Consider the following 55,254-nt stretch of genomic DNA (forward strand, 5'->3'; position numbering starts at 1 on the left):
GGGCCTGGACGAGGTCGACGCGAACCAGGTCGGTCCGGCCCTGCATCGCTTCAAGGGCCACCGGATGGCCAAGGCGGCACTGGAAACCGCCGTGCTGGACGCCGAACTGCGGGCCCGCGGCGTTTCCCTCGCTCGCCACCTCGGCGCCACCAAGACCCGCGTCCCCTCCGGGGTCTCGGTCGGCATCATGGACTCCATCCCGGAACTCCTGGACGCGGTCGAGGGCTATCTCGCCGAGGGCTACCTGCGGATCAAGCTCAAGATCGAACCCGGCTGGGATGTCGCCCCGGTGGCCGCGGTGCGCGAACGCTTCGGTGACGAGCTGCTGCTCCAGGTGGACGCCAACACCGCCTACACCCTCGCCGACGCCCGCCATCTGTCCACATTGGACAACTTCGGCCTGCTGCTGATCGAACAGCCCCTTGGCGAGGAGGATCTGCGCCAGCACGCCCAACTCGCCACCCGGCTGCGCACCCCGATCTGCCTGGACGAGTCCATCACCTCCGCCCAGGCCGCCGCGGACGCCATCACCCTCGGCGCCTGCTCCGTGATCAACATCAAACCCGGCCGGGTCGGCGGCTACCTGGAATCCCGGCGCATCCACGACCTGTGCCAGGCACACGGGGTGGCGGCCTGGTGCGGCGGCATGCTGGAGACCGGCATCGGCCGCGCCGCCAACGTGGCCTTCGCCGCGCTGCCCGGCTGCACGCTGCCCGGGGACACCTCGGCCTCGCACCGCTACTACCGCACCGACCTCACCGAGCCGTTCGACCTGGTCGATGGCCATCTGGCGGTGCCGACCGAACCGGGCATCGGCCTCACCCCGCTGGCAGGCCCCCTGGCCGAGTTCACCACCGAGACCACCTGGATCAAGAACCCCTGAGCGGTCAGGGCGCGACGGTCACCTCGACCGTGCCCGCGTCCGGCTCCTGGAAACGCAGCAACGCCTCGCCCTCCTCGACCAGGTCGTCCAGCACCGGGCGGGGCAGCGGCAGGAACGGCCGCAGGGTCAGGATCGCCTTGTCCTTCTTGCGGACGGTCTCCCACACCCCACGCACATAGCCGTCCACCAGGAAGGTGGCCCGCACCCGGAGGTTCTTCGTCACCACCTCGCCCCGGTGGTTGTCGGCGAGCACCCGGGTGCGGTCGCTGTGCGCCAGCACCAGGTTGTCGAACTCGGGCAGGTAGCGCACCGGCGCGGGCACGTCCTCCTCCGGGCGCGGGGCCTCGGGCAGGTCGAACAGCTCACGCCCGGACTCGTCCTGGAAGACCTCCAGCTTGTGCCGCAGTCGCTCCATGATCTGCTTGCCCTCGCCCAGCCCGGACCAGGTCTGGAAGTCCTGCGCGGAAGCCGGGCCGAACGCGCCCAGGTACCGCAGCGCGAGCTGATCGGTCGCGTCCACAGTGGACAGTGGTTCGGGCAGCCATTCGTCGGCCAGGGTGAAGGCGGCCACGGTCGGGAAGGACCAGCGGTCCTGGGTCGGCCGCATCACCAGCGGCAGCTGGGTGCGCACCGCGTAGCCCAGCGCCCGGTCATTCACCGCAGGGAACGCCTCCTGCAGCAGCGGGCGCAGCTCGGTGAAGGTGCGCGGCGCGGTGGCCAGGATCGCCCGCGCGGTGGGCAGCAACCGGTCCAGGTCCAGGCCGTTGGCCCGGGAACCCAGCACCCGCAGCGAGGCGGTCAGCATCGGCTGCAGGGTGTGCCGGAACCGGAGGAAGTCGGCCGCGCTCATCAGGTGCAGGGTGCCGCGCAGCAGCGTGGCCCGGACGATCGTGCGCTCATGCAAGGCGGTGTGCAGGTCCGGTTTGGCAAAACCGGCGATGCGCGTCCACAGCGCCACGAACGGCGGTCTGGCCTCCTGAGCCTGGATCCCGCACAGTCGCTCGATGAGATCGACCGCGGAGACCTGGTCCCTGCTCAGGAGGTGCTGACGCGCGAGCGTCGCCCGGTTGAGCCGGCCACGGGTCACGATGTCCATACCGGCCAGCTCATCACGTTCCCGGCTGGCATCGGGGACAAACCGGGCAAGAACCCGAGGATGTTACCCGTTTGATGAGTAGTCCGCTGGCCCGTCCGGTCGTCGGTTGTCCACTCGGGCAACGCTCATGCCCGGCTCATTCCGGCCACGGCGAGGCGAGCACGCCCTCGGTGAAGTCGATCCGGACGAAGGTGGGATCGAAGCGGGCCTCCACGTCGGCCTTGATATTGCCGAAGGTGGTGGCCTGCCGGTGCGCCAGTCCACGGTGGAACGCTTCCAGAATACGGCGTTTGAAGTCCGGTCGCGGATGCTCGGCCACCACCGCCGCCCGATCGGCATTGGTCATCTCGTCGAAGGCCAGGCCCATCACGTCGACCTCCACCCCCGCGAGCACCAGCGCGATCTCCGGGGCCAGGTGGTGCGGGATCTCCGGGGTGGTGTGCAGCGCGATCGCGGTCCACACCATGGTCACCGCCTGCTCGGGCAGGCCGTGGCGGCGCAGGAACTCGGCCGCGTCGTCCGCGCCGTCGATCTCGAACCGCTGCGTCGACCGCGCGTGCCGGGGGGTGAGGCCGAGGTCGTGGAACATCGCGCCCACGTAGAGCAGTTCCGGGTCCACGGTCAGGCCGCGATGCCGCCCGCGCAGCGCGCCGAAGTAGTAGACCCGGCGGGAGTGGTGGTAGAGCAGCTCGTCGGTGAGGTCGCGGACGAGTTCGGTGGCCTCGGTGGCCAGCGCGCTGTCCGGGACGGTGACCTCGTGCAGGGTGGCGGGCACGGTGTTCTCCGTTGTGCTGGAAGGAATCCGACCACTTCAGGCTGTCATTCGGACGGGTGCGGTGGGATAGGCGATCTGGACGCGAACCCCTCGGATCCGGACATACTGTGGGCGTGCCAGCCCCGCCCCGCACCGTGCTCGTCGTGCTCTACGACGGCGTCCGCCTGCTCGATGTCACCGGCCCCCTGGAAGTGTTCGCGGTGGCCAACGAACACGGCGCGAACTACCGGCTGCTGCTGGCCTCGCCCGGCGGCGCGGACATCCGGGCCAACACCGCCTCCCGGCTCGGCGCCGACCTGGACCTGGCCGCCGCCGACGCGCACGGCGCCACCCTGCTGGTGCCGGGCGGCCCGGACTGGGCGCGCACCATCAGCGACGAGGACTTCCTCGGGCACATCCGGCGCCTCTCCGCCCAGGCCGAGCGCACCGCCTCGGTCTGCGGCGGCGCGTTCGTGCTGGCCGCGGCCGGACTCCTGGACGGCAGGCGGGTCACCACGCACTGGGACCTCGCCGACGCGCTGTCCCGGCGCTTCCCGGCCGTGGCGGTCGACGCGGACGCGATCTTCGTCCGGGACGGGCCGGTGATCACCTCGGCCGGGGTCACCTCCGGCATCGATCTGGCGCTGTCCCTGGTCGAGGAGGACCTCGGCGTGGACACCGCGCGCCAGGTGGCCAAGTACCTGGTGGTGTTCCTGCAACGGCCGGGCGGGCAATCCCAGTTCAGCGCGCGCGAACGAGCCGGCCGCCCGCGCACCGAGGGCCTGCGGCGGCTGCTGGACACCGTGGTCGCCGATCCGGCAGGCGAGCATTCCCTGGCCGGGCTGGCCGCCAGGGCGGGGATGAGCGGACGGCACCTCACCCGGCTTTTCCGGGAGGAACTGGACACCACCCCGGCGCACTACGTGGAGCGGGTGCGGGTCGAGGCGGCCCGGCACCACCTGGAGAACACCGCGGACCACCTGGACCTGGTCGCGCGACGGGCCGGGTTCGGTTCGGCGGAGACGTTGCGGCGGGCCTTCCACCGGGAGACCGGCGTGACCCCGGGCAGCTACCGGGCCCGGTTCCGGCGACACTAGTCGAGCAGGCTCGCGGCCACGGTCGCGCCCAGTTCCCAGCAGGACTCCAGATCGTCCTTGCCCGGCTGACCCAGCACGGTCACCGGTGGGAACGCCTTACGCCACTTCAGGCCGGTCGCGATGGACTCCACCGCGCGCACCGCGCCCTCCACACCTTCATTGCCATGCACATAAAGGCCATAAGGCCGGCCGATGGTCGCCGAGAGGCAGGGGTAGTAGACGGTGTCGAGGAAATGCTTGAGCGCGCCGCTCATGTAACCGATGTTCGCCGGCGTGCCCAGCAGGTAGCCGTCCGCGGTCAGCACGTCCACCGGCGAGGCGGTCAAAGCCGGGCGGACCTGCACGTCGATGCCTTCCAGGTCCTCGGTGGACGCGCCGGAGACCACCGCCTCCAGCATCGCCTGGGTGGCCGGGGAGGGGGTGTGGTGGACGATCAGCAGGGTCGGCATCGTCCACTCACCCTGTCAGGTGGCGAGGGCGGTCGCCAGCCAAGGTCAACCAGGGGCGCCGTGGGTCAGATTGCGCAACGCCAGCGGGCGGGCTAGGGCCTGCGCGGTCCGGTTCAGGAACAGGGAGTCGAACGGGCTGGGGGCGGCCAGCGGGCCGCCGAACTGGCGGAAATAGTGCAGGTCAGTGTCATTGTCCGGCTGATACAGGGGGAGCTGCCTGGCCACGTGCCGGTAGTCCTCGATCTGCCGTTTGAGGTCCCAGTAGCGAGGTGACATAACAGTACAGTGCGCCAAATCACAACTGTTGGGTAATGTCAGCAGGCCATAGCTTCCGCGTATGCCCCCTCGCCACCTGTCCTTAACCTTCAGGACAGCGAGCCGTGCCGGTCCAGCCAGTAGGCGTAGACGGGGTGGTACTCGACCTGCTCGGCGTAGTCCTCGGCCAGGAAGCGCTGCAGTTTGTCGGACTGGCGGGCGATCGCGCCCTCGCGGTGGTGCACCAGCAGCCGGGTGGTGCGCAGCGGGGTGTCCCGCAACGGCCGGTTCACCGTGCCGCCGGGCGGATCCGACAGCGGCGGGCACAACAGCACCGCCTGCTGGCTGCGGACCAGCTCATCGGCCTGCGGCAGGTCCACCCGGTGCCGGATGCGCGGCACGAAACCGGCCCGGCCGCAGGCGGCGTAGATGGACTCGTCGTCGTTGTTGCCGCACGGCGAGGGCGTGGCCCAGTCCTCACCGGCCAGATCGCCCAGGCTGACCTCGCACTGGGCGGCCAGGGGGTGGCCGGAGGCGAGCCGGACGAACACCGGTTCGACCACCACCACGTGGTAGACCAGACCGGGCCGTCGGCGCAGTTCGTATCCGTCGCACTCGTTGAGCAGCGCGACATCGAGGCGTCCGCTGTCCAGGACCTCGGCGACCGCGTGCGAGGACGGGCCTTCCTCGGTGCGCAGTTCGGCTGCGGGGTGCAGTGTGGACAGACCGCGCACCAGGCTCGGCAGCAGTGGTCCCGGGCGCACGCCGATGCGGATCTCGCGCAGTTCCTCGTCCTCGGCCTGGGTCCGGGCGGGGCCGAGGCCGTCCAGCACCGGCAGCACGGAGTTGGCGCGGACCAGGATGAACTCGCCCAGCGCGGTCGGTCGCACGCCATCGCGTTCGCGGACGAACAGCGGTCCGCCCATGAAGCGTTCCAGGCGTTGCACCTGGCGGGTCAACGTGGGTTGGGACAGCCCGAGCACCGCGGCCGCCTTGGTCATGCTGCCGGCCTCGGCGATCGCGCACAGCATCCGCAGGTGACGGACCTCCAGGTCCATGCCGCCATCGTATGGACCCGAACGGCCCGGTGGAAAGGCGCAAACGACTGAGGGCCGTGATTGGCCAATACTGTTTTGTTCAGTTGTCGAGACAGCGCCAGTTCTGTTTCGTGGCAACGGTTTGCATGAATCACTCTTCCTGGTCGTCGAGTTCGGCGATGAGCCGTCCCAAGGCAGGCAAGGAGTCCTGGAGGGTGTCCAGTTCGGCTGCGGACATCCGGGACATCGCCGCGGCCACCACCCGGCGGCGGTGCCCGTCGAACTCGGCCAGTCGCCCCAGGGCCAGTTCGGTCGGGTGCAACCGGGCGCTGCGCCGGTCCTTCGGACAGGTCCGCCGTTCCAGGAGGTCCTCGGCGCCGAGCGCGGCCACCAGGGTGCTCACCGTGTTCGCGGCCAGTTGCAGGGTCCGCGCGGCCTCGCGCACGGTCAGGCCGGGGCTGGCCGCGACCGTGCGCAGCAGGTTGGCCTGGGCCTCGGGCAGCGGCGGGTGCGGGAAGTGCCGCCGGGTGTTGCGCAGCACGGCCATCCGCAGTCGCGGCAGCACGGCGAAGAGGTCGTCGGCCAGTTGTGTGCGGCTGTCGGTGGAGCGGGCGGAATCACGTTTCCCCGGCGCGGGCATTCCCGTATCTTAACCGGGATAGATCCTTCGCAGAGGTAACGAACTGGGGAGAGTTCCGTGCTTGACGCGCACACCGCCGCACCGCCGTCGACAGCCGGGTCCAGGGCCGCCACCGCCTTCCTGGCGGTGTTACTCGGGGGCTGTACCGCCTTCGGCCCGCTCACCATTGACATGTACCTGCCCGCGTTCCCGCGGATCGCCGCCGACCTGGGCGGCACCGCCAGCCAGGTCCAGCTCACCCTGACCGCCTGCCTGATCGGCCTGGCGCTGGGGCAGCTGGTGATCGGCCCGCTCAGCGACATCCTTGGCCGTCGCAGGCCGCTGCTCGGCGGGCTCGCGGTGTACGCGCTGACCTCGGTGGCCTGCGTGTTCGCCGACCACATCGGCCTGTTCGTGGGCCTGCGCTTCCTGCAGGGCGTGGCGGGCGCGGCCGGGATCGTGATCGCCCGCGCGATCGTCCGGGACCTCTACTCCGGGGCCGCCGCGGCCAGGTTCTACTCCAACCTGATGCTGATCTCCGGCCTGGCCCCGATCCTGGCCCCGATCCTCGGCGGCCAGCTGCTCAGGATCGCCGACTGGCACGGCGTCTTCGTGGTGCTGGCCGCCTTCTCGGTGGTGCTGTTCCTGGCCGGACTGCTCGGCCTGCGGGAAACCCTGCCCGTCGAACGGCGGCAGGGCGGCGGACTGACCCAGACCTTCCGCTCGATCGGCACCCTGCTGCGGGACCGGGCCTTCGTCGGCTACGTGCTCACCTCCGGGCTGAGCATGGCCGCGATGTTCGCCTACATCTCCGGCTCGCCGTTCGTCATCCAGGAGCTGTACGGGGCGTCCCCGCAGATCTACAGCCTCATCTTCGGCGTCAACGCGATCGGCGTCGTGGCGGTGGCCCAGGTCAACGGCAGGCTGGCGCACCGGGTGCACTCGCGCACCCTGCTCGGCATCGGCGTCCAGGCGGTCTCGCTGGCCGGGCTGGCGTTGCTGGCGGTGGCGCTACTCGGTGGCGTCGAACTCGGCCTGATCGGCTTCCTCATCCCGCTGTTCCTGATGATCGCCAGCATCGGCCTGATCCTGCCGACCACCGCCACCCTGGCCATGGCCGACCACCCCGAGGCGGCAGGCGCGGCCTCGGCGTTGCTGGGTTCGGTGCAGTTCGTCATCGGCGGACTCACCGCGCCGCTGGTGGGTCTGGCGGGACAGGGCAGCGCGGTGCCGATGGCCGCCGCGATGGCGCTGATGGGTGTCGCCGCGTTCGCGATGTACTTCTTCGTGGCGCGTCCCGCCGCCAAGAAGGCCCTCGCCGCCTAGCATCCGATTCGTGCAGTGGAACCACAACCTGGCTCTCGCGCTGCTCGGCCGGGACTGGCTCGGCGGCGAACGTCTCAAGGCACTGGCCTGCGCCGAAGCCCTGCCCGCCGGCAGATTCCACGTCAAAGGCCTGGACCCGCACGGCATCCCGGCCGCCCGCTCCACCGGCGCGGCCACCTGGTCCGATGACGACATCGCGGCCGGTCGCGGCGCGGCGGTGCACGCCAGGCAGCCGGACAGCCTTGGCGTGCGGTTGTACCGGGCGGTGCAGGCGCCGGAGGCGTGCTGGCTGGCGCTGGGCGTGGCGCGGATCGCGGTGATCCGGATCAGGGACACCGCCATCCGGGCTGAACCGATCGTGAGCCCGACCGCGCAACGCCTGGTGCGGCAGCGTTCGGTGGGCAAGGTGCTGCGCGGGGTGGGCCGGTTGATGCGCGATGTGGCCAGCGGGTTGCAGGAGGACATCGGCCGCCCGCCGTTGCACGAACGCCCGGAGGACGCGGTGCTGGAGTTCGAGTTCGAGGCGCCGCGGACCGAACTGCTGCGGGTGGAACGCTGTCGTCAGCTCGCGGTCGGCCCGGCCACCCGCCAGGTGCGGCTGCATTTCACCGACGATTCCTGGGCCCGCATCCGCACGGATGTGGACGGCGCGGAAGCCCTGACCCTGCCGTACTAGCGGCGTTACCGCGCCGCCCGCGCCGCGGTGGCCGCACCCGCCACCGGCACCAGGTTCCTGGCCGGATCCGCCACACAGGCCGCGGCCCGGTCGGTGGTGGCCAGGAAGGCGCTCAGGCAGCGGGCGAACTGCTCGTGCCCGGCCGCGTTGGGATGGAAGGATTCCTGGATGGCGTGCGCGGACCGCTGTTCGTCGCCGAGGTCCTTCCAGCGCACGGTCAACCGGGTGAACCACTCCCCGGCGCCATTCCCACTCGTCGAACAGGCCTCCCGGCCCGCGCCGGCCCGGGACAGGTCCAGGAACCGCGCGTCCACGGTGGCCGCCGCCGCCCGCAACCCGGCGGCCAGTTCGCCAACGGCCTTGTCCTGCACCCATTCCAGGTCCCCGCTCTGGAACGGGCAGCCGCCCAGGTTGCGCAGGCTGTGCACCACGGCCCGCCCCACCGGAGCCGCGTAGGACTGCACCACCAGTTGGTAACTCGCGTCCGGATACCCGTTCTCCCGCATGCCATCGCGGATCATCCGCAACGCCGCGGCCACCTTGGGCACCATCTTGTCCACCCGCTCGCCCCAGCTCGTGGTCAGCGGTCCGGAACAGCCCTTGGCGCTGGATTTGAACCAGGCCTCCGCGCATTCCTTGACCACCGAGCTGAACCCGGGCTCGTCGTTCGCGCCGATCTGCACCACGATCGCGGCGATCCGGAACTGCCGGGCGATCTCCAGCAGCTTGGGCACCTGCGGGCCCTCGTCGTGCTGCGGCTTGTCCACCAGGTTCGCCGCCCGCGCCCCGGAACAGGCCAGGTTGAAGGTCCTGGCGATATCCGGCACCGACAGTTTGTTGATCATCGCCTTGGTGGACCGGTGACACCAGTTGCCCGCGCCGGTGTCGCCGTCGGTGCCCGGCTCGTAGTCGCCTGCGCCTTCCCCGGACAGCGTGCTGTCGCCCAGGGCCACGATGGCCTTGGGCGCGTCCTCCGGTGGCGCAGGCAGCCGGGGGGCGGGGCCGTCACTGATCAGCAACAGCAGCCCTACCAGGGGGATCACCAGCACGAGGACGAGGAGTGGGGAACGCAAACGACGCATCAGGACCAGTCTAAGGATTCCGGCGTCCCGGCGGTCGGGAACCGTCAACCGAATCTTCCGGTCCGTCGCTACGAGCCGGACTGGCCTGCCGGTTCACCGAATGTCACGAATACGTCCATTTGTGTGGCATCGGTGAACGGCCCCGGCCCGGGATTCGTAGACACCGGCGACGGCACAAGGGGATTCAATGGATTTCACCGTTGGACGCAGCGCTGGGTTTCGACGGGGCAGGACCGCCGCCGCGGGCGGGCTCGCCACCGACCTCAGCGCCGATGCCGGGCTGCGGGCGGCCTACGCCGCGCACGGCCCCGAGTTGTACCGCTTCGCCTTGCGTCAGCTCCGGGACGAGGGGACGGCGCAGGAGGCGGTGCAGGAGGTGTTCCTGCGGGCCTGGCGGTCCGCGGACCGGTTCGATCCGGAGGTGGCCGGCCTGCGGGTGTGGCTGTTCGCCATCGCCCGCACGGTGGTCATGGACCAGACCCGACGGCTGGCGGGCCGGCGGGTGGGTCAGCCCACCGGACCCGGCCTGCCCACGCTGCTCGCCGAGCCGGGCCTGGCCGAGTCGATGCTGGACCGCTGGCTGGTCGAGGAGGCGCTGCGCCGCCTGTCCGCCCCGCATCGCGCGGTGCTGATCGAGGCCTACCTGCGCGGACGGCCCTGCCACGAGCTGGCGGCCGAGGTCGGCGTGCCCGCCGGCGTGCTGCGCAGCCGGATCTTCTACGCCCTGAAGGCACTGCACCTGGCCATGGAGGAGATGGGCGTGGAACCGTGAACGGTGAGTCGCACCAGGTGCTGCGCGCGCAGCTCGGCGCCTACGTCCTAGGTAGACTGGACGAACCCGAATGCGTTGCCCTGCAAGCACATCTGGACTTCTGCGCGGACTGCCGCGCCGAGGTGGCCGAACTGATCCCGGTGGCCGAGGCACTGGCCGAGGTCGACCCGGACCGGGTCACCGACGAACCCGCGGTCCCGCCGGGCCTCGGCGAGGCGGTGCTGGGCCGCATCCGCGCCGAACGCCGCACGGTCAAACGCCGCTCGGCCCGCCTCGGCATCGGCGTCACCCTGGCCGTGCTGGCCGGCACCGCCATCGGCTACGGCGCCGCCGACCTGCTCCGCGCCACCCGGGCCCCGATCCCGCTGGAATCGGTGGCGGTGCGACAACTCGCCACCCGGGTCGCGGCCAGCGCGAACCTGGTGCCGCACACCTGGGGCACCGAGATCAAGCTGACCGCCCGCGGATTCGAGCAGGGTGCGGGCTACCGGGTGGTGGTGACCGACCGGCGCGGCGCCGACCACGCGGCCGGGGAGTTCGTCGGCAACGGCCCCGGCGAGATCCGCTGCAACCTCAACAGCGCCGTGCTGCGCACCGAGGCCACCGGTTTCCGGGTGCTGGACGCGACCGGCGCCACCGTGCTGGCGGCCGATTTCTAGGCGGGCCCGGATTTCTGGCCGGGCCCGGATTTCTGGTCAGACTCGGATTTCTGGTCGGACTCGGAGGTCCGGGCGGGCTCAGGTGGCGTCGGCGACCCGCGGCGGCAGTCCGGCCGCGGTGTAGATCGCGTCGATCACGGCCATGGTGGCCACCGAGTCGGCTGGCGGGGTCAGCACCGGGCCGCCGTCGCGCACGGCCGTGGTGAACGCCTCCAGCTGGTAGGAGTAGCTGCCGCGCTTGTCGAAGCGCTCCACCCGGCGGTGGCCGCCGGCGCGCACGGTCAGCCGGTGCACCGCCTGCGGCAGGATCGGGTTGAGGATGCGCAGCTCACCGCGGTCGCCGCGGACCGAGGCCGAGATCCGCAACAACGACCTCGACCACAGCGAGCAGTGCACCCGCCCGGTGTGCCCGGCCGGGAACCGCAGGTCGGCCCGCATGGCCCGGTCCACGTCCTCGCCCCGCATCCTGGGCTGGGCCGCGACCACCTCGGGTTCGCCCTCGGCCGCGGCCAGGCCCAGGGTGCGGGCCATGTGCACGGCGTAGCAGCCCGCGTCCATCAGCGCGCCGCCCGCCAGGTCGAAGCGGTAGCGGATGTCGGAGAACCTGGGCAGCGGGAAACACAACGCGGTCTCGATGTGGCTGACCACGCCCAGCTCACCACTGGCGACGATCTCCACCGCCCGCCGGAACAGCGGGTGGTAGCGGTAGTGGAAGGCCTCCATGACCACCAGCCCACTGCCGAGCGCGGCCCCGGCGACCAGGCGCGCCTCGGCCGCGTTGGCCGTGAACGGCTTCTCGCACAACACGTGCTTGCCCGCCGTGAGCGCGGCCATGGTCCACCGCCCGTGCAAGCTGTTGGGCAGCGGGATGTACACCGCGTCCAACCCCGGATCCTCGATGAGGTCCTGGTAACCGGTGTGCACCCGCTCGATCCCGTGCCTGCGCGCGAACTTCCGCGCCCGCTGCTCATCCCGCGCCGCGACGGCGACCACCTCCGCCGCCGGCAGGTCACGGGCGGGCGTGATCAGGGCGGACGGGGCGATGCGGGCCGCGCCGAGCACGCCGAACCGCAGTGGTGGTTTCTCGGGCACGCCCCACTTGTACCCCAGTCGGGGGAGTCTGTGAACGCGCCCGGCCCACCCGGACAACACCGAGCGCGACATCGTGACCGAGAGCAGGCACCCACGCCCCCACGACCACGCACCGTACCCACCCGGCTCGTCCTGACTCAGGCCGCCGCCCGCCCACGCCGGCCCCACCTGGCGGCACCCCCCATCCGGTCAACCTGGTCACCAGCGCCCGCGCCGCCGTCCGACGACGCCGATCCGGCCAGGACCGGCCGCTGACGGAGACCGGATTGTCCACTGTGGACGGTCTGGAGACCGGTGTCGCTGACTTCTGGCGGTCCTGGGCGGGGTCAGCGGCCCGGGGTGCTGCGGTGCCGAGGTGTGGCTGAATGCCCGCGGCGGGTTGTTGGTGGCGGACACCTTGATGGCCAGTCCGCGCGTGGCGGGCGGCGCCGCGCTGCTCGCCCAGCGGCGTCCGGACTGGACCGGCGAACAATGCGAAGCCGACCTGGTCAACTCGGCGAAACCGTTGCGCGCCAACGATTTCTTCGCCGCCTGCGTGGGCGCCCTTGGTCCGGCCCTGGCCAAGCTCGCCGTCACCACGACTACCGTGCCGCCGCGCGGCGAGACCCCGGTGACGCACCTGCACCCCGCGTGCCGCCCTCGGCGCCTGCCGGGGGTTCAGCCTTCGGCCGGGAGGCGGAGGGTGAACACCGTGGCCACGCCGGGGGTGCTGGTCGCGGACACGGTGCCGCCGTGCGCCTCGGCCAGCTGCCGGACGATGGCCAGGCCCAGCCCGCTGCCGCCGGTGCCCCGGTTGCGGGACTTCTCCGCCCGCCAGAAGCGGTCGAAGACGAAGGGCAGGTCGTCAGCCTCGATGCCGGAGCCGGTGTCGGTCACCGTGAGCACCACCTCGGCGCCCTCGGTCTGGCCGGCCAGGGTGACCGTGCCGCCCACGGGGGTGTGCCGCACGGCGTTGGCGACCAGGTTGCCGACCAGCTGGCGCAGGCGCACCGGGTCGGCGTGCAGTTCGGGATCGCCGGTCACGGTGGTGCGCAAGGCGATGCCGGACTGCTCGGCGCGGGCACGGTGGGCCGCGGCCACCTGGTCGAGCAGGTCGGCGACCGCCACCGGCTCCGGGTGTAATCGGAACGCGCCCGCGTCGGCGGCGGCCAGGTCCTGGAGGTCGTCGATGATGTGTTGCAGCAACAGCACCTCCTCCAGCTGGGAGGACAGCCAGGCCTCATCGGGCTGGGCCACGCCGTCCTGGGCGGCCTCCAGACCGCTGCGGATGGTGGTGAGCGGGGTGCGCAGCTCGTGCGCGATATCGCTGACCATGGCCTTGCGTTGCTCCTCAACGCGTTGCCGCCGCTCGGACAGGTCGTTGAAGGCGGTGGCCAGCACCCCGATCTCGTCCCTGGTGGTCACCGGCACCCGCCGGTGGCCGTCCGCCGGCGCCGAGGCCGCCTCGGTGAGCAGCCGCAGCGGGCGGACCAGCCGCCCGCCGACCAGGGCGGTAACGCCGATGGTGAGCAGCAGCACCAGCAAACCCAGGCCCAGCAGGCGCCTGGTGTCCACCCGCACCGGATCGGGCAGTGCCCGCGGATCGGCCTGGCTGCCCACGAACAGCAGCGCGGCCGGCGCCACATGCGGCTGCAACTGCTCGCGGCGGGCATTGTCCACACAGGTCCGGATCACCTCCGGATCACCCTTGGCGCCGTAGAGGACCAGGTTCTCGTCCAGCCGGACCCGGGGCTGGCCCTGCCGCTCCAGGCAGGGCTTGGCCAGGCGGGTCAGCTCATCCACGGCCCGCTGCTCGGTGCCGCTGACCCAGTCCGACAGGCAGGCGCCCGGTTTCACCATGGGCTGCACCGGGTTGGCCGTCCTGGGCTCGGCCCGGCCGTTGGGCCGCCGCACGATCTCGGCAGGCACGCCGAGCCCCTGCAGGCAGTCGCGCTGCTTGTCCGCGAGCTGCTGGGAGGTCTCCCGCTCCTCCTCGGTGAGCCGGTACGGCCCGAGCGCACGCGAGTCGATCGGACCGTCGGCCGCGCGCGGGGACAGCGCGGGATCCAGGTGCAGCGGGTCCACCACCGCCGCGGTGCGGGCGGGCAGCGGGGTGCCGGGCGCGGCGGAATCGGCCAGGATCAGCCGTTCCTGGTCGGTGATCGCGATCCGCCTGCCGGTGCGCCCGGCCAGCTCGTGGATCAGCGGCCCGGCGCCGGTCCAGTCCGGGTGGGTGGCGGCGTAGCCGACCAGACCGTCATAGATGCTGGCGTCATCGGCCAGCACCTGGCCCTGTTCCTGCCGGATCGCCTCGCTGGTGGTGGTCGCGGTCAGCCAGATGGTCAGCCCGACCGCGACCACCGCGATCAGCACCGAACTGGCCAGCAGCTTGACCAGCAGGCTCCGGTACGGGCGGACCCGGCCGCTACGGCGCATCGCGACCGCCGTCGGTGAGCTTGTAGCCGACCCGGTAGACCGTCAGCAGGTGCGCGGGACGGCGCGGGTCGGCCTCGATCTTCTTGCGCAGGTTCATCACGTGCACATCGATGATCCGCTCGGTGATGAACTTGTCGTAGCCCTTGGTGCGCTCCAGCAGCTGTTGCCGGGTGAACACCCGGCCCGGCTGTTCGGCGAGCACGGTGAGCAGCGCGAACTCCCCGGCCGTGCACTCCACCGGGCGACCGTCCACAAACGCCTCGTGCCTGCGCGGGTCCACGGTGACCGCGCCGGCCCGCAGCACGTGGTCCTCGGCGGTGGATCTGGTGCGGCGCAACAGGGTCCGGATCCGGGCCATCAGCTCGCGCGGGCTGTACGGCTTGGTGAGGTAGTCGTCGGCGCCCAGGTCCAGGCCGAGCAGCAGATCGTCCTCGGTGGAGCGGGCGGTGAGCATCAGCACCGGCACCTGGGAGTCCCGGCGCAGCAACCGGCACACGTCCAGACCGTCCAGCAGCGGCATCATCACGTCCAGCACCACCAGGTCCGGGCCGCGGGTGCGGGCGACCTCCAGCGCGCTGGCGCCGTCGTGCACCACGGTCACCGCGTGGCCCTCCTGTTCGAGGTAGCGGCGCAGGATGTCCGCCTGCTTGACATCGTCCTCGGCCACCAGCACAAACGCGCACACACCCTCGACCATAGGCGGCGCGGGCCGGGCGCCAGGAACTCCCCGGGTGGGCCTGACAGCTTCTTCACAACTCACCCGAACACCCCTGGTGATCGCCCGCGGTCTTCGGCAGCCTGGATCTCATGGGGACTGCGGAGCACGACGTCATCGTGATCGGCGCTGGGTTCGCCGGGATGTACGCACTGCACCGGCTGCGGGGGGCAGGCTTCCGGGTGCGCGTGATCGAGGCGGCGCGGGATGTCGGCGGCACCTGGTACTGGAACCGCTACCCGGGCGCGCGCTGCGACATCACCAGCGTCTACTACTCCTACTCCTTCGACGAGGACCTGCAGCGCGAGTGGACCTGGTCGGAGCGCTTCGCCACCCAGGCGGAGATCCTGGCCTACGCCCGGCACGTGGCCGACCGCTTCGACCTGCGCCGCGACATCACCTTCGGCGTGCGGGTCACCGGCGCCGCCCGCGAGGGCGAGGACTGGGTGGTGCGCACCGACACCGGCGAGCGGCTGCGGGCCCGGCACCTGGTGGCCGCGGTCGGCAGCCTGTCCGCCGCCCGGGTGCCCGAACTGCCCGGCCTGGACAGCTTCACCGGCCGGGTGCTGCATACCGGTGACTGGCCAGCCGGGCCGGTGGACCTGGCCGGGCAGCGGGTCGGCGTGATCGGCACCGGTTCCTCCGGCATCCAGGCCATCCCGGAACTGGCCAGGACCGCCGCGCACCTGACCGTGTTCCAGCGCACCGCGAACTACTCGGTGCCCGCCCAGCACCGGCGGTTCACCGAGGCGGAGTGGCGGCAGATCCAGGAGGGTTACGGCGCGCTGCGGGCCCAGGCGCTGACCACCCACGCCGGGATACCGATCGAGACCCGGCCCGCCGCGCTGGCGGACTCCGCGGCCGAGCGCACCGCGCTGTACGAGCAGCGCTGGCGGGAGGGCGGGCTCGGGTTCTTCTTCAGCTACCAGGACCTGATCCTGGACGAGACCGCGAACGCCACCGCGGCCGAGTTCCTGCACGCCAAGATCGCCGGGCTGGTGGACGACCCGGCCACCGCCAAGGCGCTCACCCCCGACTCGCACCCGGTGGGCACCAAACGGCCCTGCGTGGACGATGGCTACTTCCAGACCTTCAACCGGGACAACGTCACCCTGGTCGACCTGCGCGAACATCCCCTGGCACGGGTGCTGCCGCACGCGGTGCAGGCCGGCGGGCAGGAACACGACCTGGACGTGCTGGTGCTGGCCACCGGCTACGACGCGCTGACCGGCGCGCTGCTGCGGCTGGACATCCGCGGCGAGCACGGCCTGCCGCTGGCCGAGCACTGGGCGGCCGGGCCCAGCACCTACCTGGGCGTGACGGTCACCGGGTTCCCCAACCTCTACGTGCTCGCCGGCGCGGGCAGTCCCTCGGTGCTGGCCAACGTCATCCTGGCCGCCGAACAGCACGTGGACTGGGTCACCGGCCTGCTCACCCACCTGCGCGAACACGGCCTGCGCCGGGCCGAGGCGGAGCCCGCGGCCGAGCGGGAATGGAACGAGCAGGTCGCCATCGCGGCCGGGGCCACCCTGTACCCGCTGGCCGACTCCTGGTACCTGGGCGCGAACGTGCCCGGCAAACCGCGGGTGTTCATGCCGTACGCGGGCGGGTTCCACCATTACCGGGCGCTGTGCGAGCAGATCGCCGCCGACGGCTACCGGGGCCTGCGCCTGTCCTGAGAAACCCGGCGAAGTTCTCCCGCCGGTGTGTCGAATCACCGCCGTCCCGTTCGACGCGGGGGTGCGAACAGACACCGGGAGGAACCCATGCGCAAGATCATCACCGCGGTCACCGCGGCCGCCCTGCTCGTCGCGGGCGCGGCCCAGCCGGTCGGCGCCGAACCGGCCGCCGGGCCAGGTCGCGGGCACTACGTCGAGGTCAACGGACTGCGGTCGTACTACGAGGTGCACGGGCACGGCCGGGGTGTGCCGCTGGTGCTGGTGCACGGCGCGTTCTCGGCCACCGGCACCTCCTTCGCCGAGCTGCTGCCCCGGCTGGCCCGCGGCCGCAAGGTCATCTCGGTCGAACTCCAGGGCCACGGCCACACCGCCGACATCGACCGCCCGCTGACCCTGCCGGGCATGGCCGATGACGCCGCCGCGCTGCTGCGTGCCATCGGTGTGCCCCAGGCCGACGTCTTCGGCTACAGCATGGGCGCCGGCGTCGCGCTGTCGCTGGCCCTGCGCCATCCCGGCCAGGTGCGCGCACTGGTGCTCGCCTCGGTCGCCTACACCCTGGACGGCATGCACCCGGGCATGGTCGAGTCGATGGAGAACCTCAAGCCCGAGCACCTGATGCAGTCGCCGTACTACGCCGAGTACGTGCGTATCGCGCCACGCCCGCAGGACTTCCCGCGCCTGGTGGAGAAGGTCAAGAACTACCTGCGCGCCTTCCCTCGGATCACCGCGGAGCAGTTGCGCGCGGTGACCGCGCCGGTGCTGTTGATCGCCGGGGACTCCGACATCATCCGGCTCGCGCACACGGTGGAGCTGTTCGGTCACTTCGGCGGCGGGGTGAACGGGGACGTGACAGGGCTGCCCAAGTCGAGGCTGGCGGTGTTGCCCGCCACCAAGCACACCACGGTGACCAGCCAGCCGGCGCTGCTGTTCCCGTTGATCCCGGACTTCCTCGGCGCGGCCTGAGCCGGGCCGGTCGCCTGGGCGCCGGTCGGTTGAGCGGAGTCGCTGGTCGGGGTAGGTCGTGGCGGTCATGGCAGCCACTCTCACCCGGTCTCGCGGCGAGTACCAGAGGACTCTGAGTCCCTGGGACGGGGAGTCCCAGGGACTCAGAGTCCCCGTTTACGCAGAGTCACCGCTATGCACGTTGTTACACGTTTTAGTCCGCGTGCAGGATATCGACGCCGAGTCCGGTCAGTCTGCGCACGGTCGGGTCGGTGGCCGGGGCGTCGGTGACGATCCCGGCCACCCTGGTCAGCGACAGCACCGAGAACGGCGAGGCCGCGCCGATCTTCTCCGAGCTGGCCAGCACATAGGTGTCCGCGGCCTGCCCGGCCAGGGTCCGCTTCATCGCGGCCTCGTCGGCGTCGCCGGTGGTCAGCCCGGCCTCCGGATGCACCCCGGTGACCCCCAGCAGGAACAGGTCCGCACGCACGCCCAGTGCCGCCTCGACCGCGGCCGCGCCGCAGGTGACCAGGGAGTGCTTGAACAGCCGCCCGCCCAGCAGGACCACCTCGACGTGTGGGTGGTCCACGAAGGCCACGGCCACGGTCGGGCTGTGCGTGACCACGGTGGCGGCCAGCTCCAGGGGCAGTCGCCGGGCCACCGCGAGCGCCGTGGTGCCGCCGTCCAGGAGCACCGTGCTGTGCGGCCGGATCAGCGCCGCGGCCAGCGCTGCCACCCGCTGTTTGCCGGAGACCTGCACGTTCTCCCTGGTGGCGTAGTCGCCGACGGCCGGGCTGACCGGCAGCGCGCCGCCGTAGACCCGCTGGCACAACCCGTCCGCGGCCAGCTCGCGCAGGTCCCGGCGGATGGTGTCCTCGGAGGTGCCCAGCTCGGCCGCGAGGTCCTTGGCCACGATCCGGCCGGTGCTCCGCAACCGCTCCAGCAGCAGCTCACGACGTTGCGCGCTCAGCATGCACACTTCTCCTTGTTTTTGCCGACTTGTGCACGTTACCGTGATTGCCATGAGTACACCACTGCTGATCCTGATCGCCGGTCCCTATCGTTCCGGCACCGGCGACGACCCGGCCAAGCTGGCCGCCAACCTGCGCGACCTGGAGCAGGCGGCCTGGCCGATCTTCCGCAGCGGGCACCTGCCGATGATCGGCGAATGGGTCGCGCTGCCGGTGCTGCGCGGCGCGGGCGGCACCAGCCCGGCCGACCCGGTGGCCGAGGAGATCATGTACCCCACCGCCGACCGCCTGCTGCACCACTGCGACGCGGTGCTGCGGCTACCCGGCGAATCCAAGGGCGCCGACCAGGACGTGGCCATCGCGCAGCAGCGTGGCCTGCCCGTCTATCACCGGATCGAGGACATCCCCGGCTACCGCGCCACCGGCTGAGGCAGCAGCGCCCCGGCCAGTGCGCGCCACTGCGGCATCGCCGACTCGCCGGGTCGCACGCCGATGACCTGCACGCCGACATGATCAGCTCCGGCGTCGAGGTGGTGGTGCAGCTTGCCGGCGATGGTGTCCAGATCGCCCCAGATCACCAGATCGTCGACGAGGCGGTCGCTGCCCCGGCCGCCGTCCAGGTCCGCCTCGGTGTAGCCAAGGCGGAGGAACTTGGCCACGTTGTACTTGCTGGTCAGGTACACGTGCAGGTGCTCGCGGGCGATCTCCCTGGCGCGGGCCGGATCGCGCTCGAACAGCACCGCCTGCTCGACGCCGAGGAACGGCGCCGCGCCCAGCACCTCCCGCGCCTGCGCGGTGTGCCGCACCGGCACGTGATAGGTGTGCGCGCCGGCGGACCGGTCGCGGGCCAGTGCCAGCATCTTCGGTCCGTAGGCGGCCAGGATCCGGCGCGCCGGGGCCTGGGGGAGTGGGTTCGCGCTGGTCACGGCGTCCATTTCGGCGAGGTAGTCGCGCATGGCCTGCAGTGGCTGCTGACCTGGGCGTTCGCCGCCGAAGCCGAGGCCGAGCAGGTGGCGGTCCGGGTAGGCGTCGGCCAGCAGCAGGGCCGCGCCGCGGGTCCAGCGGGGTTCGCGGGAGAAGATCCGCGCGATGCCGTTGACCACGGTGATCCGCTCGGTGACCGAGAGCAGGTAACCGGCGTGCGTGAGCGCTTCCCGGCCGTCCCGTTCCGGGATCCAGAACGCGGGCCAGCCCAGGGCTTCCAGCTCCTGGATCGCATCCCGCATCCGGCCGGCCGGCTGGTCCTCGAAGTCGAACGTCCAGACGCCGAAGCGGCCCAGGTCCATGCCCTCGATGTTGCCCACGGTTCGTCTCCTGCCTGGCGGCCGGGGCCGCCTTCTCTGATCGACGAATCGAAGTATCGCAGATTCTCGATATGACGGTCGGCGGATCCGGCGAACACGGTGCGGATCGGGGCTAGAGGGTGTGGCCGAGCACGTCGATGAGCTGGGAAATCCGCTGCTCATCGCGCTGGTAGTGGGTCCACTTCCCGACCCGGGTCGAGCGCACCAGCCCCGCGCGTTCCAGCGAGGCCAGGTACGCCGACACCGTTGACTGGGCGAGCCCGATCTTGGCCTGGATGTGGCTCACGCACACCCCGACCTCGTTGATCTCCGGAAAGTGCCGTTCCGGTTCGCGCAGCCACTGCAGCAACTGCAGCCGCACTGGGTTGGCCAGCGCCTTGAACACCTCGACCAGCTGTGCCGAGTCGGTCATCTCAGGCCTCGCCGTCCGGTTCCCAGCTCAACAGCCGGACCCGGCTGACCGTGCGCACGTGCCGCCGCATCGCCGCGTTCGCCGCCGCCCCGTCCTGGGCCCGGATGGCCGCCGCGATCCGCCAGTGCTGCTCCAGGGACTTCTCCGGTCTGCCCTGCTGGCGCAGTGATTCCGTCCGGCTTTCCGCTATCTGGTCGGCGATCATGCGCATGAACTCGGCCAGCAGCGAACTCCGGGCCGCCGCGGTGATCGCCGCGTGGAACCGCCGGTCGCCCGCCAGGCCGTACTCGCCCGCGTCGATCTCCTGCCTCATCAGCGCCAGGGCCGATTCGATCTCGGCCAGGTCGTCCTCGGTACGGCGTTCGGCGGCCAGTTCGGCGAGCTTGGTCTCCAGCGCCTCGCGGGCGTCTAGGACATCCGGCAGCCTGCGGCGGCGGTCGACCAGCGCGGCCACCGGTTCGGCCTCCAGGGTGTCGTGCAGTAGATAGCTGCCGCCGCCGTGCCGGACGTCGACCAGGCCCTGCACCTCGAGCACCACGATCGCCTGTTTCACCGAAGCGCGGCTGACGCCGAGCCGTTCGGCCAGTTCCCGTTCGGGCGGAAGTCGATCCCCCGCGCGCAGGCCCGCGCTGCCCACATAGTCGCGCAGACTGGCCACCACCTGCTCATACAGGCGTGGGCGGTTGATCGGACGCAGGGTGTCGGACACCGGCACTTCCCCCTCGGCGGACAGTGCCCGCAACGGTAGCAGTTGACCGTGCGAGTGGCCTGATGGTTCAGTGGCTGAGCCAATCTAGCGCCCCGGGAGCCACCTTGTCCGCAGAGATCATCTCGATTCTCGCGCTGGCCGCCATCTTCGTGGTGGCCTCGGTGTGGTCGGTCAACATGGGGGTGCTGGCCTTCGCGGCCGCCTTCCTGGTCGGCACCTTCGCCGGCGGCCTGTCCACCGAGGAGATCATGGCCGGGTTCCCCGGCGGGATCTTCGTGGTGCTGGTCGGGGTCACCTATCTGTTCGCCATCGCCCGCGCCAACGGCACCACGGACTGGCTGGTCGCGGCCGCGGTCCGGCTGGCACGGGGCAGGCTCGCGGTCATCCCGTGGGTGATGTTCCTGGTCGCCGCGCTGCTCACCGCGATCGGCGCGGTCAGCCCCGCCGCGGTGGCCATCGTCGCGCCCATCGCCCTCGGCTTCGCTGCCAAGTACAAGATCAACCCGCTGCTGATCGGCATCATGGTCGTGCACGGCGCGCAGGCCGGCGGGTTCTCCCCGATCAGCGTCTACGGCGCCATCGTCAACGGCCTGGTGGACAAGAACGGCCTGCCCGGCAGCCCGGTCGCGGTGTTCCTGGCCAGCCTGGTCGCCAACCTGATCATCGCGGTGATCGCCTTCTTCGTGCTCGGCGGACTCAAGCTCGCCCGCGGCACCGGCGCGCTCGACGGCGAGCAGGAGCCGATCCGGCTCAACCGGGACCGGGTGCTCACCCTGGCAGGGCTGGTCGTGCTGGTCGCGCTCACCCTCGCCTTCAACCTCGACGTTGGCCTGGTCGCCATCACCATCGCGGTGCTGCTCGGTCTGCTCTCCCCGCGGATCCACCAGAGCGCGATCGGTCAGATCACCTGGCCCACCGTGCTGCTCATCTGCGGGGTGCTCACCTACGTCGGCGTGCTGCAGAAGATCGGCGCCATCACCTACATCGCCGGCGCGGTCAAGGACGTCGGCGCGCCACTGCTGGCCGCGCTGCTGCTCTGCTACATCGGCGCCGTGGTCTCCGCCTTCGCCTCCTCCGTCGGCCTGCTCGGCGCCACCATCCCCCTGGCCGTGCCGTTCCTGGCCGAGGGCACGGTGGGCCCGGTCGGCATGATCGCCGCGCTCGCCGTCTCGGCCACCGTGGTCGACGTCAGCCCGTTCTCCACCAACGGCGCGATCGTGCTGGCCAACTCGGCCGAGGAGGAGCGCGAACGCCTGTTCCGCCGGCTGATGGCCTATGGCGGCATCATCGTGGTGGCGGCCCCGCCGCTGCTGTGGCTCACCCTGGTCGTGCCCACTCTGCACTGAACCACCGACGAAAGAGGCGCCCGTGTCCACACCGCTGTTCCCCGCCCTGGTCGAGCCCACCGACCGGGAGGCGGTGCGGTTCGGCGACCTCGCGCTGAGCTACGTGCAGCTGGCCGCCGCGGCGGGCGCGCTGGCCAGGACCGCGGCCCCGGCCACCAGGGTCGCGGTGTGGGCGACCAACTCGATGCACACCTGCCTGGCCGTCACCGGGGCCCTGCTCGCCGGGGTCCCGGTGATCCCGATCAACCCCAGATCGGGGGAGCGGGAACTCGGCCACATCCTCGGCGACAGCCGCCCTGACCTGGTCTTCGCCGCCGCAGAGGACATCCTGCCACCCGCATTGGCCGCGCTGCCCAGGGCCGAGGTCGACCCGGTCGCGCTGGCCGCCGAACCCCTGGGCGAACTCCCCGCCGAACCCGCCCCGGAAGCCCCCGCGCTGATCGTCTACACCTCCGGCACCACCGGCCCGCCCAAGGGCGTGGTGCTGCCGCGGCGCGCGCTGGCCAGCAACCTGGACGGGCTCGCCGACGCCTGGGCCTGGACCAGCGCGGACACCCTGGTGCACGGCCTGCCGCTGTTCCACGTGCACGGGCTGATCATCGGCATCCTCGGCCCGCTGCGGCTGGGCGGATCCGTGCGCCACCTGGGCCGGTACAGCACCGAGGCCGCCGCCCGCGAACTGGCCGGCGGGGCCACCATGATGTTCGGCGTGCCCACCATGTACCACCGGCTGGCCGCCGACGTGGAGGCCGACCCGGAGCTGGCCGCGGCCATCGCCAAGGCCCGGCTGCTGGTCTCCGGCTCGGCCGCGCTGCCGGTCAGCGACCACCAGCGGATCACCGCGGCCACCGGGATCCAGGTCGTCGAGCGTTACGGCATGACAGAAACACTGATGAACTGTGCCGTCCGGGCGGACGGCGAACGCAGGCCCGGTACCGTCGGGGCGGCGGTGAACGGGGTCGAGGTGCGCTTGGTGGACGAACAGGGCACGGTCGTGACGACCAGCGACGACGACACCGTCGGCGAGGTCGAGGTACGCGGCCCGAACCTGTTCCTGGAATACCTCAACCGGCCCGACGCCACCGCCGCGGCCTTCCGGGACGGCTGGTTCCGCACCGGTGACGTGGCCACTCGCGCCGCCGACGGCTACCTCCGGCTGGTCGGGCGCAAGGCCACCGACCTGATCAAGAGCGGCGGCTACAAGATCGGCGCCGGGGAGATCGAGAACGTGCTGCTGGAGCACCCGGACGTGGCCGAGGTGGCGATCACCGGCGAACCCGACCCCGATCTCGGCGAACGCATCGTCGCCTGGATCGTGCCGGTGCCCGGCCGCGATCCCCAGCCGGAAGAATTGGTGAACCTCGTGGCGACCCAGCTCGCTCCGCACAAGCGCCCGCGCCGCGTACAGTTCCTCGACCGGTTGCCGCGCAACGAGATGGGAAAGATCATGAAGAGGTCGCTTGCCGGTGACTGATGGGGGTGCGCGGACCGCCATCGCCGCGGTCACCAGCGAGTTCGCCGAGTTCTCCTTCGCCGACACCGGACCGGAGGCCGACTACGGCGACGGACCGCTCACCTGGAGCGGCTACACCGAGCAGCGGGCCCGCGCGCGCACCCGGTCCGGCGAGTCCGAGTCGGTGGTGTGCGGGCAGGGACAGATCGGCAACCAGCCGGTGGTGCTGGTCGCCTTCGACTTCCGCTACATCGGCGGCTCACTCGGTCAGCGCGCGGGCACCCGGATCTGCCGGGCCTTCGAGATCGCCCGCAGGCTGCGCTGGCCGGTGGTCTCGCTGATCTCCACCGGCGGCAGCCGGATGCAGGAGGGCATGCGCTCGCTGCTCCAGCTGCAGCGGATCGCCCGCCAGCTCCAGCTCACCCGGTGGGAGGGGCTGGCGCACATCGCGGTGCTGCGCGAGCCCACCACCGGCGGCGTGTGGGCCTCGCTGGGCGCGGGCGCGGACATCGTGCTGGCGCTGCGGGAGGCCACCGTCGCCTTCGGTGGTCACCGGGTCCAGCCGCCCGGCGGCGCGGACGGGCCGGAGTTCCGCAGCGAGGGCAAACTCGCCGCGGGCGCGGTCGACGCGGTGGTGGACCAGGCCACCCTGCCGCACACCCTGCGGCACGTGGTCGAACTGCTCGCCCCCACCGGCGCCGCCCCCGTGCAACCGGCCACCGTGCCGCGCGCGCTCGGCCGCCAGGACTGGCCCGCCGACGGCTGGTCCGCGGTCCAGCGCGCCCGCGCCGTGCAACGCCCCCGCGCCGAGGCCTACCTGGACGACTACTTCGACCTCGTCTTCGAGATCAGCGGCGACCGGGCAGGCGGGGCCGACCCCGGCATGCGCTGCGGCTTCGGCCGCCGCGACGGCGCCACCGTGGCCTACGTCGCCCAGACCGGCACCGCCAACACCCCGGCCGGTTTCCGCACCGCCGCCCGCCTGATCCGGCTGGCCGACCAGCTCCGTCTGCCGGTGCTCACCCTGGTCGACACCCCCGGCGCGGCCAACGACGCCGCGGCCGAACAGGCCGGCGTGGGCAGCGCGCTGGCTGAGCTGTTCGGCGCGGTGGCCGCGGTGGACGTGCCGATCACCACCCTGGTCATCGGCGAGGGCGGCTCCGGCGGCGCGCTCGCGCTGGCCTCGGCCGACCGGCTGTGGATCACCCCGGACGCCTACTTCTCGGTGATCGCGCCGGAACTGGGGGCCGCGATCCTCAAGCGGGGGCCCGCCGAGGTCGAGCACACCGCGAACCAGCTGCGACTGCGCCCGCAGGACCTCCTTGAGCTGGGGATCGTGCACGGCATCGCGGGCGAGGAACCCATCGACTGACCGGCGCGCGCCGATCGGCTGACTCACCCTGGCCGGTTGGCACTGTCCGCTGCCTGACCGGGCACGATGTACTACGCCAACTGGACCACAGAGGCGGAGAACACGTGACCTGGCTGGACCGGCTCCGCGCGGAGCCCCGACTGATCCGCGACGCCGTGCGGGCGGCCTCCCCGGCCCGGATCGTCGCCGAGGCGCTGCTGGTACTGGCCGTGCTCGGCCTGGCACTGCTACCGCTCGTCCTGCTGCCGCTGCCGATGTCCCATCCGATCCTCGGGGCGGTCCTGGCCGTCACCCTGACCCTGGCCCGGCTGCGCTGGCCTGCCGCCGCGCTGATCGGCACGGTCGGGCTGTACCTGGTGGGCTGGGTGGCCGCGCTGCCGGTCATCGCGGTGATCAGCTTCCACGCCGGGCGCTGGGCGCAGCCCCGGCGGCGACTGTGGGCCGCGCTGGCGGTGACCGTGCTGGCCGGGTTCCTGCTCGCCGGTCCCAGCCTCGACTTCGGCGCGGACGAGGTGGCCGGGTACCTGTCGATCACCGTCGGGCTGCTGGTGCTGCCCGTCTTCGCCGGCCTGCTGGTGGGACGGCGGCGGCCGCTGTCCAGGGTGCTGCACGACCGCAACGAGTACCTGGAACAGGTCCGGCTGCTCACCGCCGCGGAGGCGCGCACCGCCGAACGCGCGCACATCGCCGCGGAGATGCACGACCTGCTCGGGCACCGGCTCAGCCTGATCTCCATGCACGCCGGCGCGCTGGAACTGGCCACCGCCAAACAGGCCCCCGAACTCAGCGAGCACGCGCACCTGCTGCGCACCACCGCGGGCACCGCCATGGCCGAACTGCGCGATGTGCTGGGCATCCTGCGGGTCGGCCCGGCCGAGGAACTCGACCAGGACAGCGGCACCCAGGCCGATCTGGCCCGGCTGGTGACCGAATCCCGGCGGGTCGGGGTGGACGTCGAACTGGAGTGGCGCGGCCCGGATCTGGACCAGGTGGACGTGCGGGTGCGGCGCGCGGTGCACCGGGTGGTGCGCGAGGGACTGACCAACGTGCACAAGCACGCCCCGGCCGCGACCACCAGGGTGCGGGTGCTCGCCGAGGGCGAACGGGTCCTGGTGGTGGTGGAGAACGGTCCGGTGGCCGCGGACGGGGTGCCGGGCACCCGGCGTGGACTGGCCGGGCTGGAGGAACGGGTCGCGCTGGCCGGCGGCCGGTTCACCGGCGAGTCCACTGTGGACGGTGGGTTCCTGGTGCGGGCCGAGCTGCCTCGGCTGCCGCCCGCCGGGCCCGCGCCGGAACGGCCCGCACCGATCCAGCCACCGGGACCGCTGGCCGCCGAGGTGCTCACCGCGGGGCGGGTGCTCGGCTCCGGCTGCCTGGCGCTGTTCGGGGCGGTGCCGATCCTGCTGGTCGCGGTGGCGGTCGTGCTGCTGGGTTTGGTCACCGGCGGCAGCCCGATCAAGTCCGCCGACTACACCGGACTCGGCCTGGGCACCGGCCAGGACGCGGTGCGCGAGCGGTTCGGCGAGGGCAACGACCTCAGCCTGTTCGACCCGGTGGGCATTCCGGAGCAGAGCGAGTGCTTCCACTATCGTGCGGTGGACGATCCCGCGGTGCGCCAGTACAGACTGTGTTTCCGGGACGGGGTACTGGTCGCCAAGGAGGAGCTGCGCCGGTGAGCGAGCAGGAGATCCGGGTGCTGATCGCCGACGACGAACGGCTGATGCGGGCCGGGGTGCGGATGATCGTGGACAGCGCCGAGGACATCAGCGTGGTCGCCGAGGCGGACAGCGGTCCGTCGGCGGTGGAAGTCTGTGTGCGGCAACGCATCGACGTGGCGCTGCTGGACATCCGGATGCCCGGCGGCGACGGGCTGGCCGCCGCCGGGGAGATCGCCCGGCTGGCGCCGGACACCCGGGTAGTCATGCTCACCACCTTCGGCGAGCAACGCTATGTGGCGCAGGCGATGCGGGCCGGGGCGACCGGGTTCGTGCTCAAGGACACCGGGCCCACCGAGTTGATCCGCGCGGTGCGGCTGGCCGCGGCGGGGGAGTCGGTGCTGGGACCGCGGATCACCCGCGACCTGATCGAAACCCACCTGCTCGGCCCGAACCGGGCGCCGGATGCCGCGCCCAGGGTCGCCCGGCTCACCGACGCCGAACGCGAGGTGCTCAAACTGGTCGGCGAGGGCCTGTCCAACGCCGAGATCGCGCAGCGGCTGCACATCGGAGTGGGCACGGCCAAGGCGCACCTGAGCCGCATCCTGACCAAAATGGACTGTGCGAACCGGGTGCAGGCCGCGATCGTGGCGCACGAGGCCGGATTGCTCGGCCCCGACCGGTAATCCGGCTCAGGTGAAGTCCGCCGGCTGGTGCGGAACGCCTTTCAGCTCGTGGAATCCGGGTGTGCCCGCGACCAGCAGGGCGCCGTCCCAGAGCCGCCCGGCCGCCTCCCCGCGCGGCGCCTTGGACAGCACCGGCCCGAAGAACGCCGCGCCCTCGGCGGCGATGATCGGGGTGCCCACGTGCTTGCCCACCAACGAGATCCCGCGTTCGTGCGAGGCACGCAGGGCCGCGTCGTAGTCCTCGCCGTCGGCCGCCTCGGCGAGTTCGGCCGGCAGCCCGGCCTCGGTGAGCGCCTCCGCCCAGCCCCAGTCGCCGCGTTCGTGCACCCGGGCGCCGTAGGCGGTGAAGAACCGGCGCAGCGCGTCCTGTCCGTGCCGCTGCTCGACCGCGACGCAGATCCGCACCGGCCACCACAGGAAACCCTCGGTGTCGCCCTCCGGGTCGACCTCCAGGTGTTCGTTGAGCACGGCCAGGCTCATCACGTGGTACCGCAACCTGATCGGCCGGACCTTCTCCACCTCGGTCAGCCAGCGCGCGGTGACCCAGGTGTAGGGGCAGCTGGGGTCGAACCAGAAGTCGACGTCGGTTTCCTCCACCCGGACCAGGGTGTCAGGCGCACACCGCGCTGTCCACGGACTTGCGCAGTGCCTGCTGATCCACGCCGGTGCCGATGGTCACCGAGGCCTCGACCCGGCGGCTGCCGTCGGCGGCGCCGACCATCATGCTGAGGTAGCCAGGAAGGCCGCCGCCGTGGCCCCACACCGTGATCCCGCAACTGGTGGGAACCGGGAAGAAGCCGAGGCCGTAGGCGGGACTGACCGCGGTGACCTTGGTCAGTTCGGCCTGCTGGGCCGGGGCGAGCAACCGGCCGGCGAGCAGGGCGCGCAGGAAGCGGTCCAGGTCGGCGGTGGTGGAGATCATCGCCCCGGTGGCGCCCGCCCTGGACGGGTTCATCTCGGTGATGTCGACCGGTTTCCCTTCCACCATCAGGTAACCGTGCGCGTGCGGGCCGTGGATGAACGGGTTGTCCACGGGCACCTCGGTGTCCCGCAGCCGCAGCGGGTGCAGGATCCGCTGGTACACCGCCGCGGCCCACGGCCGTCCGGTGACCTGCTCGATCAGCAGCTGCACCACCAGGAAGTTGGTGTTGGAGTAGGAGTGCTTCGTGCCCACCGGGAACAACAGCGGCTTCCGCGCCGCGCCGCGTACGAGTTCCAGCGGCGAGCGGTGCTCGAAGCGGCGGGCCAGGAACTCCTTCGGGTCCTGCGGCAGGTCGTCGGTGTAGTTGTGCAGACCGCTGGTGTGCTGCAACAGGTTCCGCACGGTGATCCGTTCGCCGTCGGGCAACAGCCCTGGCAGATAACGGGAAACCGGTTCGTCCAGGCCGAGCTTGCCCTCGGCGGTCAGTTGCAGGGTGACCACGCTGGCGAAGGTCTTGGTGATGCTGCCGACCCGGAACCGCCCATCGAGGGGCACCGGCCGCTGGGTGCGGAGTTCGGCCACCCCCGCGCGGACGGTGAATTCCCGGCCGTCCCTGGTGACCCGGACCTGCATGCCTGCCGCGCCACCGGCCACCACCGCGTTCACCTGTTCCTGCACGGCCTCGCGGTGCGGATCGGTGTGTGCGGCGGCGATACCTGTAGACGTGGCCAGTAGCGTCAGCGCGACGCAGACCGTGGTCACGGTGCGGATCGGTGGCAACGGACTCCCCTTCCGGTGGCAACCTGCCACTGTCATCTTGCCGGAAGCCGGCAGCGGTGCGCACACTCATTTGTGTGGGTCCGGACGAGCTGGGCTGGGTGAGCGGGGAGATCGACCTGTCCCGCGCGAACCCCGCGCGCATGTACGACTACTTCCTGGGCGGCACGCAGAACTTCCCGGTGGACCGCGAACTCGCTGATCAGGCCATCGCGCTGCGCCCCGAACTGCCCAGGGCGGCCAGGCTGAACCGGGCGTTCCTTGGCCGGGTGGTGCGGCACGCGGTGGGCGCCGGGATCCGCCAGTTCCTGGACCTGGGCTCGGGAATCCCGACCGAGTCGAATGTGCACGAGGTGGCGCACGCGGCCGATCGGCGGTGCCGGATCGCCTATGTGGACGTGGAACCGGTGGCGGTCGCGCACAGCCACCGGCTGCTGGCCGGACATCCGCGGGTGAGTGTCACGCAGGCGGATCTGCGTGATGTGCCCCAGGTGCTGACCGATCCCGGGGTGCGCGCGCAGCTGGACTTCGATCAGCCCATCGCACTGCTCCTGGTGGCGGTACTGCATTTCCTGCCCACCGAGGACGATCCGCCCGGGGTGGTCCGGCAGTACGTCTCGGCGCTGCCGCCCGGCAGTCTGGTGGCGATTTCCCATGTCACCACGGACAACCTGCCGCCGGAATGGCGCACGGTGGCCGGTCTGTACCAGCGCAGCGCCACCCCGATCCACCCCCGCACCCTGGCCGAGGTGGCCGCGATGTTCGGCAGGCTGCCACTGATCCCGCCCGGCCTGGTCGACGCGGTGGACTGGCACCCCGAACCAGGCCGGCCACCCCAGCCGGTCAGCGGTTTCTACGCGGGCGCGGCCACCAAACCCTAGCCCGCGGCCAGAATCGTCCGCGCTACTTCCACCGTGGTAGTCGCCTTCTCCGCACCGATCGCCCGGATCACCGGCCCCGCGATGGCGTCCAGCTCCAGCGCACGCCCGTCCCGCCGATCCCGCAGCATCGAGGACTGCATGGTCGCAGGCAGTGAACGGATCCGCGCCGCCACGGCGTCAGTGTCGATCCGCACGTTCCAGGTAGCCGCCGCGGCCGCCGCCTCGTCCACCAACGGCCGGACCCAGGATTCCTTGAGCCGCAAAGCCTCCCCAATAGCGGCATTCGTGCCGGTGGTCAGCAACGCGAACGGGTCCAAAAAGGACAGCTTGCGCCACAACACAGTCTGCTCATCGGCATCGGTTGTCACGGTCAACCCCGCCGCACGCAACAGCTCCGCCACCGCGGCGCCCTCCGGTGTGCCGTCGGCCACCACCAGATCGGCGATCCGGGAAAGCTGCTCCACCACACCCGGCCGGTGCCGCGCCGCCTCCACCGCGATACTGGCCGCCACCACCGAGGCCCGCGGGTACCACGCCCGCAACACCGGCAGATGATCAACGCCGTTCAGCAACGGCAACACGGTCGCACTGCCCAGCACCGCCGCGGGCACCCGCTGCACCGCAGCCAGCAGCTCGGTCGCCTTGACCGCCACCACCAGCACCTCCACCGGCGCGGTCAGCCAAGGCCGGGCGTCCGGAAAACTCACCCTCGGCGCCACCCCCGGGGCCTGGAACGACAGCCCCCGCGCGGTGATCTCGGCCGCCGTCCGCTCAGTGGCGACCACGGTGACCTCGTGCCCAGCCGCACCCAACCGAGCCGCGATCAACCCGCCGACCCCACCCGGTCCCAGCACTCCGATGGTCGCCATGAGCCCTCCAGTACGCGTAGATTCCACGATGGAAGTTACCCTACGGCATGCGCCACAAGAGCTTCGAGGAAATGACCTGCGCCATAGCCCAAACCCTGGACCAGGTCGGCGAGTGGTGGAGCCTGCTCATCATCCGCGACGCCCTGCACGGCCTCACCCGCTTCGACGAGTTCCAGCAGAGCATGGGCATCTCGCCGAACTCCCTGACCCGCAGACTGGGTGACCTGTGCGACCGGGGTCTGCTGGAGCGGCGGCGGTATCAGGAGCGGCCGCCGCGGGATGAGTACGTGCTGACGGACCGTGGCCGGGACCTGCAGCCGGTGATCGAGGCGCTGGGGGCGTGGGGGCGCAAGCATGTGACGCGGAAGAAGGCGGCGGTGCGGTTGCGCGACAACGCCACTGGCGCGGAGGTTGATCCGGTGCTGGTGGATCGGCATACGGGGAAGCGGGTGGACGGGAAGGGGTTCCATTACACGGCTACCCGGGTGGCGCATCCGGTCAAGAAGGCGCGGCTGCCGCGGGCTTAGCGGTGAGGTGGGGGGTGGGGTGGCGGCCGCGCGGGGTGGCGGGCTGGCCGCGCGGGGTGGCGCGGGGCGCGGGGCAGCGGGGTGGGCTGGATGTCTCGCGGGTCAGGCGGCGTGTCTTGTCGGGCAGGGTGGTGTGCTGGCCGGTGCGGTGCGGTGCGGTGCGGTGCGGTGCGGTGCGGTGCGGCGAGGTGGAGCGCGGGGTGGCGAGGTGGGGCGGCGTTTTCGCGCGGGGTGGAGCGGTGTGCAATGTGAGGTGGTGTGCAGGGCGGAGCGGTGTGCGGTGTGTGGCCAGCCCTGTTCCGCGCGGCCCCTGTGGATGAGTCGAACCACAACCGCCACCATCCGGGTAAATTCGACTTGCCCACCCAAACCCGCCGAGCCACTCCACGATCACAAGCCCGACCAGCCCAAACAAACCCACCCGTCCCGCTGGCACCACCCGCCAGTCAGCAGTCACGCCTCACCTGAATGGGTGAGCACAGCGCCGGAGATTCACCTTGATCAAAACATGAAGGCAACCAAATCGGGGTGAAAAGCGTTCCGCAGAGGAAGCGGTGGCGGGGGCGGGCAGCGGGCCAGGATCAACCGGCCACGGACCAGCACGGAGGCTGGGCAGGGCGAGTAGCCCGGTCCGCCGGTCCGCCTGGGCGATGTCAGGCTGGTGCCGCCAGCGCGGCCCGGTCAGGCCAGCAGCTCCAGCGCGGCCTTCGCGATGTCGGCCTCGGACAGCAGCACCTGGCTGGCCGCCGGTCCCAGCGGGATGAAGCTGTCCGCGCTGGTCACCCGTCGGATCCGGCCCTGGAACCCGTGATCAGTGAGCGCGGTGATCACGGCCTCCGACACGCCGCCGGTGCGGCGGGTCTCGTCGGCGATCAGCACCCGGCCGGTCGCCGACGCCTCGCGCAGGATGTCGGCCACCGGTAGCGGGGCCAGCCAGCGCAGGTCCACCACGCGGCAGGGCAGGCCGAGCCGGTGGGCCACTCGGAGACTCATGGGGACGCCGTTGCCGAAGGTGATGATGGTCAGGTCGGTGCCGTCGCCGTGCGTCCGGGCGCGGCCGAACTCCGCCACTGCGGCGCCGAGGCGCCGGGACTCCGCCGGTGCGGTGCCGAGGTGCGGGGACTCCGCCGGTGTGGTGCCGGGATGTGGGGCGAGCCAGGCGTTGTCGCCGGGGGTGTGCAGGTCGCGGGTGTGGTACAGGGCGATGGGTTCCAGGTAGATGCTGACTGTGCCGTGGTGGCGGGCGGTGGTGGCGCAGGCGCGGAGCAGGGGGGCGGCGTCGGCTGGGTGGGAGGGGACCGCGATGGCCAGGCCTGGGATGTCGCGCAGGGCGGTCAGGGAGTTGTCGTTGTGGAAGTGGCCGCCGAAGCCCTTCTGGTAGGCCAGGCCGGCGATTCGGACGATCATCGGGTTGCGGTACTGGTTGTTGGCGAAGAAGCGCAGGGTGGCGGCTTCGCCGCGGAGCTGGTCCGCGGCGTTGTGCAGGTAGGCCAGGTACTGGATTTCCGGGATGGGCAGGAAACCGGTGAGCGCGGTGCCCAGGGCGGTGCCGAGGATGGTCTGCTCGTCCAGCAGGGTGTCGAAGACCCTGGCCGCGCCGAAGGCCTTGCGCAGGCCGCGGGTGACGCCGTAGACGCCGCCCTTGGTCGCGACGTCCTCGCCGAAGATCAGGGTGGCGGGGTCCTGGGTGAGCAGGTCGGCGAGGGCCTGGTTGATCGACTGGGCGAGGGTGAGGGGTTCCGTGGTGACGCGGGTGGGCTGCGGGAGGGGGTCCGTGGGCCGCAGTGCGGAGGGGGTGCTGGTCGCGGGTGGGGGCGTGCAGGGTGCCGGGGCCGGGAGTGGTGGTGCGGTGGTGAGGGGGGTCAGGACTTCGGCGGCTGAGGTGAGTTTGGGTTCGGTGGTGGCTTCGGCGGCCAGGGTGGCGACTTCGGTGCGCTTGGACTCGTAGCGGGTGTGGATTTGTGCTGGGGTCAGGATTCCGTGTTCGGCCAGTAGGAGCGCCGTGCGCAGGAGGGGGTCGCGGGCGTGGTCGGCGGTGATCTCGGACTGGGTGCGGTAGGCGGATTCGACGTCGGAGCCGGCGTGACCCATCAGGCGGACCGTGCGCAGGCGCAGGAAAGCGGGGGCGCGGCGGGTGCGGACCCAGGTGACGGCTTCCTCGGCTGCTTGGGCGGCTTCGGGGAGGGTGGTGCCGTCGGCGTCGAAGTAGCGCAGGTCGGGGCGGTTGCCGTAGGCGGCCCGGATCCAGTCCTTGGGGGTGCGCACGCTGATGCCGATTCCGTTGTCCTCGCAGACGAACAGGATCGGCAGCGGCAGGTTCTGGTAGGCGCAGTGGGTGGCGGTGTTGATCGCGCCGGTGGCGGTGCTGTGGTTGGCGGAGGCGTCGCCGAAGGTGCAGACGACGACGGCGTCGGGTGGCCATTCGGTGGGCAGGCCAAGCTTTTTGGCGCGTTCGATGCCGAAGGCGACGCCTACCGCGCGGGGTAGGTGGGAGGCGATGGTGGAGGTTTGCGGGATGATGGACAGGGCGCGGTGGCCGAAGACCTTGTGCCTGCCGCCGGAGATGGGTTCGGCGGCGGAGGCGGTGATGCCGCGCAGCACGTCGCGCAGTGGCGTGGATCCGCGGTGCTGGGCGGCGCGGGCCAGGTAGAAGGCGCCGGAACGGTAGTGCAGCAGGGCCGGGTCGGTGACGCGCAGGGCGGCGGCGAGGGCCGCGTTGCCCTCGTGGCCGCTGGAGCCGATGCTGTAGAAGCCCTCGCCGCGGGTGCCCAGGGCGCGCGCGGCGAGGTCGAGGTGGCGGCTGCCGAGCTGGGCGTCGAACAGGGCCAGTGCGCGCTCGGCGGTCAGGCCCAGTGGCAAGTCCACTGTGGACTGTGCTGTGGGCAGATTCCTTACAGTGTCGAGGAAATGCTGGTCTACCGGGTGGGTCATCGGTAGGCCGAGGTGCCGGTGAGGGCCTCACCGAGGACCAGGGTGTGGATCTCGCTGGTGCCCTCGTAGGTGAGCACCGACTCCAGGTTGTTGGCGTGCCGCAGCACCGGGTACTCCAGGGTGATGCCGCTGGCGCCCAGGATGGTGCGGGCCTCGCGGGCGATCTTGATGGCCTCGCGCACGTTGTTCAGCTTGCCGATGCTCACCTGCCGCGGGTGCAACTGGCCAGCGTCCTTGAGCCGCCCCAGGTGCAGCGCGAGCAGGAAGCCCTTCTGCACCTCCAGGGCCATGTCCACGAGTTTCTGCTGGGTGAGCTGGAAACCGGCGATCGGCCGGTCGAACTGGGTGCGGGTGACCGAGTACTCGATCGCGGTGTCCAGGCAGTTCTTGGCCGCGCCCAGGGCGCCGAAGATGATGCCGAAGCGGGCCTCGCTCAGGCAGCTCAACGGACCGCGCAGCCCGGCCGCCTCGGGCAGCTGGGCGTCGGCGGGCAGCCGGCAGTCGTCGAAGAACAGCTCCGAGGTGATCGAGGCGCGCAGGGACAGCTTGTGCGTGATCTTGCGGGTGCTGAAGCCGGGAGTGTCGCGCGGCACCAGGAAACCGCGCACGCCGTCCTCGGTCTGCGCCCACACCACGGCCACGTCGGCCACGCTGCCGTTGGTGATCCACATCTTGCCGCCGTTGAGGATCCAGTCGGTGCCATCGCGTTTCGCGGTGGTGCGCATGCCGCCAGGGTCGCTGCCGTGATCGGGTTCGGTGAGCCCGAAGCAGCCGATCGCCCGGCCTGCCGCCATCTCCGGCAGCCAGCGCTGCTTCTGCTCCTCCGACCCCCACCGATGGATCGCGTACATCGCCAGCGAACCCTGCACCGAGACGAAGCTGCGGAACCCGGAGTCCACCGCCTCCAGCTCAAAGCACGCCAGCCCGTAGGCGACGGCGCTGGACCCGGCGCAGCCGTAGCCTTGCAGGTGCATGCCGAGCAGCCCGAGCTTGCCGAACTCCGGCGCCAGCTCAGGGTCGAAGTGGCCGCGCTCGAACCAGTCGCCGATCACCGGGCGCAGCCGCTGCTCGGCGAACCGCCGGACGGTGTCCTGGATGAGCCGCTCCTCCTCGCTGAGCAGCCCGTTCGCGGACAGCAAATCCAGTGGGTCGATCCGCTCGGGCATCGTCTCTCCGCTCATCTCGCACCGGAAGTCCAGCATGGCCCGGCGGCCGGGACGGACCCAAGTCCGCCAGGCCGACGGACCTTCGCGCTGAGCACAACGACGGCTGGGGCTAGGGGTTGCGGGACAGGATCGAGTGCAGCCGATCGAGTGGGATCTTGGGCATCCGGCGCTCGTCGAGCAGGCCGTTGGTCTCCTGCTCGGTGTCGGTGAGCTGGGTGAAGCAGTATCCGGCCAGGCCGCCGGAGCGGGCCGCGCCGATCACCGCGGTCAGCATCGCCGCGTACTCCTCGGCGGAGTCGACCGAGCCGTAGCCGAAGACCTCCTCGCCGTTGGCCGGGGTGAAGGTGGCCCCGCCGAACTCGCTGAGCATGATCGGCTGCTCCGCGTACCGCTCGCCGTCCAGGATCAGCCTGCGGGAGTTGGGCCAGCGTTCGGTGAAGTGGCCGTGTTCCAGGTTTTCCCTGGTGTAGCGGGATTTCAGGGTGTCCGGGTCCTGGTGGTAGTCGTGCACGCCCCAGAAGTCGCCGCCGGTGATCTCCCAGCCGTCGTTGGCGATGGCAGGGCGGGACGGATCCAGGGATTTGGTCAGGTGGAACAGGGCCCTGGCGAGGTGGCGCTGTGCCGGGTCGGTTCCGATGTCCGGCACGCCCCAGCTTTCGTTGAGTGGCACCCAGGCCATGATGCTGGGGTGGCTGCGGTCGCGGTGGATGGCTCGCGGCCACTCGGCGAGCAGGCGCTGCGCGGTGGTCGGACCGGACTCGAACGCGCTGGGCATCTCCTCCCACACCAGCATTCCGAGCCGGTCGCACCAGTACAGGAAGCGCGGGTCCTCGATCTTCTGGTGCACCCGGATCCCGTTGAGCCCCAGCGACTTGGCCAGTTCGACCTCGCGGCGCAGCTCTTCGGCGGAGGCGGCCAGGTGCGATTCCGGCCAGTAGTTCTGGGCCAGCGCGAAGCGCAGGAAGTAGGGGCGGCCGTTGACCAGGAACCGCCGGTCCGCGGTGCCAAAACTGGACAGCCCGAAGTAGGCGGCCACCTCGTCCACCGGGCTGCCGTCCGCCCGGCGCAGCCGCACCGTGGCGTCGATCAGGTGCGGGTGTTCGGGTGTCCACAGTAGACGGTCGAGGTCCTGGGCGTTGCGCAGTGCGGGAATGGTGATATCGCACTGGAGTTCGCGGTCGGTGAGCCGGAAGCTCTGCACGGCGAGGACTTCCTCGCCGAGACTCAGCTCGACCTCGACCGTGTGCGCCTCGGCGGGCCAGGTGTTGAGCGCCAGTTCGCAGCGCACCCGCCGGGCCGCCACGTCCGGGGTCCAGTGCAGCGAGTCCAACCGCAGCGCCGGGACCTCCTCCAGCCAGACCGGCTGCCAGATCCCGGAGGTGCGGTGGTACCAGATGACGTGCGGATCGGCCGACCAGTCCTGTTTGCCGCGCGGCTGGGCGACATCCTGCGGACGGTCCTCGGCCCGCACGGTGATCACCTGCGCGCCGGAGGCGGCCAGCGCGCCGGTGATGTCCAGGGAGAAGCCGACGTGCCCGCCCTCGTGCGCGCCGACCTGGTGGCCGTTGACCCACACGGTCGCGCGGTAGTCCACCGCGCCGAAGTGCAGCAGCAGCGCGCGGCCGGGCGCGGGCGGCATCGCGGTGAACTCGCGGCGGTACCACAGGACCGGGTGGAAACCGCGGTCGGCGATGCCGGAGCGCGGGGACTCCGGCGGGTAGGGCACGGTGATGGTGCGGTCGAACGGATCGGCGACGCGGAACCAGCCCGCGGCCAGGCCGGTGTCGGCGTCGTCGTGGGCGAACCCCCACGGACCGGACAAATCAGTCCAGTCCGGATCGCGGATGAGCTGGGGGCGAGGGTGGTCGGCTGCGGCGAGATGCGCGGCGGTCACGAAACCAGGGCTCCCGTTACGGTTGAGGACACGGTCGCGGAACTCCAGTGTACAACGTTGTAAGTTGATGTTCGACCGCCGCGGCGTACCGGAACGGGCAGACATCGGTGGCAGGCGGGACCGTCCACAGTGGAACGCTTGACCAGGAGCGCGCTCCAGGTCATAGCGTCGCTGCCATGAGGACCCCACAGCAGCCCATCGGCTCCGGTTTTGGCGCTCAGAGCACCACTGCCGACGTGCTCAAGGGCATCGACCTGACCGGCACACTCGCCGTGGTCACCGGCGGTTACTCCGGGCTCGGTCTGGAGACCGCCAGGGCGCTGGCCGCGGCGGGCGCGCACGTCGTGGTCCCGGCCCGGCGTCCGATCCTGGCCACCGAGGCCCTCGGCGACGAGGCCGAGGTCGCCGCGCTGGACCTGGCCGACCTGGACAGCGTGCGCAGCTTCGCGGACGCCTTCCTGGCCACCGGCCGCGGCATCGACATCATGATCAACAGCGCCGGGGTGATGGCCAGCCCGGAGACCAGGGTGGGGCCGGACTGGGAACTCCAGTTCGCGGCCAACCACCTCGGACACTTCGCCCTGGTCAACCGGCTGTGGCCGGCGCTGGCCGAGCGCGCGGCCCGGGTGGTCGCGGTGTCCTCGGGCGCGCACCACTTCTCCGACATCCGCTGGGACGACGTGCACTTCGCCACCGGCTACGACAAGTGGCAGGCCTACGGGCAGTCCAAAACGGCGAATGTGCTGATGGCGGTGCACCTGGACAAGATCGGGCGGGACCAGGGAGTGCGGGCCTTCGCGCTGCACCCTGGCGTGATCGCCACGCCGCTGGCCCGGCACATCCCGCTCGCCGAGCAGATCGCGAACGGCTGGGCGGACGAGGAGGGCAACCCCCTGGACGCCTCGTTCAAGACGCCTGCGCAGGGCGCCGCGACCCAGGTGTGGGCCGCGACCTCGCCCCAGCTGGCCGGCCTGGGCGGGGTGTACCTGGACGACTGCGAGATCGTCGAGATCGGCGGCAGCGCGCAGGATCCCACCGGCGTCGCCGGATACGCGGTCGACCCGGAGTCGGCGGCCCGGCTGTGGGCCTACTCGGCCGAGGCGACCGGGGTTGACCTGCTGGTCGGCAACTGACCAGGGCCAAAAAAAGGGACACTGTCCCGGCCGGTGGTGGGGCGCCGGCCGGGGACAGGGTCGCTGGTCAGTCGACGATGCTGGCCTTTTCGATGACCACGTCGGCCTTCGGGACGTCCTGGTGGCCGCTGGTGGTGCCGGTGGCCACGCCACGGATCGCGTCCACGGTCTCGGTGCCCTCGACGACCTTGCCGAACACCGCGTAACCCCAGCCGCTCGGGGTGGGCGAGGTGTGGTTGAGGAAGTCGTTGTCCACGGTGTTGATGAAGAACTGCGCGGTGGCCGAGTGCGGGTCGCCGGTGCGCGCCATCGCCACGGTGTACTGGTAGTTCTTCAGGCCGTTGGTGGCCTCGTTCTTGATCGGCGTGCCGGTCGGCTTCTGCTTCAGGCCCGGCTCGAACCCGCCGCCCTGGATCATGAAACCGCTGATGACGCGGTGGAAGATCGTGCCGTCGTAGTGGCCCTTGTTCACGTACTCCACGAAGTTCGCCACCGAGTTGGGCGCCTTGACGGCGTCCAGCTCCAGAACGATCGGGCCGTGGTTGGTTTCCAGACGTGCCTTGGTCATGCCGCCGATTCTGTCATCGCACCTGGGGGCCTGCTGACCGCCCCACGGTCGGCGCAGGTCAGGGCGTCCAGCGGGTGCGCAGGTCGGCGCAGGAGCGGGCCAGGCAGTCCAAGGCGAGGGGCAGCAGCGGGTTGCTGTTCTGCGGGCGGTGCAGCACCAGCACCCGGCGGAAGGCCTGCCAGCCAGCGGGACGCAGCACCCGGACGCCGTGGTCGGGCACGGCCAGCCGGGGCATCATGGCCACGCCCAGACCGCGCGCGACCAGTTCGGCGACCACGCCGTAGTCGTTGCTGCGGAAGATGATGCCGGGATCGAACCCGGCCGCGGTGGCCATCCGGCTCAGCGAGCGGGCCCCCGCGGTGTCGGCCCTGGTGCAGATCCAGCGTTCCCCGGCCAGTTCGGCCAGGTCGACTTCCTGCCCGCTGGCCAGGCGGTGCGATTCCGGCAGCGCGATGGCGAGGGGTTCGGCGAGCAGCTCGGTGCCGCGCAGTTCCACCGGCCACACCCGGGGGTCGAGGTCGTAGGCGAAGACCACCGCGGCGTCCAGGGTGCCTTCCAGCACGCCGCCGAGGACCTCGTCCGGCTCGCCCTCGTCCAGGTGCACCTCGGCGTTGGGCCGGGCGGCCACGATCGCGGCCAGCGCCACCGGCAGCACCTTGGCGTTCGCGGTGGCGAAACTGGCCAGGCGTAACGTGCCCGCGTCCCCGGCTACCAGGGCTTTCGCCTCTCGCTCCACTGTGGACAGCGCGCCGAGCACGGCGCCGCAGCGCTCGGCCAGCAGCTCGGCCACCGCGGTCGCCCGCACGCTGCGCGCGGAGCGCTCGAACAACGGCGCGCCGACCGCGCGTTCCAGGAGCACCATCTGCTGGGAGACCGCGGAGGCCGTGTAGCCCAGGTTCCGCGCCGCCTCGGCGAAGGATCCGGTGCGCACGCACTCCCGCAGAGTCCGCAAATGGATCGGGTTGAGCATTGCGCGACTCTACGGAGATCGGACACGCCACGGCACCCCCTACCGAGGATCTGCAACCCAAGAGTTGCGCCACGGGTGAGGATGTGCAACTCTGGGGTTGCGCCTAGAGGAGGTACATAGATGGACCGCATCGAACGTCAGATCCAGATCGCCGCGCCGGTGGAACGGGTGTGGGCGGTGCTCACCGAGCCCACGCACATCGCCCAGTGGTTCGGCCAGACCGCCGAGGTCGACCTGCGCCCCGGCGGCGCGGCCAGTTTCGGCTGGACCGAGCACGGCACCAGCCACGCGGTGGTGGAACGGGTGGAGCCGCCGAGTTTCTTCTCCTACCGCTGGAACCTGGTCGACCACGGCCCCGCCGAACAGGGCAAGACCACGCTGGTCGAGTTCACCCTCGCGGAGAAGGGCGAGGGCACCGAGCTGACCGTGGTGGAGACCGGGTTCAGCGCACTGGAGGTGCCCGCGGAGCGGCAGCTCCAGCACTCCCAGGACAACACCGGTGGCTGGAAGGCCGAGCTGGACGAGCTGATCGAGTACGTCCAGCGCGCGGCATGACCGATCAGGTCGACGAGGTCATCGTCGCGCTGGCCGACCCACTGCGCAGGCAGCTCCTGGAGAAGCTGTCGCGACTGGGATCGGCGAGCGCGACGACCCTGGCCGGACACCTGCCGGTGACCAGGCAGGCGGTGGTGAAACACCTGGTGGTCCTGGACCGCGCCGGACTGGTGGCCGGGGGGCGGCAGGGCCGGGAGGTGCGCTATTCGGTGCGTCCGGAGGCCTTGCTGGCCACCGCGGAGTGGATGCGCCGGGTGGCCGCGGACTGGGACAGCCGGTTGTCCACGATCAAGCGGCTGGCCGAGGGGTAGGGCCCGCGGCCAGCGGTCCGGCCCGTACCTCGTCGGCGTGTTGGCCGTTGTCGTACGCGGTGTTGGCCGAACTGGTACGCCGGTTCGGCCAACGCACCGTCCATATCGGCCAACGCACCGCCCGCAACGGCCAACTCGCCGTCCGTAACGGCCAACTCGCCGTCCATAACGGCCAACACGGTGCGGGTGGGTGCTTGGTTAGAGGATTTCCTCGACCTGTTGGATCGGGCGGGCCAGGCGGGTGCCCTTGGCGGTGACCACGAACGGGCGCTCGATCAGGATTGGGTGCTCGGCCATCGCGTCGAGCAGCGCCTCGTCGTCCGCCTCGGCCAGGGCCAGTTCGGTGAACAGCTTTTCCTTGCGCCGCACCGCCTGAGCGGGGGTGAGGCCCGCGTCCGCGATGAGCCTGGCCAGCTCCTCGCGGGTCGGCGGGGTCTTGAGGTAGTCGATCACGGTCGGCTCGGCGCCGGAGTCGCGGAGCAGCGCGAGGGTGTTGCGGGAGGTGCTACACCGGGGGTTGTGGTAGATCGTCGCCATGCCGGTCATTCTGCCGAGCGGACCCGCGGCAGCCGGCCGCGCAACGCCATGGCGGTGCGCACCCGGTCCTGGGCCAGCCGCATCGCCGCGGCCCTGGGCAGGGTGCCGGTGCGGCGGGACTCGGTGAGCACCAGCTCGGTGTTCGCGCGCATCCTGGCCGCCACCGTGGCCATGATCGCGGCCGGGTCGGGGCGGAACGGGGAGTAGCGGGCGTCCATGGCGAAGGCGGCCGCGACCACGCCGCCGGCGTTGGCGATGAAGTCCGGGACCACCGCGATCCCGCGCTCGGCGAGCAGCTGTTCGGCGGCGGGACTGGTGGGCAGGTTCGCGCCCTCCACCACCAGGTTCGCCCTGATCTGACCGGCCAGCCGCTCGTCGATCACGTCCTGGATGGCGGCCGGGATCAGCACCTCGCAGTCGACCAGGAGTTCCTCGCCCGCGGCGATCCGGTGCGCGGCCGGGGCGAGTTTGACGCAGGCGTCGCCGTGTTCGGCCCGCTGGGCCAGCCAGTACGGCACGTCCAGACCGTCCGGGTCGTGCACGGCGCCCTCAGTGGTGGACAGGGCCACCACGACCGCGCCGAGTTCGTGCAGGCGGCGGGCGGCGGCCAGGCCGACCGCGCCGAAGCCCTGCACGGAGATCCGGCTGCCCGCGGTGGGGCGCTCCAGCAGGTGCAGTGCCGCGTCCACCGATTCGGCCACGCCGTGCCCGGTGACGCCGATCTTGTCGTAAGCCACGCCGCCGAGTTCCTCGGGCACGCCGACCGCCGCGCCCCGGTCGCCCAGCTCGTCCTGGATGATCGCCGCGTCCGCCTCGGTCATGCCCATGTCCAGCCCGGCCACATAGCTGGACGGGATCTGATCGGCCAGCCGCCGGACGAAGGCCCGCAGCACCGTTTCCTTGTCCGGACTGGTGGGATCCCAGCGGATACCGGCCTTGGCGCCGCCGTGGAACAGGTCGACCGCGGCCCACTTCCAGGTCATCACCCTTGCCAGCCGGGCGATCTCGGCGACGGTGACGCCGGGGGCCATCCGGGTGCCGCCCTTGCCGGAGCCGCGGGCGGTGTTGTCGATGACCAGCACGCCACGCATCCCGGTGCGCGAGTCGGCGACGCTGACGATCTTCTCCGGGCCCCACTCGTCGAACTCGTGCAGGTCCACCCAGGATTCCTCTCAGACGCAGTTGTGTTCGGGCCGGACCGCGGCCTCGGCGAACCGGCGAACGTCCAAAGCGGACACATCCACCACCGGATCCCGGTGCAGCACAAGGTCGCGCAACACCTCGCCGATCGCCGGGCCCTGCAGGAAGCCGTGACCGGAGAAGCCGGTGGCGTAGAGGAACCGGCTCACCTCCGGCGCCTCGCCGACCACCGCGTTGTGGTCCGGGGTGATCTCGTAGAGCCCGGCCCAGCCGTGCGCGATGCCGACCTCGGTCAGCGCGGGCGCCCGCCGGGACACCGCCGCGCCGAGCCGGGGCAGCCAGGAATCGGTGCGGGAGAGGTGAAAACCGAACTGCTCGTCCGGATCGGACATGCCCATCAGCAGCCCGGCGCCCTCGCCGTGGAAGTAGAAGCTGCTGCCGAAGTCGATGGTCATCGGCAGCTCCGGCGGCAGGTCCGGGATCGCCTCGGTGACCAGGATCTGCCTGCGCAACGGGCGTACCGGCAGGTCCACCCCGGCCATCGCGCCGACCGCGGCCGACCAGGCCCCGGCCGCGCAGATCACCGTCGTGGTGCGCACGGTCCCCTCGTCCGTGCGCACCGCGCGGATTTGCCCGTCCACGGTGTCGATCCCGGTGACCGCGCACTGCCGCCGGATGGTCGCGCCGAGCCCGCGGGCGGCCCGCGCGTAGCCCTGCACCACGGCCTCCGGGGTGCAGTGGCCGTCGGTGGGGGAGTAGGCGGCGGCCAGCAGACCCTCGATGTCGATCAGCGGCGACAGTCGTTTCGCCTCAGCCACATCGAGCATCCGGCTGGGCACGCCGAGTCCATTTTGGAGGGTCACGCTGGCCTCGAACGCGGCCACGTCGGCCGGATCGTCCAGCAGGAACAGGTAACCGTGCTGGGCCAGGTCGATCTCCCCGCCCGGCCGTGCGGCGAAGTTCTCGAACGCGGCCAGGCTGCGCCGGCCCAGTGCGATGTTGACCGGGTCGGAGAACTGCGCGCGCACCCCGCCCGCGGCCCGGCAGGTGCTGCCCGAACCCAGCTCATCCCGTTCCAGCACAAGGACTTGTGCTCCGGCCTCGGCCAGGTGGAAGGCCGCGCTGACCCCCATCACCCCGCCGCCGACGACCACCACATCGGCGGCCGCGGGCAGCGGGGCGCGGCCGGTCACCGCCCGGCCCAGTGCTCGGGCAGCCGGTAGCCCAGTTCCGGCTCCACCGTCGCCACGTCCATCTGCGCCTTCTGCAGCTTGCCGGAGAAGTCCCAGTTCATCGACTGCCAGCGGGTGAACTGGTCCAGCACCCAGATGCCGGACTGCCGGGAACCGTTGCCGGAGCGGCCATTGCCGCCGAAGGGCAGGTGCGCCTCGGCGCCGGAGGTGGAGTTGTTGACGCTGACCATGCCCGCGCCGATCCGCTGCCGGAACCGGAACGCCTTGGCCGGATCGGTGGTGTAGATGGAGCAGGACAGGCCGTAGCCGGGCGCGTTGGCCAGCTCGACCGCCTGCTCGAAGTCGCGGTAGCCGATGATGCCGACGATCGGCCCGAAGGTCTCCTCCAGGAAGATCCGGTCGTCCGGGCGCACCCCGTCCACGATCACCGGGTGGTAGTACAGACCGGTCCCGGCCTCGCCGTGGAAGCCCTCGCGCGGGGCCTCGGCGCCGATCCGGCCGATCGCGGTGGACCCGAGCACGGTGTGATGCGGCTGGATCCAGTCCAATGTGGACTCATAGGAGTCGGCGAACTTCTGGTCCAGCAACGGTCCGTAGAGGATCGGGCCGTGCGGTTCGCCGACCACCGCGGCGCGCACGGCCGCGTCGAAGCGGCGGGTGAACTCCGCGCGCACGTCCTCGTGCACGATCACTGTGCCCAGCGAGGTGCAGCGCTGCCCGGCCGAACCGAAGCCGGAGAACAACGCGCCCTCCACGGCCAGGTCCAGGTCGGCGTCCTCGGTGATCACCATCGGGTTCTTGCCGCCCAGTTCCAGGCAGGGGGACTGGAGGTGCCTGCCGCACAGCTCGCCGATCTTCTCCCCGACCGCGCTGGAACCGGTGAAACCGACCTTGTCCACCAGCCGCTGTTCGAGGGCCAGCGTGAGACCGTCGAAAGTGGACGGTCCGTCGGCGATCACCAGACCGAGCACCCCGGCCGGAACCCCGGCGCGCCAAGCGAGTTCGGCGAAGGCGGCGGCGCTGGCCGCGGCGTACTCGGCGGGCTTCCACACCACCGCGTTGCCGCACAGCAGCGCGGGCACCAGGTACCAGGAGGGCACCGCGACCGGGAAGTTGCCCGCGGTGATGATCGCGGCCACGCCGACCGGCACGCGGAAGGTGAACAGCTGCTTGTCCGGCATCTCGCTGGGCACGGTCTGCCCGTAGAGGCGGCGGCCCTCGCCCAGGAAGAAGTCGCAGGTGTCCACGATCTCCTGCACCTCGCCGAGCGCTTCGGCGTAGGGCTTGCCGATCTCCCTGGTGACCAGCCTGGCCAGGGTCTCCTGGTTCGCCTCGACCAGCCGGCCCAGGTTGGCGATCACCCGGCCGCGCACCGGCGCGGGCACCTGCGCCCACTCCGCCTGCGCGGTGCGCGCCACCCTGGCCGCCTCGACCAGGTCCTGCGCCGTGCCCAGCCGGACCGCGGTGACCACGTCGGCCAGGTCGGCGGGGTTGCGGGAGAGGTATCCGGTTCCGCTCGTCGGGGTCCTGCCGTCGATCACCGATGCCACCGAGGCCAACGTCGTCGTGTCCACCAGATCACCGTAGGGGCCGGGCCGGGGCGGGCAAGCCGCTCAACGCGCACTCTTGCTCGGGCTCAGCGTCACGGAGAGTTGGCCTCGGCGACCCTGGACACAGGTAGTAACCACGTGGCCGAGCGGCTCGGCTTGTGGCCAGACTGGAGGACATGACCTTGAGCGCGGGACCCGTGGTGCTGAACGAGGCCGAGGTGTCGGCCCTGCTCGACCTCGACGGGGTGATCGACAGCCAGCGGCAGGCGTTCACCGCACTGGGCGAGGGCCGCGGCCTGGTCGCGGAGAAGGCGGTGCTGGACAGCCCCGACGGCTCCACCGTGCTCAGCTACCTGGGCCGGGTCTCCACCGCGCACGGCGTGGTGAACAAGGTCGTCAGCGTCCAGCCCGGCAACCCCGCCCGCGGCCTGCCCGCCGTCACCGCGACCCTGGTCGTCCTGCACCCCCTCACCGGCGAGGTCCTCGCGGTCCTGGCCGGCGGCGGCCTCACCGCGGTCCGCACCGCCGCCGCCTCCGCGGTAGCCGTGGACGCCCTCACCCAGCCCACCGCGGGCGACCTGGCCATCCTGGGATCCGGGGTGCAGGGCCGCTGGCACGTGCGGGCGCTGGCCAGGGTCCGCAAGCTGCGCCGGATCCGGATGTGGAGCCCGAACCGGGAACGGTGCGCCGGCACGGCCGCGCAGCTGTCGGCGGAGCTGGGCATGGAGGTCATCCCGGTGCGCGACGCGGCGGCCGCGGTCGGCGACGCGGACCTGGTGATCGCCGGGACGCTCAGCCACACGCCGGTGGTGCCGACCGCCGAGGTCGCCAGGGGCGCGACGGTGGTCAGCGTCGGGTCGTTCGCGCCGGACCGGCATGAGCTGGATCAGGCGTTGCTGGATCGGGCGGACAACGTGGTGGTGGACCACGTGCGGACGGCGACCGGGCACGCGGGGCCGATCATCCGCGCGGTGGCGGACGGGGTGCTGCGGGAGGGGGACCTGACCTCGCTGGGCGAGGTGCTGTGCGGGACGCGGCCTGGGCGGCGGCGGCCCAGTGATCTGGTGGTTTACAACAGCGTGGGGCTTGGCGTGCAGGATGCGGCGGCCGCGGCCTTGGTGTTGTCGCGGCATCACGCGGCCAAGCGCTAGGAGCGGGCCCGCCCCCGTGACCAGCTCGAACCGCTCGGAGACCCGGATGAGGCGTGGGTCACACCGGCCGGGAAAGTCCCCCGATCGGGGTGCTCCGGCCGCCGCGGGACCCGGCGGCCGCGGTCGGCGGCGGGCGGCTGGGTGAGCGGCCGGGCGAGCGGCCCGGCGCTGCCGGAGCGGCCCGAGCCGGAGCAGCCAGGCCCCGGAGGCGCATGCACACTCCTCTAACCGGAGGCGATCTCCGTTTTCTGCGAGGAGAAGCGGAGTGGGACCCCGTTTATCCGGGACGAAAAAGCCGGACTGTCAAAAAGTGCGACAGTCCGGCTTGCCTGACGTCAGTCAGACCACCGAAATCAGTGTCCGGTGACGTTCTCAGCCTGCGGGCCCTTCGGGCCCTGGGTCACGTCGAACGTGACCTTCTGGCCCTCCTGGAGCTCCTTGAACCCGGTCCCATTGATCGCCGAGAAGTGCACAAAGACGTCAGGGCCGCCCTCGTCCTGAGCGATGAAACCGAAACCCTTTTCGCCGTTAAACCACTTCACACTACCGGTTGCCACAAATCCTCCGACGCTAAAAATCAAGCTAACGACGGAACCATACCCCGCCGGAGCGATTTCGGATATTCCACCACCGGATTGTGTGCTTGCGCGAGCGCTGCTGTGCCTGAGCGTGAGGGTTCGTCGCGCTCAGTCGCCTTCCCCGGAGACCCGCCCTGCGGCCAAGCTCCGGGGCACGGTGTGACCTGGCACACGAAGGGTGCGTGATCGCGTGGGCGACGGATTGCTGGGCACGGGGCCGCGCGGGATCTTCCGGCGCACGCTGCCTCCGCTGGAGGACACCGGGCAGCCGCGGATGGCCAAGGTGCTCGGGCTGGGGCAGCTCACCCTGATCGGGGTCGGCGCGATCATCGGGGCCGGGATCTTCAGCCTGGCCGGCGCGGTGGCCCGCGATGTGGCCGGGCCCGCGGTGCTGATCTCGTTCCTGATCGCGGGCGCGGCCTCGGTGTGCGCCGCCTTCGCCTACGCCGAGTTCGCCGGGATGGTGCCGCGCGCCGGGTCCTCCTACACCTACGCCTCGGCGGTGCTGGGCGAGGTGGTGGGCTGGATCATCGGCTGGGACCTGCTGCTGGAGTACACCGCGATCGTGGCCGCGGTCTCCATCGGCATGTCCGGCTACGTCGGATTCCTGGTGGAGCGCATGGGAATCGACCTGCCGGTGTGGATGATGGGCGCGCCGGGCACTGGCGAGGGACACCGGGTGGACCTGGTCGCGATGCTGATCTGCCTTGGCGTGGCCTGGCTGCTCAACCGGGGCACCCGGACCTCGGCGCGGGTGGACGTGGTGCTCACCGTGGTCAAGATCGCGGTGGTGCTGCTGGTCATCGTGGTCGGACTGACCCAAGTGGACAGTGCGAACCTGGAACCGTTCGCGCCCTTCGGTTTCGGCGGTGCGGTGGCGGGTGCGGCCACGGTGTTCTTCGCCGTGTTCGGCTACGACGCGCTGAGCACCGCGGCGGAGGAATCCAAGCAGGCGCAACGACATCTGCCCAAGGCGATGCTGCTGTCGCTGGGCATCTGCATGGTGCTCTACGCGCTGGCCTGCATCGTGCTGACCGGGATGGTGCACTACACCCAGGTCGACCCGGCGCGCGGCTTCTCCGCGGCGTTCGAGTCGGTCGGGCTCGGCGGGGTCGGCACGGTGATCGCGATCGGCGCGGTGCTGGGCATCGTCACGGTGAGCTTCTCCTTCATGATGGGCGCCTCCCGGCTGTGGTACGCGATGAGCCGGGACGGCCTGATGCCGCGCTGGTTCGGCGCGCTGCACCCGCGCCGTCAGGTGCCGCACCGGGCGACCTGGATCATCGGCGGGGTGGCCGCGGTGCTGGCCGGTCTGCTGCCGGTGCGCGAGGCGGCCGAGCTGACCAACATCGGCGTGCTGTTCGCCTTCGTGCTGGTGTGCCTGGCGGTGGTGGTCATGCGTTACCGCAGGCCGGACCTGCCGCGCGGGTTCCGCTGCCCCGGCATGCCGGTGATCCCGTTGCTGGGCGTGGGTTTCTCGGTGTGGCTGATGACCTTCCTCAAGGCCGAGACCTGGTGGCGGTTCGGGCTGTGGCTGCTGATCGGTCTTGTCGTCTACCTCGCCTACAGCTACCGCGCCACCCGGAAAGTCGTCCCCGGCGGCTCGGTCGACCTCGGCATACTGGGGCGATGAGAAAGCTGCTGTTCTCGATGGGGATGTCCCTGGACGGCTACTACGAGGGCCCGGACCGGGAGATCGACTGGCACCAGGTCGACGAGGAACTGCACCTGCACATGAACGAGCAGATCCGGCAGTGGGACATGTTCCTGGAGGGCAGGGTCACACACGAGCTGATGGCCGCCTACTGGCCCACCGCCGACGCCAGCCCGGAGGCCAGCCCGGCGGAGGCCGAGTTCGCCCCGATCTGGCGGGACAAGCCGAAGTGGGTCTACAGCAGCAGCCCGGTCAGCACGGAGTGGAACACCACGGTCAAACGCGTGGTCGACGTGGCCGAGATCCGCGCGCTCAAGGCGGCGCCCGGCGGCGACATCTGCGTTGGCGGCCCCACCCTGGCCCGCGCGTTCCGGCAGCACGACCTGATCGACGAGTTCCGGGTCTACGTGCACCCGGTGCTACTCGGCCGGGGCCGCCCGCTGTTCCCGGCACTGGACCTCCGCGCGGACCTGCGGCTGGCCGAGAGCCGCGGCTTCGGCAACGGGGTGGTGCTGCTCCGCTACGAACGCTGAGCGGCCGGGCCTCGGGCGGGAACTACCCGAACACCGGCAGCCGGGCGGCGAAGCGGCCCGCGGTGCGGCGCTGGAAGTCGGTCAGCGGCACCCGGCCGGTGCCGGCCAGCACCACCACCTCATCGTCGAGCGCGGGCAGGATCGGCGCGCCCGCCAGGGATTCCACCGTGGTGCGGGCCAGTTTCAGCGCGGCGGGCGCGGGCGGCGGCAGGGTCAGCTCGTGCTTGAGGTCCAGGTGGTGCACGGCCACCTCGACCGCCCAGGTGGCCAGGAAGTCCCCGGAGGCCAGCACCTTGCCCTGGAACCGGACGGTGGTCGGCGGCAGCGCGCTGACCATCCTGGACACCGCGTCCGCGGTCGGGCGCAGGTGGCCGAGCAGGCCGGTGGGGCGGCGGTAGGCCGAGGTGAGCCTGCGCACGTACTGGATCTGCCCGATCCGGTCCGCCTCGTTGTCGTTGCCGGGCAGCCTGCCCTGCCAGTAGCTGGCCGCGTCGGTGTCCGGCTCGGCCTCGGTGGGGGAGACCAGGCCCAGCAGCATCTCCTGCAGGCCCAGGTGCACGTGCGCGATCACGTCGCCGACCGTCCACCCGTGACACCGGCTGGCCGCCAGCATCCTGGTGTCGTCCAGGGTGTCGCAGACCGCCAGCAGCGCGGAAAGCGCTTCGAGGAAGGCCGTCTGGCCGTCGTGGTGATCGACGCGCATGCGCCGCACTCTATCGGGTGGCGTTCGCTACGTACATTTACGTACAACCCCTAGCGGAATTCCTGCTCGCACGCCTTTTCAGGCTCGGCCGACTTCCCGATGGGGCAGCCGACCCTGCAATTCCTTGTCGGGCCCGGTTTTCTCCCCGACCCTCGGTGTCAAGCCGCGCCAGGAGTGAATTGGACGCACAACGTCCGGTGCGCGAGGGGATGGGGGTTGTGACATGGCAAGACTGCTTTGGCTGCCCGATGTGCTTCGCGGCGCCGGGCTGAAGGTTTCCGAGGTCAACGGCTGGCGCACCAGGGGCGCGGACGGAATGCGCGATCTGCGCGGTGTCCTGCTGCACCACACCGGCGGACTGGCGGCCGGAAACTTTCCGGCGCTGACCACCCTGTTGAACGGCAACGGCGAAACGCCGCCACCGTTGGCGCAGTTGGGACTCGGCCGGGACGGGACCTGGTTCATCGTGGCATCCGGCCTGGCCAACCACGCTGGGAAGGGTGCCTACGCCGGACTGCCCGCGAACAACGCGAACCCCTATCTGATCGGTGTCGAGGCGCAGTCCAGCGGGGTGGGACCGAGTGACTGGACCCAGGCCCAGATCGAGGCCTATCCGCGTGGAGTGGCGGCTTTGCTGCGGCATATCGGGCGTGGTGCGGAATGGGCTATCGGACATAAGGAATGGACCAAGCGGAAGATTGACCCGGCTCGTTGGCCGGGCGATATGCAGGGATTCAGGGCGAGTGTGGCTCGCTGGCTGAACAACCAAGGAGACGATGTGAGCTACGACGACGCCTATCGGGCAGTCCGGGACATCCTCAACGAGGAGTTCGACAACCCGAACAACAGCGGCCGGAAAACCAATCTCCGCGCCCAGATCTCGCACAGCGACTGGCGCACCGACTACGCCATCAGCCAGCTCACCGGCCGCATCGCAGGCCTGACCGAGGCGGTCGGCCAGCTCGCCCAGGGCCGCCAGGTCGACGTCGCCGCGATCACCCAGGCAGCCGAGGCCGGGGCCCGCCAGGCCCTTGGCCAGGACCAGGGGTGAGGTGATGCCGGTCCAGCCGACCTATCCGGGCGTCTACATCAACGAGCTGCCGAGCGCGGTCCGCACCATCACCGGGGTGCCCACCTCAGTCGCGGCCTTCGTCGGGGCGGCGCTGCGCGGCCCGGCCAACGTGCCCGTGCACATCACCAGCTTCGCCGACTACACCGCCACCTTCGGCGCCCTGCACGCCAGCGTTCCGCTGAGCCACGCGGTCTACCAGTTCTACCTCAACGGCGGCAGCGAGGCCGAGATCGTCCGGCTGGTCGGCGCGAACGCGACCTCGGCGGCGGGCCAGCATGGCACCGCGCCCGCGGAACTGAAGCTGGCGGCATCGGGCGCGGGCGCCTGGGGCAGCAAGATCCGGTTCCGGGTAGACCACGACACCGCCGACCCCGCCGACACCAGCCTGTACAACCTCACCATCAGGGACACCGGCACCGGAGCCGAGGAGCGCTACCTCAACATCTCCACCGACCCGAACAGCCCGCGGGCGCTGCCGAAGGTGCTGCGCTCCTCGGCGCTGGTGCGTCTGCCCGCGAACAACACGGGACCCACCGACCGGCCGCCGGAGCACCCGGACCCGCCGGTGGGCAAGGACCCGCTCGGCGACTCGGCCCCGGCCGCGGCCGAGGAGGGCGAGACCGACACCACGCCCTACACCCAGTTCGGCGCCGCGACCGAGGACAACGTCCTCACCGCCACCAGCTACACCGGGGACCAGAACACCAAGACCGGGCTGTGGGCGCTGGACCGCACCGACATCTTCAACATGCTGTACCTGCCCGGCATCAGCGAGACCGGGAGCCTGTCCGCCACGGTCTACCCGCAGGCCGCCGAGTACTGCCAGCAGCGCCGGGCGATGTTCATCGTGGAGACCACGAAGTCGGTCAAGACGGTCAGCGACGCGGTGACCGCCGCCACCGGAAACCCGTTCGGCATCGGCAGCGGACAGCGCAAGAACGTGGCCGCCTACTTCCCGTGGGTCACCCTGGCCGACCCGGCCGAGGAGGGCGGGGTGCGCGAGTTCCCGCCCGGCGGTGTGGTCGCCGGGATCTGGGCCCGCACCGACGCCCAGCGCGGCGTCTGGAAGGCCCCCGCGGGCACCGAGGCCAGCCTCAACGGCGTGCAGGAACTGGCCGGGAATCTCACCGACACCGAGCACGGCAGGCTGAACCCGCTGGGGCTCAACTGTTTGCGCCAGTTCCCGGTGACCGGCAACGTGGTCTGGGGCGCGCGCACCCTGGCAGGCGCGGACCGGCTGGCCGACCAGTGGAAGTACCTGCCGGTGCGGCGGCTCGCGCTGTTCCTGGAGGAGAGCCTGTTCCGCGGCACCCAGTGGGTGGTCTTCGAGCCCAACGACGAGCCGCTGTGGTCCTCGGTGCGGCTCAACGTGGGCGCGTTCATGAACACCCTGTTCCGCCAAGGCGCGTTCCAGGGCCAGACGCCGCAGCAGGCGTACCTGGTCAAGTGCGACCGGGAGAACAACCCGCAGAACGACATCGACCGCGGGATCCTCAACATCCTCGTCGGGTTCGCCCCGCTCAAACCGGCCGAGTTCGTGCTGATCAACATTCAGCAGCTCGCCGGCCAGGTCCAGGTGTAGGAAGGAACACGGCCATGCCACAGGCGAACCCCAAGACCACGCGGGTCGACCCGTACAAGAACTTCCGGTTCCGGGTGAAGTTCGGCGACGGCGACTACATCGCCGGGATCTCCAAGGTCACCGGCTTCACCCGGACCACCGAGGTGGTCAAGCACCGCTCCGGCGGCGACCCGTCGCTGAGCTACAAACTGCCCGGCCGCACCGACTACGAGGCCATCACCCTGGAACGCGGGGTGACCCTCGACCCGGAGTTCGAGAAGTGGGCCAACAAGGTCTGGAGCTTCCGCAACGCCGCTGGCGGGGTGGAGACCTCGCTGAAGGACTTCCGCCGGGACCTGCTGATCGACGTCTTCGACGACGGCGGCCGCAAGGTGCTCTCCTACGAACTGCACAAGGCGTGGGTCTCGGAGTACAAGCCACTGTCCGATTTGGACGGTAACGCGAACGCGGTGCTGATCCAGTCGATCAAGCTGGAGCACGAGGGCTGGGTGCGCGACGATTCGGTGGTCGTGGCCGCGGACAACAGCTTCGACGATCCGACGGGCTGAGGCCGGTGCTCACCGAGGCCGAGGTGCTCTCGCTGTGGGAGGCGGGGCTCGGCCAGCCACCCGTGCGCCGTTCGCTCGCGCTGGCCGTCGCCGGTGGCGCGGACCGGCCGGACGAGCTGACCGTGGGACAGCGCGAGGGACTGCTGTTGTCCTTGCACGAGAAGGGCTTCGGCGGTGCGCTGCCCTGTCAGGTGGCGTGTCCGGCCTGCGGTGAGCAGCTGGCGCTGACCGTGGACGTGACCGAGTTGCGCGCCGACGCGCCACCCCAGGAATCGGCCACGCTGCTGGCCGACGGGGTGGAGGTGGAGTTCCGCCCGGTGCAGTGCTCGGACCTGCTTGCCGTGTCGGCGGAAACCGGTGACGCCCGGCTGGCGTTGCTGCGCCGCACGGTGGTCGGTGCCCGGCGTGGCACGGAGCCGGTTCCGGTCGCGGCGCTGGGAGAGGCGGTGCTGGAGGCGATCGCGGGCGCACTGCCCGAGGTCGACCCGCAGGCCGACATCTCCCTCGCCCTGGACTGCTCCGGCTGCGGTCACGCCTGGCTGGCGCCCTTCGACGTCGGCGGCTACCTGTGGGCCGAGATCGAGGCCTGCGCGCACCGGTTGCTGTTCGACATCCACGCCCTGGCCTCGGCCTACGGCTGGACCGAGGCCGAGGTGCTGTCGGTGAGCCCGGCACGCAGGCGGTTCTACCTGGAGGCGGGGGCGTGGTGAGCGGGGACCTAGTGGGCAGGCTGGTCAACGGGGACAGCCTGGCGGTGCGGCCGCTGCTGCCGTCGATGTTCGAGACACCGGTGGCGCCGCGGCACGAACCGGAAGAACGGCCGGGCCTGGTCCGGACCGATGATGGCGGGCGGGCGCCGGGTCGACCGGCCGAGCACCCGGGGTCTGTTGTGCCCGCCCGCCACCAGCACAGTGCTCCGGGTGGTCCGGCCTTCCCAGTAGAACCGGGCCATCCGGTTGGCCCGGCGTCGCCGCAGTCGTCGGCGGCGCCGGGTAGCCAACCTCGGGTGACTCGGCCGGAGTCCGGTGGGACGCCGGAACTGTCCCGGCCCGTGCATCCGGTCGCGGTGCCGAGGCGATCCGAAACCCAGGTACGCAACGAAAAAGCCGAAGTCGCGGATCAACCGGTGCCGCCTGGCCGACCCGGTCCGCTCAGGTCACCGGGCCAAGCAGCGGACCACCGCGGAGACCCGGTCGCACTCGACCCGCCGGGGTACGCGGCAGTGCTGGATCGCCCTGGTCCGGTCGACGGCCCCCGGGAATCGGCCACCTCCGTGGTGTCGCCGCGTCCGACCGCGCCGGGATATCCCGTCGCCGCGGTCTCCGGCCAGTCACCCGTACCGCCCAGCCCGGTTCCGCCCGCCAGTCCGCCCCGCCAGTCCCGCCGTCCCACCGTGCACATCTCCATCGGCCGGATCGAGATCCGCGCCCAGCAACCTGAACCAGCAAAGCCCCAGCGCACCAATGGTTCCCGCCGCAATGTCCTGGAACTCGACGACTACCTGCGAACCCGGAAGGGAGGCTGACCATGAGCAACGCCAGAGTGATCGAGGCCGTGACCCAGATCCTCAAGGGCATCCTCCAGTCCGGGGTGGACCGGGTCTACGACGGGGTGCGCGCCACCACCATGCCGCCGGACAAGGTCGGCGACACCGGGCATGAGGTGCAGCTCAACCTGTTCCTGTATCAGACCACTGTGGACAGTGCATGGCGCAACGACCCGTTCCCCGCCAACGCCACCCGGCGTGGTGAGGCCGGGTTCCCGCCACTGCCGCTGGTGTTGCGCTACCTGGTCACGCCGGTGGTCCGGGACGGGGACGAGATCGTCGCGCACCGGGTGCTCGGCGGGGCGTTGCGTGCCCTGCACGACCACCCCGTGCTCAGCGGCGCGGAGCTGAACCGCAAGGCCCCGTACGCCAGGGTGGCCGAGGAGGTCGAGTCGGTCAGCGTGACGCCGTTGCCCGCCGGGACCGATGAGCTGACCAACCTGTGGTCTGCCTTCCAGGCGCCGTACCGGATGTCGATGGCCTATGAGGCCAGGGTGGTGCTGATCG

56 protein-coding genes and 1 pseudogene (2 of these 57 only partly in view) are annotated in these 55,254 nt (G+C 71.2%); 29 read left to right on the forward strand and 28 right to left on the reverse strand.

The annotated features are described in order from the left end of the window. Positions 1-883, forward strand: partial view of an o-succinylbenzoate synthase gene (gene menC / locus ACTOWY_RS20225; RefSeq protein ID WP_441311199.1) — the 3' portion only. The gene continues 227 nt to the left of window position 1, outside the view; the window shows 883 of its 1,110 coding nt (coding positions 228-1,110); its start codon lies off the left edge, out of view; it ends in the stop codon at positions 881-883. A 4-nt stretch (positions 884-887) separates the two neighbouring features. Here menC and ACTOWY_RS20230 read toward each other — a convergent pair whose 3' ends face one another. Beyond that, positions 888-1,979 (reverse strand): winged helix DNA-binding domain-containing protein, encoded by a 1,092-nt coding sequence (locus ACTOWY_RS20230; RefSeq protein WP_441311200.1) that lies wholly within the window; start codon positions 1,977-1,979, stop codon positions 888-890. A gap of 136 nt (positions 1,980-2,115) precedes the next feature. Continuing rightward, entirely contained in the window at positions 2,116-2,754 is a 639-nt protein-coding gene (locus ACTOWY_RS20235; protein WP_441311201.1) for an HD domain-containing protein, read from the reverse strand. A 113-nt stretch (positions 2,755-2,867) separates the two neighbouring features. Here ACTOWY_RS20235 and ACTOWY_RS20240 point away from each other — a divergent pair, with 113 nt between their 5' ends. Further along, on the forward strand, positions 2,868-3,830 hold the full coding sequence (locus ACTOWY_RS20240) for a GlxA family transcriptional regulator (RefSeq protein ID WP_441311202.1): 963 nt from the start codon (positions 2,868-2,870) through the stop codon (positions 3,828-3,830). Here ACTOWY_RS20240 and ACTOWY_RS20245 read toward each other — a convergent pair. The 4 genes from ACTOWY_RS20245 to ACTOWY_RS20260 form a co-directional block, all read right to left on the reverse strand. Then, positions 3,827-4,279: a flavodoxin family protein gene (locus ACTOWY_RS20245; protein WP_441311203.1), complete on the reverse strand. Its 453-nt coding sequence runs from the start codon at positions 4,277-4,279 to the stop codon at positions 3,827-3,829. The genes ACTOWY_RS20240 and ACTOWY_RS20245 overlap by 4 nt on opposite strands. Positions 4,280-4,324: 45 nt before the next feature. Continuing rightward, entirely contained in the window at positions 4,325-4,555 is a 231-nt protein-coding gene (locus ACTOWY_RS20250; protein WP_441311204.1) for a hypothetical protein, read from the reverse strand. An 89-nt stretch (positions 4,556-4,644) separates the two neighbouring features. Continuing rightward, positions 4,645-5,592: a LysR family transcriptional regulator gene (locus tag ACTOWY_RS20255; RefSeq protein ID WP_441311205.1), complete on the reverse strand. Its 948-nt coding sequence runs from the start codon at positions 5,590-5,592 to the stop codon at positions 4,645-4,647. A 130-nt stretch (positions 5,593-5,722) separates the two neighbouring features. Then, on the reverse strand, positions 5,723-6,211 hold the full coding sequence (locus ACTOWY_RS20260; RefSeq protein ID WP_441311206.1) for a MarR family winged helix-turn-helix transcriptional regulator: 489 nt from the start codon (positions 6,209-6,211) through the stop codon (positions 5,723-5,725). 57 nt (positions 6,212-6,268) lie between these two features. Here ACTOWY_RS20260 and ACTOWY_RS20265 point away from each other — a divergent pair, with 57 nt between their 5' ends. Then, positions 6,269-7,516 (forward strand): multidrug effflux MFS transporter, encoded by a 1,248-nt coding sequence (locus ACTOWY_RS20265; protein WP_441311207.1) that lies wholly within the window; start codon positions 6,269-6,271, stop codon positions 7,514-7,516. A 10-nt stretch (positions 7,517-7,526) separates the two neighbouring features. Then, the gene (locus ACTOWY_RS20270) at positions 7,527-8,192 is read left to right on the forward strand and encodes a hypothetical protein (protein WP_441311208.1); all 666 of its coding nucleotides are present in this window, start codon (positions 7,527-7,529) and stop codon (positions 8,190-8,192) included. 5 nt (positions 8,193-8,197) lie between these two features. Here the strand turns inward: ACTOWY_RS20270 and ACTOWY_RS20275 are convergent, their stop codons facing one another. After that, positions 8,198-9,274 (reverse strand): GDSL-type esterase/lipase family protein, encoded by a 1,077-nt coding sequence (locus ACTOWY_RS20275; protein WP_441311209.1) that lies wholly within the window; start codon positions 9,272-9,274, stop codon positions 8,198-8,200. 187 nt (positions 9,275-9,461) lie between these two features. Between ACTOWY_RS20275 and ACTOWY_RS20280 the strand changes: the two genes are divergently transcribed. Both ACTOWY_RS20280 and ACTOWY_RS20285 read left to right on the forward strand, forming a co-directional pair. After that, the gene (locus ACTOWY_RS20280; RefSeq protein ID WP_441311210.1) at positions 9,462-10,046 is read left to right on the forward strand and encodes a sigma-70 family RNA polymerase sigma factor; all 585 of its coding nucleotides are present in this window, start codon (positions 9,462-9,464) and stop codon (positions 10,044-10,046) included. After that, positions 10,043-10,705 carry an anti-sigma factor family protein gene (locus ACTOWY_RS20285; RefSeq protein ID WP_441311211.1) on the forward strand — a complete coding sequence of 221 codons (663 nt, stop codon included), beginning with the start codon at positions 10,043-10,045 and terminating at the stop codon, positions 10,703-10,705. The genes ACTOWY_RS20280 and ACTOWY_RS20285 overlap by 4 nt, the downstream gene beginning before the upstream one ends. 78 nt (positions 10,706-10,783) lie before the next feature. Here the strand turns inward: ACTOWY_RS20285 and ACTOWY_RS20290 are convergent, their stop codons facing one another. Further along, entirely contained in the window at positions 10,784-11,797 is a 1,014-nt protein-coding gene (locus ACTOWY_RS20290) for a Gfo/Idh/MocA family protein (protein ID WP_441311212.1), read from the reverse strand. Between the two features lie 400 nt (positions 11,798-12,197). Here ACTOWY_RS20290 and ACTOWY_RS20295 point away from each other — a divergent pair. Beyond that, positions 12,198-12,293 (forward strand): annotated as a pseudogene (locus tag ACTOWY_RS20295) (S8 family serine peptidase); the annotation flags it as partial. A 161-nt stretch (positions 12,294-12,454) separates the two neighbouring features. Here ACTOWY_RS20295 and ACTOWY_RS20300 read toward each other — a convergent pair. Together ACTOWY_RS20300 and ACTOWY_RS20305 are read right to left on the reverse strand one after the other, a co-directional pair. Further along, positions 12,455-14,212 carry a sensor histidine kinase gene (locus ACTOWY_RS20300; protein WP_441311213.1) on the reverse strand — a complete coding sequence of 586 codons (1,758 nt, stop codon included), beginning with the start codon at positions 14,210-14,212 and terminating at the stop codon, positions 12,455-12,457. Next, positions 14,202-14,897, reverse strand: a complete 696-nt coding sequence (locus tag ACTOWY_RS20305) for a response regulator transcription factor (RefSeq protein WP_247763547.1) — start codon at positions 14,895-14,897, stop codon at positions 14,202-14,204. The genes ACTOWY_RS20300 and ACTOWY_RS20305 overlap by 11 nt, the downstream gene beginning before the upstream one ends. Positions 14,898-15,019: 122 nt before the next feature. Between ACTOWY_RS20305 and ACTOWY_RS20310 the strand changes: the two genes are divergently transcribed. Beyond that, positions 15,020-16,606 (forward strand): flavin-containing monooxygenase, encoded by a 1,587-nt coding sequence (locus ACTOWY_RS20310; protein ID WP_441311214.1) that lies wholly within the window; start codon positions 15,020-15,022, stop codon positions 16,604-16,606. 87 nt (positions 16,607-16,693) lie between these two features. Beyond that, on the forward strand, positions 16,694-17,569 hold the full coding sequence (locus tag ACTOWY_RS20315; RefSeq protein WP_441311215.1) for an alpha/beta fold hydrolase: 876 nt from the start codon (positions 16,694-16,696) through the stop codon (positions 17,567-17,569). 193 nt (positions 17,570-17,762) lie between these two features. Here the strand turns inward: ACTOWY_RS20315 and ACTOWY_RS20320 are convergent, their stop codons facing one another. Further along, complete coding sequence (locus ACTOWY_RS20320; protein ID WP_441311216.1) at positions 17,763-18,521, reverse strand: DeoR/GlpR family DNA-binding transcription regulator; 759 nt, start codon at positions 18,519-18,521, stop codon at positions 17,763-17,765. A gap of 49 nt (positions 18,522-18,570) precedes the next feature. Here ACTOWY_RS20320 and ACTOWY_RS20325 point away from each other — a divergent pair, with 49 nt between their 5' ends. After that, on the forward strand, positions 18,571-18,948 hold the full coding sequence (locus ACTOWY_RS20325) for a DUF4406 domain-containing protein (protein WP_441311217.1): 378 nt from the start codon (positions 18,571-18,573) through the stop codon (positions 18,946-18,948). Here ACTOWY_RS20325 and ACTOWY_RS20330 read toward each other — a convergent pair. The 3 genes from ACTOWY_RS20330 to ACTOWY_RS20340 all read right to left on the reverse strand — a co-directional run bounded on the left by ACTOWY_RS20330 (position 18,930) and on the right by ACTOWY_RS20340 (position 20,944). Then, positions 18,930-19,805: a TIGR03620 family F420-dependent LLM class oxidoreductase gene (locus ACTOWY_RS20330; RefSeq protein WP_441311280.1), complete on the reverse strand. Its 876-nt coding sequence runs from the start codon at positions 19,803-19,805 to the stop codon at positions 18,930-18,932. The two genes, ACTOWY_RS20325 and ACTOWY_RS20330, sit on opposite strands and share 19 nt — an antisense overlap. 130 nt (positions 19,806-19,935) lie before the next feature. Next, on the reverse strand, positions 19,936-20,235 hold the full coding sequence (locus ACTOWY_RS20335) for an ArsR/SmtB family transcription factor (RefSeq protein WP_185003763.1): 300 nt from the start codon (positions 20,233-20,235) through the stop codon (positions 19,936-19,938). Position 20,236: 1 nt separating this feature from the next. Continuing rightward, positions 20,237-20,944 carry a FadR/GntR family transcriptional regulator gene (locus tag ACTOWY_RS20340; RefSeq protein ID WP_441311218.1) on the reverse strand — a complete coding sequence of 236 codons (708 nt, stop codon included), beginning with the start codon at positions 20,942-20,944 and terminating at the stop codon, positions 20,237-20,239. 104 nt (positions 20,945-21,048) lie between these two features. On the opposite strand from ACTOWY_RS20340, the gene ACTOWY_RS20345 reads away from it, so the two are divergent. The 5 genes from ACTOWY_RS20345 to ACTOWY_RS20365 all read left to right on the forward strand — a co-directional run bounded on the left by ACTOWY_RS20345 (position 21,049) and on the right by ACTOWY_RS20365 (position 27,456). Next, positions 21,049-22,290 (forward strand): SLC13 family permease, encoded by a 1,242-nt coding sequence (locus ACTOWY_RS20345; protein WP_441311219.1) that lies wholly within the window; start codon positions 21,049-21,051, stop codon positions 22,288-22,290. Positions 22,291-22,312: 22 nt separating this feature from the next. Further along, positions 22,313-23,764 carry an acyl-CoA synthetase gene (locus tag ACTOWY_RS20350; protein ID WP_441311220.1) on the forward strand — a complete coding sequence of 484 codons (1,452 nt, stop codon included), beginning with the start codon at positions 22,313-22,315 and terminating at the stop codon, positions 23,762-23,764. Then, complete coding sequence (locus ACTOWY_RS20355; protein ID WP_441311221.1) at positions 23,757-25,115, forward strand: carboxyl transferase domain-containing protein; 1,359 nt, start codon at positions 23,757-23,759, stop codon at positions 25,113-25,115. Before ACTOWY_RS20350 ends, ACTOWY_RS20355 begins: the two co-directional genes overlap by 8 nt. A gap of 104 nt (positions 25,116-25,219) precedes the next feature. After that, a complete protein-coding gene (locus tag ACTOWY_RS20360; protein WP_441311222.1) occupies positions 25,220-26,791 on the forward strand; it encodes a sensor histidine kinase in 1,572 nt (523 codons plus the stop codon). Next, the gene (locus tag ACTOWY_RS20365; RefSeq protein WP_441311223.1) at positions 26,788-27,456 is read left to right on the forward strand and encodes a response regulator; all 669 of its coding nucleotides are present in this window, start codon (positions 26,788-26,790) and stop codon (positions 27,454-27,456) included. Before ACTOWY_RS20360 ends, ACTOWY_RS20365 begins: the two co-directional genes overlap by 4 nt. A gap of 6 nt (positions 27,457-27,462) precedes the next feature. Here ACTOWY_RS20365 and ACTOWY_RS20370 read toward each other — a convergent pair whose 3' ends face one another. Beyond that, a complete protein-coding gene (locus ACTOWY_RS20370) occupies positions 27,463-28,053 on the reverse strand; it encodes a mycothiol-dependent nitroreductase Rv2466c family protein (protein WP_441311224.1) in 591 nt (196 codons plus the stop codon). 13 nt (positions 28,054-28,066) lie between these two features. Further along, entirely contained in the window at positions 28,067-29,158 is a 1,092-nt protein-coding gene (locus tag ACTOWY_RS20375) for a serine hydrolase domain-containing protein (RefSeq protein ID WP_441311225.1), read from the reverse strand. Between the two features lie 74 nt (positions 29,159-29,232). Between ACTOWY_RS20375 and ACTOWY_RS20380 the strand changes: the two genes are divergently transcribed. Beyond that, positions 29,233-30,036, forward strand: a complete 804-nt coding sequence (locus ACTOWY_RS20380; protein ID WP_441311226.1) for an SAM-dependent methyltransferase — start codon at positions 29,233-29,235, stop codon at positions 30,034-30,036. Here the strand turns inward: ACTOWY_RS20380 and ACTOWY_RS20385 are convergent. Beyond that, positions 30,033-30,905 (reverse strand): ketopantoate reductase family protein, encoded by an 873-nt coding sequence (locus tag ACTOWY_RS20385; protein ID WP_441311227.1) that lies wholly within the window; start codon positions 30,903-30,905, stop codon positions 30,033-30,035. The genes ACTOWY_RS20380 and ACTOWY_RS20385 overlap by 4 nt on opposite strands. A gap of 47 nt (positions 30,906-30,952) precedes the next feature. Here ACTOWY_RS20385 and ACTOWY_RS20390 point away from each other — a divergent pair, with 47 nt between their 5' ends. Continuing rightward, entirely contained in the window at positions 30,953-31,432 is a 480-nt protein-coding gene (locus ACTOWY_RS20390; RefSeq protein WP_441311228.1) for a winged helix-turn-helix transcriptional regulator, read from the forward strand. 681 nt (positions 31,433-32,113) lie between these two features. Here ACTOWY_RS20390 and ACTOWY_RS20395 read toward each other — a convergent pair. From ACTOWY_RS20395 to ACTOWY_RS20405, 3 genes are all read right to left on the reverse strand, one after another. Next, on the reverse strand, positions 32,114-34,297 hold the full coding sequence (locus tag ACTOWY_RS20395) for a thiamine pyrophosphate-dependent enzyme (RefSeq protein WP_441311229.1): 2,184 nt from the start codon (positions 34,295-34,297) through the stop codon (positions 32,114-32,116). 62 nt (positions 34,298-34,359) lie between these two features. Further along, complete coding sequence (locus ACTOWY_RS20400; protein WP_441311230.1) at positions 34,360-35,544, reverse strand: acyl-CoA dehydrogenase family protein; 1,185 nt, start codon at positions 35,542-35,544, stop codon at positions 34,360-34,362. A gap of 94 nt (positions 35,545-35,638) precedes the next feature. After that, on the reverse strand, positions 35,639-37,423 hold the full coding sequence (locus ACTOWY_RS20405; protein ID WP_441311231.1) for a glycoside hydrolase family 2 protein: 1,785 nt from the start codon (positions 37,421-37,423) through the stop codon (positions 35,639-35,641). Positions 37,424-37,599: 176 nt separating this feature from the next. On the opposite strand from ACTOWY_RS20405, the gene ACTOWY_RS20410 reads away from it, so the two are divergent. Next, a complete protein-coding gene (locus ACTOWY_RS20410; RefSeq protein WP_441311232.1) occupies positions 37,600-38,556 on the forward strand; it encodes an SDR family NAD(P)-dependent oxidoreductase in 957 nt (318 codons plus the stop codon). 67 nt (positions 38,557-38,623) lie between these two features. Here ACTOWY_RS20410 and ACTOWY_RS20415 read toward each other — a convergent pair whose 3' ends face one another. Further along, a complete protein-coding gene (locus tag ACTOWY_RS20415) occupies positions 38,624-39,124 on the reverse strand; it encodes a peptidylprolyl isomerase (RefSeq protein ID WP_441311233.1) in 501 nt (166 codons plus the stop codon). A 58-nt stretch (positions 39,125-39,182) separates the two neighbouring features. Continuing rightward, entirely contained in the window at positions 39,183-40,094 is a 912-nt protein-coding gene (locus ACTOWY_RS20420) for a LysR family transcriptional regulator (RefSeq protein ID WP_441311234.1), read from the reverse strand. A gap of 120 nt (positions 40,095-40,214) precedes the next feature. Here ACTOWY_RS20420 and ACTOWY_RS20425 point away from each other — a divergent pair, with 120 nt between their 5' ends. After that, positions 40,215-40,649 (forward strand): SRPBCC family protein, encoded by a 435-nt coding sequence (locus ACTOWY_RS20425; protein WP_441311235.1) that lies wholly within the window; start codon positions 40,215-40,217, stop codon positions 40,647-40,649. After that, positions 40,646-40,960, forward strand: coding sequence for an ArsR/SmtB family transcription factor (locus tag ACTOWY_RS20430; protein ID WP_441311236.1), 315 nt, complete (start codon positions 40,646-40,648; stop codon positions 40,958-40,960). Before ACTOWY_RS20425 ends, ACTOWY_RS20430 begins: the two co-directional genes overlap by 4 nt. Positions 40,961-41,158: 198 nt before the next feature. Here the strand turns inward: ACTOWY_RS20430 and arsC are convergent, their stop codons facing one another. The 4 genes from arsC to ACTOWY_RS20450 are packed head-to-tail and all read right to left on the reverse strand — an operon-like array spanning position 41,159 to position 45,404. Beyond that, a complete protein-coding gene (gene arsC, locus ACTOWY_RS20435; protein ID WP_441311237.1) occupies positions 41,159-41,497 on the reverse strand; it encodes an arsenate reductase (glutaredoxin) in 339 nt (112 codons plus the stop codon). Between the two features lie 5 nt (positions 41,498-41,502). Then, the gene (locus ACTOWY_RS20440; protein ID WP_441311238.1) at positions 41,503-42,657 is read right to left on the reverse strand and encodes a Glu/Leu/Phe/Val family dehydrogenase; all 1,155 of its coding nucleotides are present in this window, start codon (positions 42,655-42,657) and stop codon (positions 41,503-41,505) included. Positions 42,658-42,669: 12 nt separating this feature from the next. Further along, positions 42,670-43,830: an NAD(P)/FAD-dependent oxidoreductase gene (locus ACTOWY_RS20445; protein WP_441311239.1), complete on the reverse strand. Its 1,161-nt coding sequence runs from the start codon at positions 43,828-43,830 to the stop codon at positions 42,670-42,672. Then, positions 43,827-45,404, reverse strand: a complete 1,578-nt coding sequence (locus tag ACTOWY_RS20450) for an aldehyde dehydrogenase family protein (protein ID WP_441311240.1) — start codon at positions 45,402-45,404, stop codon at positions 43,827-43,829. The genes ACTOWY_RS20445 and ACTOWY_RS20450 overlap by 4 nt, the downstream gene beginning before the upstream one ends. 152 nt (positions 45,405-45,556) lie before the next feature. Between ACTOWY_RS20450 and ACTOWY_RS20455 the strand changes: the two genes are divergently transcribed. Continuing rightward, the gene (locus tag ACTOWY_RS20455; protein ID WP_441311241.1) at positions 45,557-46,531 is read left to right on the forward strand and encodes an ornithine cyclodeaminase family protein; all 975 of its coding nucleotides are present in this window, start codon (positions 45,557-45,559) and stop codon (positions 46,529-46,531) included. 353 nt (positions 46,532-46,884) lie between these two features. Here the strand turns inward: ACTOWY_RS20455 and ACTOWY_RS20460 are convergent, their stop codons facing one another. Next, complete coding sequence (locus tag ACTOWY_RS20460) at positions 46,885-47,088, reverse strand: cold-shock protein (RefSeq protein ID WP_185003781.1); 204 nt, start codon at positions 47,086-47,088, stop codon at positions 46,885-46,887. 226 nt (positions 47,089-47,314) lie between these two features. On the opposite strand from ACTOWY_RS20460, the gene ACTOWY_RS20465 reads away from it, so the two are divergent. Together ACTOWY_RS20465 and ACTOWY_RS20470 are read left to right on the forward strand one after the other, a co-directional pair. After that, on the forward strand, positions 47,315-48,742 hold the full coding sequence (locus ACTOWY_RS20465; protein ID WP_441311281.1) for an amino acid permease: 1,428 nt from the start codon (positions 47,315-47,317) through the stop codon (positions 48,740-48,742). Next, positions 48,739-49,296 carry a dihydrofolate reductase family protein gene (locus ACTOWY_RS20470; protein WP_441311242.1) on the forward strand — a complete coding sequence of 186 codons (558 nt, stop codon included), beginning with the start codon at positions 48,739-48,741 and terminating at the stop codon, positions 49,294-49,296. The genes ACTOWY_RS20465 and ACTOWY_RS20470 overlap by 4 nt, the downstream gene beginning before the upstream one ends. A gap of 22 nt (positions 49,297-49,318) precedes the next feature. Here ACTOWY_RS20470 and ACTOWY_RS20475 read toward each other — a convergent pair whose 3' ends face one another. Then, a complete protein-coding gene (locus tag ACTOWY_RS20475) occupies positions 49,319-49,999 on the reverse strand; it encodes a maleylpyruvate isomerase N-terminal domain-containing protein (protein ID WP_441311243.1) in 681 nt (226 codons plus the stop codon). A 223-nt stretch (positions 50,000-50,222) separates the two neighbouring features. Between ACTOWY_RS20475 and ACTOWY_RS20480 the strand changes: the two genes are divergently transcribed. From ACTOWY_RS20480 to ACTOWY_RS20505, 6 genes are all read left to right on the forward strand, one after another. Then, positions 50,223-51,050, forward strand: coding sequence for an N-acetylmuramoyl-L-alanine amidase (locus ACTOWY_RS20480; protein ID WP_441311244.1), 828 nt, complete (start codon positions 50,223-50,225; stop codon positions 51,048-51,050). A gap of 4 nt (positions 51,051-51,054) precedes the next feature. Beyond that, positions 51,055-52,653 (forward strand): phage tail sheath subtilisin-like domain-containing protein, encoded by a 1,599-nt coding sequence (locus tag ACTOWY_RS20485; protein WP_441311245.1) that lies wholly within the window; start codon positions 51,055-51,057, stop codon positions 52,651-52,653. A 14-nt stretch (positions 52,654-52,667) separates the two neighbouring features. Then, positions 52,668-53,201 carry a phage tail protein gene (locus ACTOWY_RS20490; protein WP_247763581.1) on the forward strand — a complete coding sequence of 178 codons (534 nt, stop codon included), beginning with the start codon at positions 52,668-52,670 and terminating at the stop codon, positions 53,199-53,201. 5 nt (positions 53,202-53,206) lie between these two features. Next, positions 53,207-53,911 carry a hypothetical protein gene (locus ACTOWY_RS20495; protein ID WP_441311246.1) on the forward strand — a complete coding sequence of 235 codons (705 nt, stop codon included), beginning with the start codon at positions 53,207-53,209 and terminating at the stop codon, positions 53,909-53,911. Positions 53,912-54,594: 683 nt separating this feature from the next. Further along, the gene (locus ACTOWY_RS20500) at positions 54,595-54,726 is read left to right on the forward strand and encodes a hypothetical protein (RefSeq protein ID WP_441311247.1); all 132 of its coding nucleotides are present in this window, start codon (positions 54,595-54,597) and stop codon (positions 54,724-54,726) included. A 2-nt stretch (positions 54,727-54,728) separates the two neighbouring features. Further along, positions 54,729-55,254 carry the beginning of a DUF4255 domain-containing protein gene (locus tag ACTOWY_RS20505; RefSeq protein ID WP_441311248.1) on the forward strand. Its footprint extends 698 nt past the window's final position, so 526 of the gene's 1,224 nt are visible here — the first part of the coding sequence; it begins with the start codon at positions 54,729-54,731; its stop codon lies beyond the right edge, outside the window.

Origin of the sequence: Crossiella sp. CA198 (assembly GCF_052078295.1) — a bacterium.
GTDB lineage: Bacteria > Actinomycetota > Actinomycetes > Mycobacteriales > Pseudonocardiaceae > Crossiella.

What these genes read in the sequence shown, in the direction of transcription:
- ACTOWY_RS20430 (WP_441311236.1), top strand. Translation starts at nt 40,646, where the DNA reads ATGACCGATCAGGTCGACGAGGTCATCGTCGCGCTGGCCGACCCACTG.
- ACTOWY_RS20260 (WP_441311206.1), bottom strand. Translation starts at nt 6,211, where the DNA reads ATGCCCGCGCCGGGGAAACGTGATTCCGCCCGCTCCACCGACAGCCGC.
- ACTOWY_RS20410 (WP_441311232.1), top strand. Translation starts at nt 37,600, where the DNA reads ATGAGGACCCCACAGCAGCCCATCGGCTCCGGTTTTGGCGCTCAGAGC.
- ACTOWY_RS20280 (WP_441311210.1), top strand. Translation starts at nt 9,462, where the DNA reads ATGGATTTCACCGTTGGACGCAGCGCTGGGTTTCGACGGGGCAGGACC.
- ACTOWY_RS20480 (WP_441311244.1), top strand. Translation starts at nt 50,223, where the DNA reads ATGGCAAGACTGCTTTGGCTGCCCGATGTGCTTCGCGGCGCCGGGCTG.
- arsC (WP_441311237.1), bottom strand. Translation starts at nt 41,497, where the DNA reads ATGGCGACGATCTACCACAACCCCCGGTGTAGCACCTCCCGCAACACC.
- ACTOWY_RS20245 (WP_441311203.1), bottom strand. Translation starts at nt 4,279, where the DNA reads ATGCCGACCCTGCTGATCGTCCACCACACCCCCTCCCCGGCCACCCAG.
- ACTOWY_RS20490 (WP_247763581.1), top strand. Translation starts at nt 52,668, where the DNA reads ATGCCACAGGCGAACCCCAAGACCACGCGGGTCGACCCGTACAAGAAC.
- ACTOWY_RS20385 (WP_441311227.1), bottom strand. Translation starts at nt 30,905, where the DNA reads ATGGCGACCATCGGAGTGCTGGGACCGGGTGGGGTCGGCGGGTTGATC.
- ACTOWY_RS20420 (WP_441311234.1), bottom strand. Translation starts at nt 40,094, where the DNA reads ATGCTCAACCCGATCCATTTGCGGACTCTGCGGGAGTGCGTGCGCACC.
- ACTOWY_RS20315 (WP_441311215.1), top strand. Translation starts at nt 16,694, where the DNA reads ATGCGCAAGATCATCACCGCGGTCACCGCGGCCGCCCTGCTCGTCGCG.
- ACTOWY_RS20325 (WP_441311217.1), top strand. Translation starts at nt 18,571, where the DNA reads ATGAGTACACCACTGCTGATCCTGATCGCCGGTCCCTATCGTTCCGGC.
- ACTOWY_RS20425 (WP_441311235.1), top strand. Translation starts at nt 40,215, where the DNA reads ATGGACCGCATCGAACGTCAGATCCAGATCGCCGCGCCGGTGGAACGG.
- ACTOWY_RS20400 (WP_441311230.1), bottom strand. Translation starts at nt 35,544, where the DNA reads ATGAGCGGAGAGACGATGCCCGAGCGGATCGACCCACTGGATTTGCTG.
- ACTOWY_RS20230 (WP_441311200.1), bottom strand. Translation starts at nt 1,979, where the DNA reads ATGGACATCGTGACCCGTGGCCGGCTCAACCGGGCGACGCTCGCGCGT.
- ACTOWY_RS20415 (WP_441311233.1), bottom strand. Translation starts at nt 39,124, where the DNA reads ATGACCAAGGCACGTCTGGAAACCAACCACGGCCCGATCGTTCTGGAG.
- ACTOWY_RS20470 (WP_441311242.1), top strand. Translation starts at nt 48,739, where the DNA reads ATGAGAAAGCTGCTGTTCTCGATGGGGATGTCCCTGGACGGCTACTAC.
- ACTOWY_RS20310 (WP_441311214.1), top strand. Translation starts at nt 15,020, where the DNA reads ATGGGGACTGCGGAGCACGACGTCATCGTGATCGGCGCTGGGTTCGCC.
- ACTOWY_RS20300 (WP_441311213.1), bottom strand. Translation starts at nt 14,212, where the DNA reads ATGCGCCGTAGCGGCCGGGTCCGCCCGTACCGGAGCCTGCTGGTCAAG.
- ACTOWY_RS20320 (WP_441311216.1), bottom strand. Translation starts at nt 18,521, where the DNA reads ATGCTGAGCGCGCAACGTCGTGAGCTGCTGCTGGAGCGGTTGCGGAGC.
- ACTOWY_RS20335 (WP_185003763.1), bottom strand. Translation starts at nt 20,235, where the DNA reads ATGACCGACTCGGCACAGCTGGTCGAGGTGTTCAAGGCGCTGGCCAAC.
- ACTOWY_RS20250 (WP_441311204.1), bottom strand. Translation starts at nt 4,555, where the DNA reads ATGTCACCTCGCTACTGGGACCTCAAACGGCAGATCGAGGACTACCGG.
- ACTOWY_RS20330 (WP_441311280.1), bottom strand. Translation starts at nt 19,805, where the DNA reads ATGGACCTGGGCCGCTTCGGCGTCTGGACGTTCGACTTCGAGGACCAG.
- ACTOWY_RS20475 (WP_441311243.1), bottom strand. Translation starts at nt 49,999, where the DNA reads ATGCGCGTCGATCACCACGACGGCCAGACGGCCTTCCTCGAAGCGCTT.
- ACTOWY_RS20390 (WP_441311228.1), top strand. Translation starts at nt 30,953, where the DNA reads ATGCGCCACAAGAGCTTCGAGGAAATGACCTGCGCCATAGCCCAAACC.
- ACTOWY_RS20455 (WP_441311241.1), top strand. Translation starts at nt 45,557, where the DNA reads ATGACCTTGAGCGCGGGACCCGTGGTGCTGAACGAGGCCGAGGTGTCG.
- ACTOWY_RS20485 (WP_441311245.1), top strand. Translation starts at nt 51,055, where the DNA reads ATGCCGGTCCAGCCGACCTATCCGGGCGTCTACATCAACGAGCTGCCG.
- ACTOWY_RS20255 (WP_441311205.1), bottom strand. Translation starts at nt 5,592, where the DNA reads ATGGACCTGGAGGTCCGTCACCTGCGGATGCTGTGCGCGATCGCCGAG.
- ACTOWY_RS20275 (WP_441311209.1), bottom strand. Translation starts at nt 9,274, where the DNA reads ATGCGTCGTTTGCGTTCCCCACTCCTCGTCCTCGTGCTGGTGATCCCC.